The sequence below is a fragment of the Deltaproteobacteria bacterium genome, assembly GCA_030690165.1.
Classification (GTDB): Bacteria; Desulfobacterota; GWC2-55-46; order UBA9637; family UBA9637; genus JACRNJ01.
The window spans coordinates 1-57,671 of the sequence record JAUYHF010000051.1; the positions used below are offsets into that span (position 1 = coordinate 1).

Genomic DNA, 57,671 nt, shown 5'->3' on the forward strand with positions numbered 1-57,671 from the left:
TGACCTCAAACATCATATGGCCAAAATCCGGTTCTGGTGTCGAAACAAACTTGTGGGGGAACAACAGGTCAGGGCCGAAGATATAAAGAAAGTGCACTTTTAAAACTTAAGGCAGTGCACTTTTAAATTTTAGCTAACAGGATTTAAAACTAACCGGTAAAATCCATATTTGTTTTTAGATTGATTTTAGATTTTCGTTGACGCAATGCAAGGGTTTCTGATAACCTTAACACCAATTTATGGAATCTATAGCATCAACAATCCAGGAGATAGCCATACTTGCAGCGCCTATACTTATAGCTGTAACGTTTCACGAGGTTGCGCATGGCTGGATAGCAGACAGACTCGGAGACCCTACTGCAAGGCTTTTGGGGAGGCTTACATTAAATCCTATTAAACATCTTGACCCGATTGGCACCCTTGTATTTTTCCTGACACGGATGATAGGATGGGCAAAACCGGTTCCGGTGAATCCTTTAAACTTCAGGGATCCTTTAAAGGGGATGATGTGGGTTGCCATTGCAGGCCCTGTAACAAATCTGTTTCTCGCGGCAGTAAGCGCTGCTATCTTAAGGCTTCTAATAGCATCAGGCATCCTGTTTGACGCATCCATCTCTTTTGTTATGGAACCTATACGCATGATGATATATATGAGCGTCATTATAAATGTCGGACTGGCTGTTTTTAATTTTATCCCAATCCCGCCGCTTGATGGAAGTAAGGTTCTAATGGGGCTTCTCTCCAGAGAACAGGCTGAGGTTTTTGCAAAGCTTGAGCCTTATGGGTTTATAATACTTATCCTTTTCATTATGACAAATATTGACCGTATGATTCTCTCCCCCATTATAGGCTTCACAGTAAGTTTACTTCTCGGAGGCATATTTTGACGGCCCATAAACGGGTTTTAAGCGGGATGAGGCCTTCGGGAAAACTCCACCTTGGCCATTTTCACGGTGTGCTTGAAAACTGGCTCAGGCTTCAGAAAGAACACGAATGCCTTTTCTTTGTCGCTGACTGGCATGCGCTGACAACCGAATACAATAATCCTTCTAATATTCAGGATAATATAAAAGAGATGGTGATTGACTGGCTGTCGTGTGGCATAGACCCCGACAAATCAACCATATTTCTTCAGTCTGCTGTTAAAGAACATGCAGAGCTGCATCTTTTACTCTCAATGATAACTCCGCTTTCATGGCTTGAGAGAAATCCAACATACAAGGAACAGCTTGAAGAGGTTAAGGACAAGGATTTGCACACCTATGGCTTCCTTGGCTATCCGGTCTTACAGACTGCTGATATTATCATTTATAAGGCAGATATGGTTCCAGTCGGCATTGATCAGGCGCCGCACCTTGAACTTTCCAGAGAGATTACCAGAAGGTTCAATTTCCTCTATGGAAAGATATTTCCTGAACCACAGACACTTTTAACTGAAACGCCGAAACTACTTGGCACCGACGGCAGAAAGATGAGCAAGAGTTATAATAACGCCATATTTTTATCTGATCCTCCTGATGTGATAGAAAAAAAGATTCTTCCAATGATGACAGACCCCGCAAGACAGAGACGCACAGACAAAGGCAATCCTGAGATATGCCCGGTATATTTTCTGCACAGGATTTATTCCACCACTGAAACAATCGCGTGGGTGGAAGATGGATGCAAAACTGCCGGCATCGGCTGCATAGAATGCAAAAAATCGCTCATCCCTTCCATTATAAAAGAACTTGCGCCTATTCAAGAAAAGCGGGCAGAGCTTGTAAAAAACCCGGATATTGTGAATCAGGTTTTGACCAAAGGAAATGTAAAGGCAAAAAGGATAGCAGAGGAAACGATGGCCGGAGTAAGGAAGGCTTTGCATGTATAAAGTCAAACTTGAAATATTCGAAGGCCCGCTTGACCTTCTCCTCCATCTCATAAAAAAAAATGAGGTGGATATCTATGATATCCCTATTGTTAAAATCACAGAACAGTATCTGGAATACATGGATATCATAAAGACCCTCAATCTGGAGGTTGCAGGGGAATTCCTGCTAATGGCAGCAACCCTTATCCACATAAAATCCAAGATGCTTCTGCCATTTTCAGAAGAAGAATCTGATGAAGAGGAAGCAGGCGGAGACCCAAGACAGAAACTTGTCCGGAGGCTTCTTGAGTATCAGAAATATAAAGAGGCATCCGTCCAATTGGAGCAGATGAGGATACTTGGCAGAGATACATTTACCAAAGGTCAGATGCCTACTGAGGGTTTGGAAGAAGGTGGATTGGTAAACTTATCTCTTTTTGATTTGCTGGAGGCATTGAAAGATGTTCTGGCAAAGGCGCCAAAAACTATCAGCTTTGATGTAACAATAGAACATATAACAATTGCAGACAGGATAAATTTTATCATGGAGCTTCTGGGCAAGGAAAAGAGCATAACATTTTTTTCCATTTTCCCATCAGGAAGCAGCAGGGCAATTATAGTTACAACATTTCTGGCAATGCTTGAATTGACCAAGATGAAAATGATAAGGATATATCAGTCTGAACAGGATGGGGTAATCAGGCTTTATGCGCCGGAAATCAACGGTCAGGAGTCAATAGATACACAGGCGTTAGAAGTCGGGAGTCAGGAGTAAAACCATGGACAAAGACAGCTTAAAACCGCTAATAGAAACCATAATCTTTGCCTCAGACCACTCCATCAGTTTTGAAAAGCTGATGAATGTTCTGGAGGGTGAGAGGCGGGATGAGGTGAGGAGTGCGCTGAATGAACTGATAGTTGATTATCAGCAGTCAGACAGGGGATTTTTGATTGAAGAGGTGGCGGGCGGGTATCAGCTAAGGACACGGCCCGAGTTTGCGCCGTGGCTGAGGCGGCTTTTCAAGATAGGCTTTCAAAAACTGAGCAAGGCATCCATGGAAACACTTGCAATGATTGCATATAAACAGCCTATTACAAGGATGGAGATAGAGGAACTCCGGGGTGTTGATTCCGGCGGTGTTTTGAAAACACTTATGGATAGAAACCTCATAAAGATTATTGGCAGAAAAGAATTACCGGGCAGGCCGGTGGTCTATGGCAGTACAAAGGAATTTCTTGAGGTCTTTGATTTAAAAGACCTTGCATGTCTGCCTACATTAAAAGAGATTATTACAGCGCAGGAGGAAGAGATTGCAGGAGAGACTACAGAAGATAATAGCGCGAGCAGGGATAGCGTCCAGGCGCAAGGCAGAGGAGATGATCATGGAGGGGCTGGTCACGGTCAACCGTCAGGTGGTGACGGAACTGGGGACCAAGGCTGACCCTGAAAAGGACAGGATTACTGTTGACGGAAGGCTACTCTCTCATGCGCAGGAAAAGAGCGAAAAGGTTTATATCCTGCTCAATAAGCCTAAGGGTTATATAAGCACGGTTTCAGACCCGCAGGGAAGGCCAACAGTAATTGACCTTGTGAAAAAGATAAAGACAAGGATGTTTCCTGTCGGCAGGCTGGACTATGACGCAGAAGGGGCGCTGCTCTTTACCAATGACGGCGAACTCGCCAATAAGTTAATCCATCCAAAATATCATATCCCAAAAAAATATCTGGTAAAGGTCAGCGATGCCCCTGACCAAAAGGACATTGCAAAGCTTAAGAAAGGCATTTATCTTGAAGACGGAAGGACCCTGCCTGCTGAGGCTAAATTTATAAAGTCAACAAAGACAAATTCATGGATAGAACTTACAGTTTATGAAGGAAAAAACAGGCTTGTAAAAAGGATGTGCTTTGCAATAGGCCATTCTGTGCTGAAATTACAGAGAACAGAATTTGCCGGCATAAAATTAGGCAGCCTGAAGCCTGGAGATTTCAGGACGCTTACCATGGATGAGGTTGAAAGGCTGAAGAAAATAGTGTCAGTTTCGTAGGATGGGTGAAGCGAAGCGCACCCATCTGTTGTAAGCTATGAACAAGGGACTATCCAATATCCTTAAAAAAAATTACCGGAAACTCTTCTCTGCCTTCGGCCCCCAGCGCTGGTGGCCTGGAGATACGCAGTTTGAGATTATAGTCGGCGCAATACTCACCCAGAATACAGCGTGGACAAATGTTGAGAAGGCAATACATAACCTAAAAGTGGCAAGGGTCTTACAGCCCATGAAGATGCACGGATTAAGCGAGAAGGAACTTGCAAAACTTATAAGACCGGCAGGCTATTTCAATATAAAGGCAAAGAGGCTCAAGCATTTTCTGAATTATCTTTTTGATAATTACGGCGGCAGGCTTGACCGGATGTTCAGGAAGAGGACGGACGCCCTCCGCCGCGGGCTTCTATCAGTAAATGGCATCGGCCCTGAAACAGCAGATTCAATACTTCTGTATGCAGGCAGCCACCCGGTATTTGTGGTGGATGCGTATACAAAAAGAATCCTCTCCCGCCACATGATTATAAAAGAGGATGCAGGCTATGATGAAATCCAGAGGCTTTTCATGCAAAACCTGCCGCATGATGTAAATATGTTCAATGAATATCACGCGCTGTTTGTAAATATCGGAAAGGGGTTTTGCAGAAACAGGAAGCCCTTTTGCAGCAGGTGTCCATTGATGTAAGACGAAGGAGTTGATTGGAATGTTTAAAAATAGCATTCTGGCTAAAATACTTGGTGTAGTTATATCCATTACGGTCATTGGTTTCGGCGGACTCCTGTACATGGTTATTGAACAGGAGAAAAAGGGCCTTCTGAGCGACATGGAAAGGACCAGCAGGTTAACGGCAGAGCATGTATTGATTGCCATATACAAGGATATGCTGGAAGAAAGGGCAGATATAGCGCGTCATCTTGTGGAAAATATAAAGACCATAAAGGGCGCTGAAAGGGTGCAGATAATCAGGAACAACGGGGTGGAAGAGGCATTTCAGGATTTTAAAACCCTGAAGGCTGTGGAAAAGGAATATGGAGAACTAAAACCCGAGTGGGTTAAAGACCATAATGATAAAAAAGTTAATATTGCCGAGGGTATTGATAATATAGAGTTCAAAGAGGCTGTCAGGCTTTTTAATAAAGGCAAGAAAGATGGGATCTCTTATATTGAAGAATATAATGGAAAGCGTCTTTTTACATACCTTGCGCCGATAGAGGCAAAAAATACGTGTAAAAGATGCCATACAGCAGTGGAACAGACAAGAGGTATCCTGATGGTATCCACCTCTATGGAAGATATGTATGCGGCCATCTCGTCCAACATGGCGCACTGGATAACATACGGCTTTTTTACGATTGCCGGCATTTCCATATTGCTTACCTTTGTTGCAAGAAATATTATAAGGCCGCTAAAGACAATGACATCTACTGCAAAGGAGATTGCCGGCGGAAACTATAACGTCTCTATCCCTGTTTATACCAGCGATGAGGTCGGGTTTCTTTCCGAGACTTTCAATAAAATGACAGGTGCGATCAGGGACAGGGCCATGGAACTCAAAATACTTTCAGCGGCTATAGAGCAGAGCATAAATATTATATTTATTACAGACAATAAAGGAAATATTCAGTATGTGAATCCAATGTTTGAAAAGGTAACAGGATATGCTCAAGATGAGGTAATAGGTCAGAACTCGCGGATACTCGCATCAGGATTAACCACAAAGGCGCAGTATGCGGATTTATGGGGGACAATTACCGCAGAGAAGACCTGGCACGGGGTGTTTAGAAACAGGAAGAAAAACGGACAACACTACTGGGCAGATGTTGTAATCATCCCTATTAAAAATGAAAAGGGGGAGATTGCCCAATTCCTTTCAGTTCAGGAGGATATTACTGAAAAGAAAAAATATGAAGAAAGGGTACAATACCTTGCCTATTATGATGAATTGACAGGCCTTGTCAACCGCTTGCGGTTTATAGATATTATAACCGGACAACTGTCTTATGCCAAAACCCCGGAGCAGGCCTGCATGCTCCTTTTGATTAACATAGATGAGTTCAAATATGTCAATGAAACATACGGACACAATATTGGAGACGAATTCCTGAAAGGCGTGGCCAGATTGTTAGAGAATATCTTCCGTGATATAGATGCCAAATATATAGAAAAAGCAGAGAGAAAGAGCATAGTAGGCCGTCTTGGCGGAGATGAGTTTGCGGTCTTTATGCCGTATGACGACGAAAAAGAGGCAATGGATGCGGCTCTACAAATACAGGAAAGGATGAAAGAACTTTATGATTTTATATCAATGCCTGTTCATCTGACCGCAAGCATAGGGATCGTATTTTACCCAAAACATGGAACCACGACAAAAGAACTCTTTACAAAGGTGAATGCAGCCATGTTCCATGCAAGAGAAACCGGGAGGGGCAAATGCCATGTCTATCGCCTTGAAGACAATAACCTTGAGAAAGTGCATACAGGCTTTGAGTGGATGGGGCGCATCCAGAGGGCTATTGAAGAAGACCGGTTTTTACCGTGGTTTCAGCCTATACTTGATTTGAAACACAATAAAATATCCCATTATGAGGCCCTTGCCAGGATGCGGGGCGAGGATGGAAATATCCTTCTGCCAGCGGCATTTATAGAAACAGCAGAAAGGTTCGGGCTTATCGGGGCAATTGACAGGATTATTATTGAGAAGACAATGCGGCTTCAGGCAGAGACCTGGCAGCAGGGAAGGCATCTGACCTTCGCCATGAACCTTTCCGGAAAGGATTTGGGAGATGAAGAAATTATGACCTTTCTGCGCTCTAAGATAGTTGAAACAGAGGCAAAGCCGGAGTATCTGATCTTTGAGATAACAGAAACTGCAGCGGTGCGGGACATAAATAAGGCTGTCAAATTTATAAGAGACCTGAAATCCATAGGCTGCCATTTCTCCCTGGATGATTTTGGCGTTGGCTTTACATCTTTTATATATCTGAGAGAGATGGATGTTGACTATGTAAAGATAGACGGGGCATTTATAAAAAACCTGCATAAGGAATACCGTGACCAGCTTTTTGTTAAAGCCATATCAGATGTTGCAAGAGGGATGGGAATTAAAACCACTGCCGAGTTTGTGGAAAACGAGGAGATAATAAAGTTTTTAAAAAGATTGGGCGTGGATTATGCCCAGGGTTATGCCATAGGCAAACCTGCGCCATGGGAGAAGATAGAAAGGGGGCATGCGCCTGATTCTTGATTTCAATAATTGTATGATAAATAACATTGGCCGTGAGCATGGTCTTAAGTTAAGGGATATTGATGCCTTGCAGGGCAGGGCAGTCGAGATTCATAAAAACCTTCAGGCCAGGAGAAAAACTGATATTGGTTTTTATAATCTCCCTTATGACCAAAAACTCTTTAAAGATGTCCTGCTTCTTTCAAAAGAATTGACGGATAGATTTGACGACCTTGTGGTTCTCGGCATAGGAGGCTCGTCTCTGGGAGGAAGGGCTGTGTTCAACGCCCTGTGCCATCCGTATCACAACCTCCTGCCAAGAGATAAGAGAAAAGGTCTCAGGGTTTTCTTCTGCGATAATATAGACCCTGACAGCTTCAGCCCTCTTCTAAAAACCCTCAATCTCAAAAAAACAGTATTTAATGTCATTACAAAATCCGGCGGGACAGCAGAGACCATTGCGCAGTTCCTTGTTATAAATGACCTGCTTAAAAAAGGGCTCGGCAGAAAATACAGAAATCATATTGTTATAACAACAGACCCTGTAAAGGGACCATTGAGGAAGATAGCGGCTGATGAGGGATTTAAAAGCCTTCCTGTCCCTCCGAATGTCGGCGGCAGATATTCTGTTTTTTCAGCAGTCGGCCTTTTCCCGTCTGCAATGGCAGGTGTGGATATAAAAAAACTCCTTGCAGGCGCCAGACAAATGGATGAGACGGTTGGCGCATCTGATATATGGAAAAATCCGGCGTATATGTCTGCAATACTTCAATATCTTGCATATCAAAAAGGAAAAAATATATCTGTGATTATGCCATACTCCAATGCGCTCAGAGATTTTGCCGAGTGGTATATACAGCTCTGGGCAGAGAGCCTTGGCAAAAGGGTGAATTTAAAGAGCGCGGTTGTAAATGCCGGGACTACGCCGATTAAGGCCATCGGCACAACAGACCAGCACAGCCAGCTTCAGCTTTATACAGAGGGGCCTTACGACAAAATTATCACATTTATAGAGGTCAAGAGATTTGATAATAAAATACCGATACCGGAGATATATAAGGATGTGGATGGAGTTGGCTATCTCGGAGGCCATACAATGGATGAATTATTCAAGGCTGAGCAACTGGCAACCAAAATAGCCCTGACCAAAACAGGCAGAATGAACTATACCATCGCCCTTCCTGAAATAACCCCGTTTACAATCGGCCAGCTTCTCTTCTTTTTTGAAGTTCAGACAGCATTTGCAGGAGGCCTTTTTGAGGTCAATCCCTTTGACCAGCCTGGCGTTGAAGAGGGAAAAAACCTGACATACGGGATAATGGGGAAGAAAGGGTATGAGAAAATGACAGCAGAGATTAAAGACCAATTCAAACGCAGGGACAAGCAATATGTTAATTCCAACTCCTGACTCCGAACTCCCAACTCAGAACTCCCTTACCCCTGCCATGAGGCAGTATATGGAGATTAAGGAAACCTGCAGGGACGCCATCCTTTTTTTCAGGATGGGCGACTTTTATGAGATGTTCTTTGAAGACGCAAAACTTGCATCGCGTATTTTAAATATCGCCCTTACAACAAGAGACAGAAACAGGGAAAACGCAATTCCCATGTGCGGCATCCCGTATCACGCAGCAAATAGTTATATAGCAAAACTTGTCAAAGAAGGGCACAAAGTAGCTGTGTGCGAGCAGATGGAGGATCCAAAAGAGGCAAAGGGCATTATAAAAAGAGAGGTAACAAAGGTTATAACGCCAGGGGTTGTATTGGAAGAGGAACTTTTAGATGCAAAAACCAATAATTTCATAGCATCAGTAACATGGAATGGAAATACAGGCGGGCTTTCTTATATGGATGTGACAACCGGAGAATTTAAGGTAACAGAATTTTCTGAAAAAACCGCGCTCATGGATGAGATTAAGCGCATAGAACCAAAAGAGCTGCTTATCACAGAAGAATTGGCTAATAGTAATAATTTTTCAGAGATTTCGAAGATCTTATCTAATACGAGGGTTACGTCTCTCCGCGGCTATAATTTCAGGTATGATGACGCAGTTCACGGCCTTACAGGGCATTTCCAGGTTTTGTCGCTCGATGGACTTGGATGCGATTCATTGAATGAGGGCGTAAAGGCTGTGTGGATTGTTCTTAAATATGTGAAGGAAACGCAAAAAGGGGAGCTGCCTCACATAAACCGGCTGTCCGTCTACCACCCCCATCAGTATATGGTGATTGACTCCATGACAAAGAAAAATCTTGAGCTTACAGAGACAATAAGACACGGCGCTAAAAAAGGGACGCTTCTCGGTCTTCTTGATAAAACCAAGACCGCCATGGGCGGCAGAAGGCTTAAGCGTTGGCTGGAATATCCTTTAAAGGATGTTTCAGAGATAAATAGAAGACTTGACGCAGTTGAAGAATTGTCCGGAGAAAAACTTATCAGGGCGGAGGTTCAAACCTGTCTGGTAAGGGTTTATGATATGGAAAGACTCGCTGTCCGGGTTGCCCTTAATACGGCAAACCCCAGGGATTTGGTGAGCCTTAAAGATTCACTCCTGACCATACCAAAGATAAAAAACCTCCTGAAGCCTTTTAATTCAGCGCTTCTTAAAGGAATATATCATGGCCTGGATGATGTAAAAGAGGCCTCTCTCCTGATAGAGGCAGGCATTGTTGACCTGCCTCCGGTTGCAGCAAGGGAAGGGGGGTTTATAAGAGACGGGTTTAATGCCGAATTGGATGAATTAAGAAACGTAATGCGGGACGGCAGGAACTGGATTACAAGATTTGAGGCAGGGGAGAAGAAAAGGTCTGGCATAAATTCCCTGAAGGTTAGATATAATAAAGTATTCGGCTATTATATAGAGATTACAAAAACAAACCTTTCACAGGCGCCTCCTGATTATATAAGAAAGCAGACACTTATAAATGCCGAGAGATTTATAACACCTGAGTTAAAGGATTATGAGGCAAAGGTTTTGGGCGCAGAGGAGAGGATAACAGAACTTGAGCAAAGGCTTTTTAATGAGATAAGGGAAAGGGTTTCTCTTTACAGGGACAGGATTCAGGAGACCGCAAATCTTTTGGCAGGGCTTGATGTCTTCTGCGCCTTTGCCCAGCTTGCAGATGAGATGGGTTACGCAAGACCAAAGATAAATGACGGGGACGTTATAAATATTGTGGAAGGAAGGCATCCTGTTATAGAGGCAAATAAAGAAGAGAGATTTGTTTCAAATGACACAATGCTGGATAAAACAGACAATCAGATAATAATACTTACAGGCCCGAATATGGCAGGCAAATCCACATATATAAGGCAGGTTGCCCTTATTGTTATTATGGCCCAGATGGGCTGTTTTGTGCCGGCAAGCGAGGCCCTTATAGGCGCTGTTGACAGGGTCTTTACAAGGATAGGCGCATCAGATGATATTACAAGAGGGCATTCCACATTTATGGTGGAGATGAATGAGACCTCTAACATTCTTAACAATGCCACTGAAAAAAGCCTTATAATACTTGACGAGATTGGCAGAGGCACCTCCACTTATGACGGTTTGAGCATAGCATGGGCTGTTGCGGAATATATCCATGACCAGCCGGCTGTAATGGCAAAGACGCTCTTTGCAACCCATTACCATGAACTCACAGAGCTTTCCTTAACAAAGGAGAGGGTCAGGAATTATAATATGGCAGTTAAAGAATGGAATGACAAGGTTATATTCCTGAGAAAGGTTATTCCCGGCGGGAGCAGCAGGAGCTATGGCATTCAGGTGGCAAGGCTTGCAGGCATGCCTGAGCCTGTAATACAAAGGGCAAAGGAAATCCTGCGCAATCTTGAAAAGGGGGAATTGAATGAACTAGGCATGCCCCGACTGGCCTCATCAAAGAATACGGAGCCGCAAATCGGACAGATGAACCTCTTGGGAGAAAAGTATCCGGTAAAAGAAGAGCTGCGCAAGATAGATACAAACACCCTCACGCCGCTGGAGGCGCTGGTAAAATTAAGCCAATTAAAGGAAATGGCAGGAGAGTAATGTTGTAGGAAATACTATACATTAGGGAGGTTAAGAGTGAAAAATATAATTGCCGGCACGAGTTACAAAATTCAGGATATTATAGAAACTGCCCTTGCCGAGGACATTGGTTCAGGCGATGTTACAACAATGGCAATAGCGGATAAAAATGATGAGGGCGCTGTAGAGATAATTGCAAAAGAAAATCTTGTTGTTGCAGGCATTCTGATTGCAGAGGCTGTATTTAAGACGATTGACAAAAAGATAGAGTTTAAACCATTTGTAACGGATGGGGGTACTGTCAGGAAGGGCAAGGTTATTGCCAAAGTCTCCGGGAAACTGTCAACATTGCTCGCAGGTGAAAGGGTTGCCCTCAATTTTTTACAAAGGCTTTCCGGAATCGCAACACTGACCCGCCTGTTTACGGATAAGATAAAAGGGTTTAATATCAAAATCCTTGATACAAGAAAGACCACACCGGGTTTAAGGATCCTTGAAAAATATGCCGTTAGGATGGGCGGCGGGTGGAGTCACAGATTTGGCCTTTGCGACGGGGTTTTGATAAAGGATAATCATATCGCGGCAGTGGGCAGTGTAGCTGAGGCTGTGCGGAGGGCAAGGGATAGTGCCCCGAAGAATATGCTGATAGAGGTTGAGACAAAAAATCTAAGCGAGGTAAAAGAGGCATTGCTTGCCGGCGCTGATGTAATAATGCTTGATAATATGAAACCTGCTGCTATGAGGCAGGCTGTAAAAATTATTGGGAAAACAGCATTGGTTGAGGCATCGGGCGGGGTTAATCTGAAAAATGTCAGGGCCGTAGCAGAAACAGGGGTTGATTTTATTTCAGTCGGCGCATTGACACATTCTGCACGGGCAGTGGATATAAGCATGGAGGTGGTAAGATAACGCAACAATCAGCGGCGGCGATTCATGCCGTCCGCTGGATTTAAGTGTTATACGAGGTTTTTAATTTTAATATTCTTGCCTGTGTTGTTTCTAATATAGAATCACGAAGAAAAGAACTTGCCTCTAATATCTCTATACCGATTAATTCACCGCTTTCATTTAATTCTGCCGTAATATTCGGACTCAACTCAATGCTATCTGCTTCTTTCCCTTCAGAGATAACTATGTGCAAAATATCTTCATTTTTAAAATATGTCATTTTTGTTTTATCCATATTTAAACCTCCCAGTTTTAAGTCTGAAATTAATTTGTTGGCGTGTAGTTGCATGAATTGTGACTGGCATTATTTTGTTTCCATGCTTCTCATATGGGATCATGATCAGTCTGTCATCATGTTTGCCTATCGCAATTAAACGGTGAGTTGTGGTATCAAAGCACCTCTCTCCAGAATGCCGTAATACATTTTCAATCTTTGAAAGTTCAAACCCTCTTGATTTTACTCTATACTTCATATAATTGGTCCATTCAATTGAAAATTCTTCAGGGGCTTCCACATCCCCTCCAATTCTTTAGTATATTTTTATTATACCGTATAACGCCCTGGCGCTCAGCGGCGGCTGTAAGCCGTCCGCTGGAGTGATTTGTTAGGCGTTCTTATATTCATGTGTTCATGTGCTAATTTACCAATTTAAATAGAACCGTCCCCTTTATTTCTTTTAACAAAGAATTTGAATTATTGTAATTACTATAATTATTTTTACCCATAACGCTCCGCATAACCGGCTGGCAAAGAAGCGCAGCGGATTTGCCAGTCCGAGTTGATGCGGTTGTTCGCCACAAGCCTCACTTGGGGGGCAGAGCAACACAGTTATTCCCTTGCCAGCGCCAATTTGTAATGATACCTCGGCTATCGGTTGTAAATGTAGTGCGGCATGACAGAGGAATATTATAGACCGGCGTCTGTTTCTGCACATAGGTTGTTGAAGTTCCAGAATAGCTGCCGTAGGCACTGCCACCGTATGGACTGTATGCGCTGGCGGTTCCGGAATGGTATGTTGTCTGCGGCTCTGTATAGGTGTACCCTCCCATTTGCAAAGTCCGCTGGTTATAGTACTCAAGAACCCAACCACCATTTGAGAGTTGGTGGGACGATTGCGGCGGCCCCCATGATGCCACAAGATTGTCGGCATGGGAGCCAACCCAGGATTGGAGAATTTTCTGGTAATTCGCGGTTGTCGCGCATCCAAAGATAAAGAACAAAGCAAAAACCAATAAGAATAAGCCCTTAATCCTCGTTGAGTCCTTCCGTTTTTCCATTCTGCATCCTCCTTTCTTTCTCAGGCGAACGCTCCGGTTCAGCGGCGGCGCGCAGCGCCGTCCGCTGCAACCGGTTGTTATGCCGCCTCATCGATCCACCGCCTCACGCCAGCATGGATTTCGTAGCAGCCATCAAGGGTCGTGAGGGCTGCGCGTAGGATGTTGCGGTCGCGCGCGATCTCACCGATCGGACCATCGGGGTACTTGCCACCATGGAATAGGTTGTTCCTCGAGGTCTTCAGTAGGCGGAGCGTGAACGCCTCGTCTGACTCGCCCTCCTGCCGCGCGACCGGATCCCAGCCAAGCTGGCCATCGCGCACCACCTGGCGCCGCGGAGAAAGACGCCTGAGTTCGTCCACCGCTTCCTTGAAGCCAGGAGCCGAAACCTGTGCGAACCGCCCTTGGACTTCGCGCCCGAAGCGATCCCAGTCGGGTTCTGCTGCGTTGTTTCGGCCGGCCCTCAGGAATCCCTCTCGCTTGAGTGCGCACTCGAAGACGGAGAACTTCCAGAAGAAGTCGAGAACGAGATCGCGGTCAAGTGCCTGGGGCGGAAGTCTGAATGTCATCCTCTCTCCTTACCTCCACTCAGACGGCATAACATTGCTTTTTAAGTTTATTCAACATTATGCTGGATTATAGAAATTGAAGGGGAGATAGTCAAGAAAAAAAATTATAAAACCGTTGAAAATGGAGAGGAGATGCAATATAATGATTTTGTATCAATTATTATATTGCTGAAATATAGTATCGCATATTGGTTATGTTAGAGTCTTTTAAACGATTTTTGTCATCAAAAGGTAAGGTAAACGAGAAATATCTTCCGTTTTATTTGAAGTGGGTTACAGAAGGTTATCGCTACCTTGATATTCCATTATCTCAACCAATTACAAATGAGCAAAAATCTCAATTTCTAAAATATTTATCTAAAAGCCACGAAGACTATCAGGTTCAGCAGGTTGGACAGGGTGCTCCGGCTATACGGATATTTTCTTTCCAGAACAAAGAAGAACGAAAATGGATTTGCAACTAAAAAAATATCCTTGGCGTAAGGAATCCGCTGGATAATCAATGAAAGTCAACACAATATCCACAGAACAATCAATCCTCAGGCTGCTTAAAAAGAAAACCTTTTCTTATCTCTCTGGCCAGGCCTTGAGTAAAACCTTCGGCCTGTCAAGGACTGCAATCTGGAAGCATATAAATGCAATCAAGGAGATGGGCTATGATATAGAGGCAAGTCCTGCCAAGGGATACAGATTAAATATAGAGAATCTGCCTTTCAATAAAATTGAAATCTCCTCAAATCTTAAAACATCTTTTATCGGGAGGGCTCTTTCTTTTTATAAAGAGACAGGCTCAACCAATGATACTGCCAAAGAGTTTGCTGCAAAGGGCGTAGAGGAAGGCGCGGTTATAGCAGCCGATTGTCAGAAAAAAGGCAAAGGAAGGCTGGGGAGGAGATGGGAATCGCCTGCCGGCGTAAATATCTATACATCCATCATCCTGCGTCCGAACATACTGCCTGTATTTGCCCCCCAGCTTACACTGGTTTCCGCAGTTGCAGCGGCAGAGACTGTTTCAAAATTTTTAAACACCGGTTCAGGTTACAAACCTGAACCCACAGTTAAATGGCCCAATGACATCCTTATAAATTCAAAAAAGGTTGCAGGCATCTTAACTGAGATGAACTCTGAGATGGACAGGATAAATTTTGTTGTTATCGGTATAGGCGTGAATGTGAATATGACGAAAAAGATGTTCCCGGAAGAATTAAGACAGATTGCAACATCATTGAAAGAAGAAACAGGAAGAGACATTTCAAGGATAGATTTTATCCAAACACTTTATATGAATATGGAAAGATGGTATAAAGAATATCTCAAAAATGGTTTTGAGCCTGTCCGCAAGGCATGGACAGACTATTTTAATATGAGAGATAAAATGGTGAAGGTTCAACAGATGGACAGGGTGATTGAAGGCATCGCCATCGGCATTGACGGCAACGGGGCGCTGCTGTTGAGGGGAAAAGATGGAAAGGTTGCGAGAATACTGTCAGGGGATGTATCAGCATGAAAATCAATTTTACAAAGATGCACGGCATTGGAAATGATTTTATCGTCATTGACTGCCGCAAGAAAAAGATTGCAGGGCTTTCAAGGCTGATGAAAAAACTTTCTCACCGGCAGTTTGGCATCGGCTTTGACCAGGCGCTTTTTCTGCTGCCTTCAAAAAAAGCCGACTTCAGGATGGACATCTATAATGCAGACGGCGGAAGGGTGGAGATGTGCGGCAACGGCATCAGATGTTTTGCGAAATATATCTGGGACAGAAACTTATCCAGAAAAGCAGTTCTGGAGATAGAAACCCTTGCAGGCATAATAAAACCAAAAAAGGCCGGCAGTCTTGTACAGGTTGATATGGGAGAGCCGATATTTGAAGGCAAAGATATACCGGTAAACTTAAGCGGCAGAATAATAAAATATTCATTAAATATAGAAGGCATGGGGTTCAAAATAACCTGCGTCTCCATGGGCAACCCGCACTGCGTTATATTTACAGATGATGTTGATAATTTTCCTGTTGCCAAATACGGCCCGGCAATAGAAAATCATCCGCTCTTTCCCAAAAGGATAAATGTGGAGTTTGTAGAGATTGTAAATAAAAAAGAGATTGCTATGCGGGTCTGGGAAAGGGGAAGCGGCGAGACCCTTGCGTGCGGCACAGGCGCATGCGCAGCCCTTGTGGCTGCCAATCTGAACGGCCTTGCTGAAAGAAAGGTTGTTGTTCATCTTGCAGGCGGAGACCTTAAGATTGAATGGTCTTTGAAAGACAATCATGTATATATGACTGGCCCTGCAACAGAGGTATTTGAAGGGGTGGCGGAAGTTTAGTCTGAAAGGAGATTTTCCATGTCCGAATTCAAAGATGTAACTGTAGTAAAAAAGGCCAATGTCTATTTTGACGGAAAGGTGACAAGCCGCACCGTTATCTTTGGCAACGGCGCTAAAAAGACGCTTGGAATCATGCAGCCCGGCGAGTATGAGTTCAATACCGGCAAGGCCGAGATTATGGAGATAATGACGGGAGATTTGGATGTCCTGCTTCCCGGACAATTAAAGTGGAAAAAGATAAAAAGCGGCGAATCCTTCGATGTCTCCGCCAATTCAAAGTTTAAGATGAGAGTTAAAAGCCTGTCGGATTATTGCTGCTCGTTTGTTGATTAGCGATGTGGCAGGCTGCGCCTGTCCAAAATATGCGACAAAACCATGCCAAAAAATAATTATCTGAAATTGGGCATACCCTTCCTTATTTTATTTCTACTCATATCCACGATTATTTTGAGAGCCTTTTTTGTTGATACCTTGTCTGCGCTTTCCATTGCAACCGTGCTTTCACTGTCGCTTGTCATCATCTATCTTTACTACATCATTACCGAAGAGATGGCAATGAGAAAAAGGGTGGAAGGGCGGCTTTTATCTATTGAAAAAAGCGCCAGCCTTGGCAAGCTTTCAGATTCCAATCATGATGCCGACACCCCTGCAGCCTCCCTCTCCCTCCAACTCACGGAGGGGAACAGGGGTATGGCGTGGAGTGAAAAAGAGAAGGTCTATTTTGGTTCTGCATATGAGATAACTAATTCAATATCAGCACAATTGGCAATGCTGAAAAAAATACTCGGCTGCCACAATTGTATATTGTTTGACGCTGGTGGAAAAGGACTTATCTTTATCGCTAATTCATCTGCAAATGAAGATATACATTACGAGCTTCCCAATGAGAGTAATGGAAGCCTTTTAAGCTGGGTAGCAGAACATAAGGTCCCTTTGCGTATTGCCCATGTCAGGGATAAAAAAGGCATAAACTACTACATCAGGGATAAGGGCATAGAATCTTTTTTGGCTGTACCTGTATTTGACAAAAAAGATGAACTAAGGGCCATCCTCTGCGCAGATAGCCGGGGAAAAGATGCCTTCAACCCTGATGCAGAAAGGCTTTTAACCTTTGCCGGCAACAGTATCTCGGAGTTTATGGAAAATGTTACAAAACTTAGCAAGATGAAAATAGAGGCGTCAGAGTTTATGGCATTTTACAGATTGAGCAAAATGTTTGCCTCTACGCTTAAGCTTGACGAAATACTTGATATTGCAGTTACATTCAGTAAAGAGATTGTTGACTATGATATGGCCGTCTTCTCACTGAAAGAAGAACCTGAAACATTAAAGGTAGCCGCGGCAAAGGGTTTCAGAGCCGCTGATATGGTTAATAAAATATTTAAACCATATGAGAGCATAATAGGATGGGTCATTAAAAACAGCAAGCCTCTCTTCTTCTCAGATTTTCAGGGAGATAAAAGAGATGCGCTGATATTTCCATGGATATCTCTGCCAATACGCTCTCTCATATGCCTTCCCTTATGCGTAAAAGACGATACCATCGGCGTATTTTTTATAGCAAGCAAGAAAGAGAATTTTTTCTCAGCTTATGAAACAAAGATATTTGAGGTTATTGCCGCGCATACCGCCACCCAGATACAGAATGCCATGATGTACCAGCAGATGGAAAAAATGGCTACAACAGACGGCCTTACCGGACTTTTTAATCACAGGCATTTTCAGGAAATGCTGTCAAGGGAATTGGAAAGGGCGGAACGATACAATGAAAAGGTTTCCCTTCTCCTTGTTGATATAGACCATTTTAAAAAGGTTAATGACACATACGGCCATCCGGCAGGTGATAAAATATTAAAGGGGGTAGCAAAGATACTGACGTCATCCATAAGGGGTATTGATGCGGCGGCAAGATACGGAGGAGAGGAATTTGCCGTTATCCTTGTTAATACAGACGGCAAAGGGGCATTAGAGACAGCGGAGAGGATCCGCAGGGTAATGGAATACAGCAAGTTTAATATCGGCAGTACCTCCATAAAGATAACGAGCAGTCTGGGAATTGCCGTATTTCCTGGCGACACAGGTGTAGATGACGGCGCTCAAAGACTCCTTATCTCCAGAGCAGACAACGCTTTATATCTGGCAAAAAAGGAGGGGAGAAATATGGCATATCTGTTTAAAGATGTATCAGATAGGATAACAAGTATAGCTAAGCAAGGATAATACTATCTTCTCACAGCCTCTATCAAAAACCGTTTAGTCTTGCTATTTGATTTTGGACAAACAAATTCAAGCCTGTTAACTTTTAGCTCATTGTCTTGAAGAACAAAAAGCATTTCCTGTAATCTTGTCAGAGGGTATATATAGCAGAGCCTTCCATTTTCAGCCACAAGGTATTTTGAAATTTTTATGAGGTCAGAAAATGAGCAGGTAATCTCCATCTTTGCGACTCTCTTTTCGCTGGATGGGCTTATTCTGCCGGATTTGTGTTTTGTATATGGAGGATTGCTGATAACAACAGAGAATGAACCTTTTTTGAAAAGGCTGCGATGAATAATATCTCTCAAATCACCTTTGACTATCTTAATTCTTGACGAGAGATTATTGAATACAACATTTCTCTTTGCAATATCCGCCAAACCTTCTTGAATCTCCATCCCTACAATATTTTGAATCTGTGATTTTTGCGCAAGGATGAGAGGAATTACCCCGGAACCGGCGCCCAGGTCAATGACAGAATCATCAGGTTTTAAAGGCAGGACAAAATTGGCAAGCTGAACAGAATCATCTGAAAATCTATAGCCGTTTTTCTTCTGGATTATCCTGAACTCCCCCAATTTGTCAAGGGTTTCCTCCGGATTGATTAAAGGCATATTTCCTAATTCCTAATCTTCTACCACCTCATCCCTGCCAATCGGATTTATCAACAGGCCTGATAAAAGTTTGGGGTAGAAATATGTAGACTTCTGCGGCATAACATGGCCTGCTGCCGCAACCGCCTTTACCTGTTCAATCTTTGTTGGATTCAGGAGAAATGCCATCTGCCTTCCACCCTTTCGCGCCTCTTCAATTGCCTCGTCCATCCCTTTAACATATACTATATTTTCCTGATTTTCCTGGGCCGTGCTGCTTATGCCTAATATATTATTCAGGATAAGGGCATGAAGCACTGTAACATCAAGGGATTTAAAAACCTCGGAGATAGAACTTCCAAACGCCTTATCCATTATGTCTTTTCCTTTTAATGTAAGGACAAAGTATGAATCGATACCATTTATATAAAGGCCAAAACTGGGAAGCCCTGCCCCTTTTTCTTCCATTTTTCTATAAACTTCCTTTCTAACCTTTGGCTCAATCCTCAAATCCCATTTAATCTCTTCAATATTAAAAAATGGGGAGCAGTTTGCAAAAAATGTTTTTGAATCAAATTTCGAAACATTGTGTATGATGCGGTGGGTAGGCATGATTGTCATTCCCTCATCGTCCATGTTGGAAAAATACATCATCACATAGTTGAATGCCTCTTTTCCTGTGTAATCATCCGATTTTTCTCTCATCATATTCCTGTAGTTCAGGGCAGTTTCATATCTGTGGTGGCCGTCCGCTATAAAGAGCGGTTTTTGAGACATAATCTCTGCAATCTTTTTTATTATTTCAGGCCTGTCAACCCTCCAGACCTTACTCTCAACACCATCGTCATCCGAAACATCAATAATAGGCGAACCATTTACACAGCAGTCTTCCAAAAGCCTGTTTACTATCTTTTGCGGCTCGGAATATATGGAAAATATGCAGCTGAAATTTGTATGACATGCCTCCATGAGTTTGAGTCTGTCGGCCTTTGGACCGGCAAGGGTCTTTTCATGAGGATGTATGCCGCCCTTGCCAAATTCCTCCAATTTTGCCAGCGCTATAAAACCCTTTCGTGTCCTTCGCTGCCCATCCTTCAATTTGTAGACCTGAACATAATAGTAGATGGCGGGTTTTACATCCCTGACAAGGGTCTTCTCATCCTGCCATTTCTTAAAATCAAGAGCAGCCCTTGAATATCTGTCATTGCCAGGGGTGTCGTCTGGAAATACCTTTCCAAGTATCAGCCTTATAATATTTTGCGGATGTCTCTCGTAAAGCCTGCCCTGAAATTCAGGAGAAATTACATCATAGGGCGGCGCCATCACCTTGTTTAAATCCCCCGCCTTTTTAGGATTGTAGAGTATGCCTCTAAACGGCGCTATCTTTGCCATTCATATCTCCTTTTAATAAATACAGGAACCTCAGCCTTAACCTGTCTGTTAACTATATTCATCCGGGAAGCGCTTCTTCATCTCATCCCTTATAAATCTTTCTATCTCGCCGGCAGTGGAAAACGCAAGGGCAGTCTCCGCTATCTCTTTTGCATCTGAATACTTAATAGACCTGATTATCTTTTTTACCTTCAGGATTGAAAGGGCGTTCATGCTCAACTGGTCTAATCCGAGGCCCAATAGAATCAGGGCGTGTTCCGGCTCACCTGCCATCTCTCCGCATACGCCAACGGCAATGTTGGCGTTATGCGCCGCATCCACAATATGTTTTATAATACGGAGCGCCGCCGGGTGCAGGGGTTCATATAAATATGCCACATGCTCATTGACCCTGTCTATAGCAAGGGAATACTGAAGAAGATCGTTTGTGCCTATGGAAAAAAAATCCACCTCTCTTGCAAGGATATCTGCAATAATTGCAGCAGACGGAACCTCTATCATTGCGCCTACAAATATCTTGGGATTAAATGGTTTTTGCTCTTTCCTCAATTCTTCTTTGGCCTCCTCCATAATGGCCTTTGCCTTTCTCAGTTCCTCCATCCCTGATATCATGGGAAACATTATTTTAATATTTCCATATACGCTGGCCCTAAGTACCCCTTTAAGCTGCGTCTTAAAGATATCCGGCTCCTTGAGACAAAAGCGGATAGCCCTCAGTCCCATAGCGGGATTCATCTCCGGAGCAAGCTCCATCTGAGAAAGAAATTTATCTCCGCCTATGTCAAGTGTGCGGATAATTGTCGGGTGAGGAGAAACCCTTTCAACTACATCCTTATAAACCTTGAAGTGTTCATCCTCGGTAGGAAGATCTTTCCTGTTCAGATATAAAAACTCGGTCCTGTAAAGCCCGATACCTTCAGCCCCGTGGTCAATAAGGGATGGTATCTCTTCTACCATTTCTATATTCCCCATAAGCCTTACCCTTCTGCCGTCCAGCATCTCAGCCGGTAATTTTTTGTAGTGATGGAGTAATTTCTCGTAATCAGAGTACTGCCCCTTTTTCTTTTCATAGTCCCTGATAACCTTTTTAGACGGGTTTATGACCACCATGCCGCTTGTGCCGTCTATAATAAGCGTATCTCCTGCATTTACCTTCTGGGTTATGTTTTCCAGACCGACAACTGCTGGTATTTCAAGAGACCTGGCCACAATGGCTGTATGGGATGTCTTTCCGCCGATGTCTGTTAAAAATCCCAAAACCTTCCCCTTCACCATCTGGACGGTGTCAGTTGGCGCAAGGTCATGGGCAATCACGATTACCTCTTCCTTTATCTCCGCAATGGTCTCATGTTTTTTCCCCATGAGATTTTTTAAAACCCGGTCGCAGATGTGGTCTATGTCCGAACCCCTCTCCCGTATATATTCGTCATCAACAGAGTCAAAGAAATCCCTTATCTCTTTCATGACCATCCGGATAGCCCATTCTACGTTGACCTTTTCCTTTTTAATGGTCTTTATTGTATCGTCTATGAGCATCTTATCTTCCAGCATCAAAAGATGCGCATCAATGATGCGGATGTGCTCTTTGCCCTTCACATCATTTAAAAGTTTATTTCTTATCTTCAGGAGTTGATCCTTTGATTCCTGAACCGCTTTTTTAAACCGTTTTACCTCTAACGGGATATAAGCCAAGTCTAAATAACAGTAGGCAGGCGTCTCCAATCTTCCGCCCTCCACAAGAAACGCCCCGCCAATGCTTATGCCTGGTGAAACGCCTATGCCCTTTAATACAATGTCAGTTCTGCCGGGTTCAACCATTATTCTTCTCCAAACTTCCCATCTATCAATGCCTGTAATACTGCAATTGCGTCTTTTGCATCCACCCCATTCGCCTTGATAATAATCTTGCTGCCGCATCCGGCAGCAAGCATCATTACACCCATAATACTCTTTCCATTTACCTCCTGACCGTCTTTCTCAACAAAGATATCCGCGCCAAATTTGTTTGCTGCCTGCACAAACTGCGCAGCCGCCCTTGCATGGAGACCAAGCTTGTTCACTATGGTAAATGTCTTTTTGATATAAGAATTTTCTTTAGCATTCATATCAGCCAACCCTTTGGAGCATATTCATAACAATTAGAAATATAATTGCCGGTAAAAACAATAGATAAATCGCCAGAGAAACGGATATCCCTTTTCTTAAAAATATGGATAATAATATCGTCGCAGTTGTTATAAAACCTGTTATCAAAAACAATTGATAAATCTGAACAGGCTGTATTCCAAACATCCCTGTCTTGAACAGCTTAAATATCAAAGCTGCAACCATGATGCCAAGAAGGCCTGTAGCAATAATGCGAATCCTCAAAGCCTGCTCAGGCAATCCCAATGTTTTGATATATTCTACAACATCCTCGCCGAGTTTATATCCTTTATGCAAACCGAACCATCTCATCCAGATATGAAAAAGATTATATACCACAAGAAACACAATAGGCCCCCAGAGGCCCCCAGAGACCCCAGGTAAGATAAGCGCGGATAAAACTCCGAGGACAGAGGCAATGGGCCTTACAGATCCCCAGAAAAATGTATCTCCTATAGCGCCGTAAGGTCCTATAAGGCTTTCTTTAAAAGAAACAACTTCTTTTGCATCCAGTTTCCCATCTTTCACCTCTTCCTCCATTCTTATAACAGCGCCAAGAATGGGTGACGCCATATATGGATGGGCATTATAAAAAACCATATGCCTTTTAAAGGCTGCAGAGGCCTGGTCTCTATCTTTGTAAATATCCTTTATCGCAGGGGCTATTGCAGACGCAAATCCAAGACCTTGCATCTTTTCGAAACTCCATGCGGACTGAATGAAAAAGGAATTTAAAAAAACCTTAAATATGGTAAATCTGCCTATCATCTTATTACCGCCGCAAGGAGAGTAACAGCAAAAAATATTGTTACTAAGAATACAGTCAGAGACCTGCTGCCGTATACTGCGCTGTAGGCAGAAGAAAGACCTGTTACGCATGCGGCGCCAACGGCAAATGGCAAAGACATAACAACAACACGAGGCAAAAGTGGCAATAATATATACACGAGCAGCACGCCGCTAAACGTTAAAACAAATATCGTTAAAAGGTTTAAGGCAAAAAAAACACCAAGCCCTTTCAGATTATTTGTTCCAACGGCTTTAATAAGCCCTTTGTCCAATCCTGCAAGCACAGTATTAAAAAGCCGTACATTAAAAACCCGCGCAGCGGCATCCGCTTTCCTGCAAATAATGTCCATAGGGATTACTATTAAAATTGCGAAACCCAGAATAAAAAATATATCAGCGCTGCCAAATCCCCCCAAATACCAATTGGGAAAGACAGCAATATCCATTCCGCCTAACGTCTTTTGCCCTATAAGCGATACGGCTGTAATTACTACTGCCAGCATTGTCTCATGAGGCGGTATATAGCCTCCTATAGGAAGTCCGCCAATAAAAAGGAGTTCCAATACCCCGCCTATCAACAAACCCGACATTGCATCACCCAATATATAACCAATGACAGGCGATGCAACAAGCGGCCTTGAAACCATTATCTGCAGGGCTGCAGTTCTATCAAGGGAAAGAAGCCCGCCCGCTGCAGACGCTAAAAAACACTGATAGACAACATCCTTCAACTTCCCACTCCTGCCTTTAACATATCAACATGCCTATCCGAGGGCACAGCCCGTATATCCAACTCTATCCCCTGTTTTAAGAGATATTGCAATATATCCTCATCCTCTTTGTCAATGTATACAGACGGGGTAATCTCTCTCCCGTCTTGACGGGCGTTATGATGATGGATATTCCCGATATTCACATTGGAAATTATGAATCCTTTATTATATGCCTGCAATAGCTCCTTCAGGGTAGAGAATATTATAATTACCCTTTCTTTGTTCATATCCTCTGACATTACATCTATTAGCGCTTCTTCTATGCCTTCAACCTTTATCGCCAGGGCCGTTGAACTACATGACTCTATGGCAATCCTCTGTATGAGATTATTTCTAACCGCATCGCTTGCAACTATAACCCGCGTTGCCTTGCAAAAGGGCGCCCATGCCTCCACTATCTGGCCATGAACCAATCTGTCATCAACTCTAATCAGCACTATGCTCATTTTCACACCTTTCCCTTAAGCATCTCACTCGCCAGCACAATGCTTTTCTGGCCATACTCCTTCAAAAGCATCGCCAGTTCAGGGAGGGTCTTATCAGTTCTATGGCCGGTAAACTTCAGAAGCATTGGCAGATTCACGCCTGTCAATATCTCTACTTTGCCTGGTTCAAGGAACGAAAGGCCTATGTTTGACGGCGTACCGCCGAACATATCAGTCAGGATTATGACGCCATCCTCTTTGTTTATAGTTTTAATAGTATTAGAAATTGTATCGCTGATGCATTTTGCGCTGTCACAGGGATCAATAGAGATACATCTTACATTCTTCAGCCTGCCTGCTATGGCCTCGGCTGTAGCAACAAGAACCTCTGCCAGTTTTCCATGGGTTATTATTATTGCGCCAATCATAAGTCGCTTCGCTCCATTGAAAAATGCAAATTGCAAACTGCAAATTGAAAGAAAAGACGTCTTTCCTTTTTGCATTGTCCAATTTGCATTTTACAATTTACAATTTGCAATCTTTTACTGTCTCTCTATATCTCTATGCCGCTTCTTGAGAATACACCTTTCAAAGGAAATTTCATCTGCAAGAAAATCAACTATTGAAACAGATCTATGTCTGCCGCCGGTGCAGCCGAAGGCGATTGTAAGATATGTCTTCCCTTCCCTTAAGTAGCTTGGGATAAGAAAATTGAGGAGGTTTCCAAATCTGACAAGGAACTCCTTTGTCTCTTCTTTGTTTAAAACAAACTCCTTAGCCCTCGAGTCCCTGCCGTCCAAATCTTTAAGCCCCTCCACAAAATAGGGATTGGGCAGAAATCTTACATCCATTATCATATCCGCATCTGATGGGATGCCGTATCTGTAACTAAACGAAACCAGCTGCACAACCATCTTCTCCTGCGATAGCGGGCCTGAAAAATATCCTCTTATAATCTCTTTTAACTGGTGAACATTATATCCGGAGGTATCTATAATTTTAGTGGCTGCCGTTTTTACTGAAGCCAGCATATCCCTCTCCCGTTTTATCCCGTCCAGAGAGCTTTCCCCCTCTGAGAGCGGATGCCTTCGCCGTGTCTCGCTAAAGCGTCTCAAAAGCGCATCATCAGATGCCTCCAGATATATAAGCTCTGCATTATAACCGCTGTCCGTCATCTCCTTTAATACGATCGGAAACTCTTTAAGGAATTCCCTCTCCCTCACATCCACAACAATTGCCACCTTGCTTATTTCAGCAGATTGATTTGAAAGTTCCATAAATTTCGGCATAAGCACAACAGGGAGATTGTCAACACAGAAAAAATTTAAGTCCTCTAACACCTTGATAGCTGTGCTTTTACCGGCCCCGGAAGGGCCGCTTATTATAATAAGGCTAACATTTTTCACGGTCTGCCTTCACCTTTTTTATTCTGCATTACAGCCATATCCAGCCTTTTCTTAAACTCCAACGCTGAATGATAGCCCATTATCTTCAACAGTTGATTTCTGGCCGCAATCTCCACTATTGTAGCAACACTCCTGCCCGGGCTGACAGGGATCCTGTGAAAAGGGAGTTTTACCCCAAGTATTTCATATACCCCTTCCTCAAAACCCAGCCTGTCATATTCCTCGTCATGACCCCATTGCGCCAATTCCACAACAACATCCATCTGTTTCTTTTCCCTTATGGCAGTGATGCCAAACAGGTCTTTCACATTTACAATGCCAAGCCCCCTTACCTCCATGTGGTATTTTATAATATCAGACGCTATGCCAAAAAGGGTAGTCGGAGATATCCTCTTTATTATAACTGCATCGTCTGCAATGAGCCTGTAGCCTTTTGTAATAAGGTCTAATGCGCACTCGCTCTTGCCGATGCCGCTCTTGCCCAGTATCAGCACACCCACACCCAGGACATCAACAAAAACGCCATGTATGGTTGTCGTTGGCGCCAGCCTTTCTTCCAGATATTTGGTAAATCGTTCAATAAACAGGGAGGTGGTAAGATGTGTGGTTAAAAGAGGAATGTTCTTCTCTTCTGCAAGACGGAATAAAAAAACAGGGAGGTTTTGCTTTTTTGTAATTATAAAACAAGGGGTAGCTGCCTTCTTAAGCCTTTTAAGCGTTTCTTTGAGCCTGTCAGAAGTGAGGCCGTTTAAATATTCTATCTCAGCCTTTCCGAAAATCTGTATCCTTTCCGGATGGAGCTGTTCTTTCAGGCCTGTTAATAACAATCCTGGTTTCTGGATTCGGGATGTGGTTACCTTGTTTAAAAGACCTTTTTTGCCGCCCGCAAGTCTAAATCCAAATCTTTCCGCGGTCTCTTTTAACAGTTCATCTACCGTGATATTTACAATATTCCTATCCGTCTTATTCAACTGAGTTTCCTGTCCTCTTCAACTATTATGTTATATATTTCTTCTTTGGTAGATGCCTCCATAAGCTGCTTTCTAAATCCGGCGTCTTTTAAAAGACTGGATATTCTGGCCAGTATCTTGAGATGCGCTGTATTAGAATCTTCCGGCGCCGCTATCAGAAAGAACAGATGGGCAGGCCTTTCATCCATAGCCTGAAATTCCACCCCTTTAATGCTTCTGCCAAAGAGGAGGACAATAGCATTCCCACCTTTAAGCCGCACATGAGGTATTGCAACGCCATAACCAATGCCGGTGCTGCCAAGCCTTTCCCTTTCAAGAATCGCCTCTAAGAGCTTATCCTTATTAATATCAGCAAACCTGAAGGCAAGTTCTGCCGCCATCTCTTCAAGCGCTTCACGCTTTTCATGCCCTTTAAGGTCGGGTATTATGCAGTCTTGGTTTAGAATGTCAGCAAGCTTCATGATAAGTGTTATCGTTGTCCGGTGTCTATCAAACCGTAATTGCCGTCTTTTCTTCTGTACAGAACATTTATATTGTTAGAGGCCGAATCGGTAAACACCATAAAGTCATTACTTAGAAGGTTTATCTGCATAACAGCCTCATCAGCGGACATGGGTTTTATAAAAAAGTTTTCGGTCTTTATTACCTTCGGCCCGGATGCCTCATCAACTCCCTCATGGGAAAGAACATTAAGTTTAGCGGATAGCGGTCTGACAGAACTGCTTACTTTATGATTTTTTATCTTTTCTTTATATCTCCTCACCTGTTTTTCTATCTTATCCATAACCTTATCTATGGCGGAATAAAGGTCTTCTGTTTGTTCTTCGCCCTTTATTGTCACCCCATTTGCCACAATTGTAACATCGGCAATATGCCTGAATTTTTCCACTGATAATACCCAATGCGCCTCAATAGGCTCTATCAGATACTTCTTCACCCGCTCTATCTTGTCTGCTGCATAATTCCTCAGCGCATCAGATGAATCTATATGTCTGAACATAACTGTAACATGCATCTATAATATCCTCCTTTCAAAACAACCTCTTCCTCTTACAGGCCGAGAGAATACCCATAGCCTCTCTATATTTTGTTATTGTCCGCCTTGCAATATCTATCCCTGAGTCTCTGAGTATTTCCAATATCTTCTGGTCGGAGAACGGTTTAGTTGCGTCCTCCGCGGCATAGATATTCTTAATCTTTTCCACAACACTTTTAGCCGACATATTATCTGCTCTATCGGTTGTATTTATCTTAGGGCTGAAAAAATATTTCAACTCAAATATGCCGTGCGGCGTATGGGCATATTTATTTGAAGTAACCCTGCTTATGGTAGACTCATGCATTCCAACATCTGCCGCCACATCCTTCAGGATAAGGGGCTTTACAAAACAGGGGCCGTTATCAAAAAACTCTCTCTGAAATTTTACGATGCTTTGCGCCACCTTATATATGGTGCGCTGCCTCTGGTGAATGCTTTGTATAAGCCATCTGGCTGAACGAAGTCTTTCCTGCACATACGTCTTTGTTGCGTCGGTTCCTCTCCCATTTTTAGCGAGTAGTGTCATGTAATAGGGGCTTATCTTCAATTTCGGAAGGCCGTTTTCATTAAGAAATATTACATAATCTCCGTCCATCTTCTGTATATATATGTCAGGAATTACCCAATTGGCTTCGGACTGACCGTATGTGCTGCCAGGACGGGGGCAAAACCCCATAATTACCTTTACTGCATCTATAACATCAGCCATCGGGATATTTAAGTCAACCGCTACTTTCTTATAATTCTTGTTTTTAAGATTATTAAGATGATGGTTGATTATCTCTTCAACAATCCTGTTCCTGCAGCCAAGGAATTCAGCTTGTGTTAAAAGACACTCCTTCAAGGTTCTTGAACCCACGCCTATCGGGTCAAACTGCTGAATCTTCTTAATAGTACCCTCAACAATATCTTCGCTTACACCGGTTGCCGTTGCAATTTCCTGCGTTATAGACTTTAAGTAAGATGTTTCATCCCCATTATTTTCACCAATCCTTAAATAACCGTCTTCATCAATATTGCCTATTATAAATTCTCCAGCCAGCATCTCTTCTGAAGTTAAAGATGAGAGATGAAGCTGCCACATCAGGTGTTCCACAAGTGTCGGCTTTTTAGTAAGGGTGGCCTCAATGGGAGATTCCTCTGATTCCTCTGAAAAGTTGGCGCCCCTCATGGGCCTCTCATAACAATTTTCTAAATATGCCTCCCAATCTACCTCTCTTGCTTTTTGCGGGTTCAATTGAGCATCAGAAGTTGACTCTGCGGCATCCTGGACGCCATCTTCCTCTAACGTAGGATTGATCTCCATTTCTTCTCTCACCATTTCCACGAGCTCAAGTCTTGAAAGCTGTAGAAGCTTTATGGCCAATTGCAGCTGCGGCGACATCACCAACTGCTGCGACAATCTTATGTCTTGTCTTATTTCATGCGCCATAGGTTATCTGACCCTCTCCCCCAGATACGACTCCCTTGCCTTCTTACTTTCCATTATCGTGTCAGGCGTCCCTTCCTCTATTATCTTTCCTCCATCTATGATATAGGCCCTGTCACATATCCCAAGTATCTCACGCCAATTATGGTCTGTCAGCAAAACACCGATGCCTTTATTCTTCAACTTGATTATTATATCCTGGATATCAGCCACTGCTATCGGGTCTATGCCCGCAAACGGCTCATCCAATAATATGAATAAAGGCGAATTAACCAGAGACCGCGCTATCTCAACCCTTCTCCTCTCGCCGCCTGAAAGGGCGTATGCCTTGCTGCCCTTTAGATGGGTTATGCCAAGCTCCTCAAGAAGACCCGCAAGCCGCGCCTCCTCTTCATCCTCCGATAGCTCAAGAAACTCAAGCACTGCCTTAATATTTTCTTCTACAGTAAGTTTTCTGAAAACAGACGGCTCCTGCGGAAGATAGCTTATGCCCTTCCTTGCCCTCTTATACATCGGAAGATGCGTAATATCCTCTTCGCCCAGAAACACCTCGCCGGATTCAGGACCGATAAGGCCCACTACCATATAAAATATAGTTGTCTTGCCTGCCCCGTTCGGCCCCAAAAGCCCTACTACCTCACCCTGCCTGACTTCCATGCCCACCCCATCCACTACCCTTCTGCCTTTAAAGGATTTTATAAGATTATGGGTTGAAAGCTTAATTACTTGCATTTTACCTTGTTTTTTTCATCCTTTGGATGCACAACTGCCTTAACTCTATTATTTGCGCCACCTTCTACCAAACTTTTATCTTCATCCAGAAAGATGGTTATCTTATCGCCTTTAACAACATCGCAATCCTCTTTTACCTGCGGATTTCCTGTAAGAACAACTGTCCTGTTCTCTCTGGTGTAAACTGCCTTTGCTCCGGTTGCCACCTTATTCAACTGAACTATCCTTACATTCTCTATTGCTATCATTTCTTTTATCTCTTTACCGTCGGCATAATAGACATACAACTCTTTTGCATAAATCGTATAATCCTTCTGCTCTGCCTTCACATCGCCTTTAAATATAACAAGATTCTCCTTCTTCCTCGCCTCCATATTGTTTGAGGTAATTGTTATGGGCTGGCTTTCCGGCGACGGTGAGGCAGAAGAGGGGGGGGCAGCAACTTTTTTTTCTCCGGCAAAACTATTAAGACAGGCAATAGACAATAGGCAATAGGCAATAGGTATAATAATCCATAACCGATAACCTATAACCCCTGATAGAATCAATCGGGGGCTATCGCCTCTTTTAATTTTATAGCGCCGCATCTTGCACCACTGTCCTGACATTTGCAAGCACAGAAACCCTTTCTGTTATCATATCTGCCAGAAATCCGGTTCCTTCAATATGAATACCCGGACCTGTAAAAAACACCCTGTCTTTTGTGCTTATCTGTCTAACCCCTGCGATATACTGCAGCGAGTCGGTTTTAAGTTGATAGTTGTCAGTTGATGTAACCACCACATTTCCAACAATATCCATATCCTTGCTGTCATTCCTCAACCTGCCTTCCCTTCCTATTAATGTATAGTTCTCTCCATTTTTAGAATAAAATATAACCCGGACATTCTCAAAAACCGTCAGATTGTCATCTTTAAAATACTGGGCTGAGTCCGCCTCAAGCTCCCATTCCTTTCGGCCATCTCTGGTCTCCACATATCTGGCCTTCTCAATCCTTATGTCCGCCTTAGAGGATTTTACCAATGTGCCGCGGAGTCCTTTATGTATTTTGTTGTTTATGTAAAGGAATGTCCCGACAGCAAATACCGCTGCAACTAAAAATATAACAAGGATAGGCTTAATCATGCGTTTCATAGCAAAAATTATACCACTTTCATTAAATATGTAAAGATTTTTCCATCACCTCAGCCCATCTGCCCTGCGTATTGAGTATCAACTCGCATACCTCGCGGACTGCGCCGCAGCCTCCGTTTTTTACCGTCACATAATCAACATACTTTTTTACATCATCCACTGCATCTTTAACCGCAGCAGCAAAGCCGACCTTGCGTAAAAGCGGTATGTCAACCAGTTCATCTCCGATATACGCAACCTGTTCTGAAATTAACCCTTTCCTTTTCAATATATCCTCCAGCGCTGCAACCTTATCCATAGCTTTCTGGTATACCAGCTCTATCCCGAGGTTTTTTGCCCTGTGAAGGACAACATTGGATTCTCTGGCAGTGATTATCGCCACATCTATCCCTGCCCGCATCAGGAGCTTTATGCCGTGCCCGTCCTTCACATCAAACACCTTTGTCTCTTTCCCCTCATCGTCATAAATAATCCGACCGTCGGTCATAACGCCGTCAACATCAAGGGCAAGGAGTTTTACAGACTTTATCTTTTTTATAAGATTGGGAGATATTTTTTTGGCCATGACTGCTTCCTTTAAATTGATTCTATCTTAATTTTAAAACCTGTTTCAAATGTCTTATCAATAGAGATGTCCCAGAAAAATAAAAGACATGAGCCCTGGAATATCTTTTCAAACCCGGCCTCGGAAAGGGAAACCGTCTCTATTGGAAATCTCCAAAAGGACGTGTCTTTATCAAAGCTGAAAGACACCCTCATCTTTGTCCATTTATCCACCATGCTTATCTGTCTGATACCGGCAATCTCTCCGGCGCTTCCAAGTCCTTTATTTCTTATATCTTTTCCTCTAACATCATAAAAACCGTCAGGCCCGTCACAGCACGGTAGGATAAGATTAAATTCTACGCCGAACTTTACATCAAAGATATTCTGCTCAAGATTTGTCGCAAGATATTTTATATCTATCTCATTACCTTTTACAGACAGATCCTTTTCAACCCTTATGCGATGCCCCTCTCTGCTTAAAACAATATTGCAGCCTTTATCATGCTGACCCCTGACCCCTGACCCCTGACCCCTGCTCTCATACGGCCTATCAATAAAATCGCCAAGCTCTTCATACGCCGACATTCTAAAGGCATCTAACGTCTCTTCCTTTTTCAAAAAATGGTCGACCAGAGACACCCTCTGATATTTGTCAAAGAAGAGATATTTTTCCAGATCTTCTTCCTTTGACACGGTTAAATCATGGATGCTCTTAGCCTCGCCTTTATTTGCCTCACTGCTTTTTACCTTGACCCTATGATGATAACCCTCTTCCCATCTTGAAAGCGTGTTGGAAAGATTTACACACTTTGGCCTGTAATCCATTTCTATAAGCGAACCGCCGTTATGAGGACTAAAAAAAAGATTGAGCTGCGGTGTCCTGATAAGAATCTCATTAAATGTATCCGCGTCAAAATCTCTCTCGTAAACTGTAAACTGTGAACTGTCAATTGTTTTACCCCTGACCCCTGACCCCTGTTCCCAGACCCCTGTTTCTGTAAGATTCTCCGCCTTAATCAGATGCTCATAAACCGCCCTCCGGAGGTGCGGCAGATAAAGCCCGCCGAACACCCCATGCCAGTATGCGTCATTGCACTGCGCCATGTATAAATGAGAAGTAGTGGCGATTCGCGAATCGCCGCTACTTCTGACTTCTTCGCTCACCATCAGCATCCTCTTGTGCAGCCAGTTTGCCTCAGGATATTTGGCAAAGAAATTTCTCCAAAAACCTCCCTGCAAAAATCTCCTAATCCTTTCTCCATCCTGCCATGTCTTGACTTCGTTAATCAAATTAGTATATGTCTCAGCTGCCTCAGCAGGCAGCGCCCATTCACCCATCTCTATATAAGATGTTGTGGGGAGATAGACCCTTCCAAGCGGTTCGTTATCGTCTATATATTCAGAAAAGGTTACCGGCTTAACAAGCTCCTTATTTTCTACTACTGCTTCAAGAAATTTTTTAAGCCACTCCTCTTTATAGACCCATTGATGCGTGCCCGGCCATGTGCCAAATTTTTCGCCGTCATCAGCAAAGATTGCTGCAGGATTAGGACCAAGTGTCTCAACCCATCTGATATTTTCCAAAAATTTATCAACCGTTTCAAAAGGTATTATATATCTTAAGCGCTCGCTCCCCGGGAATACCTTCAAAGTCTTGCCCAAATCCTCTGTTACATAATAACCTGTCAACTGTTCTTTTCTCAGTCCGGCCTTCATAAAATGATAGTCGTCCACAACAATATACTCCATGCCGGCCTCTTTTAAATACAGGGGCAACTGCGGCTCCCATATCCTCTCTGCAAGCCACACCCCCCTTGGCCTTTTGCCGAAAACATTTTCCAGCTTATCCAACATCATCCGTATCTGGCCGACCCTGTCCTGCGGCGGTATAACCGCAAGGATTGGCTCATAATAGCCCCCGCCCATCATCTCAACCTGTCCCTTATTTACCATCTCCCTGAGCAGCTCAATATACTCTATGTGATTTTCCAGAAGCCAGTCCAGAAGATAACCTGTGATGTGAAATGAAAGTTTTACGGACGGATATTTTAAAATGGCTTTGAGAAATGGAAGATAGGCATTTCTATAGCTGTCTTCAATGACATGCCCGAAATTGCCCACAGGCTGGTGGTTATGTATGCAGAAGATAAAATTTGGCAAGTATTATCCTTTTAGAGATATGCCTTTATAGTCATTCATATCTTTGTAGATTACTTTCTTACCACTCTTCTCCCGCCGGCGGTTCTTCGCCGAATGAGCGAAAGATTGTGTCTCTTATCTCTTTCAGCCTCTCTTTAAAATATATCTTCTGGCCGAAGATGTCCTTGACATAGAATATGTCCGCTGCCGCATCGCCTTTTGTAGTTATCTTTGCAATGTGGATATAGAGGCCAAGTTTTGAAAGGGCGCTTGTTATTGTATAGAGTAAACCTATCCTGTCCTGCGTGTGGATGTCAATGACGGTAAAGGCGTCCGACACCTCATTGTCAACCTCTATCCTTGTATGCACGCGCGGTTTTGCCTTTTTGTCAAGTATAGAAGTGCCCCGTCTTGCCACAAGTCTTTCCACAAGGACATTCCCTGTGAGCACATCCGCCATATCCTTCTCCACATTCGCCCATTTATGCTCATCTGTAATTACATCGCCCATACTGCTGTTCGTCTGCAGTATATCCAGGACTATCCCGTTTCTCAATGTGTTTATCTGCGCGCCGAGGATATTTATATTATTTGACGCCATAACGCCTGTAATCCTTGAAAAAAGCCCGTGCATATCAAGGGTGCATATAATGACCTCTGTATAGCGCCTTTCAAGATTCTGTTTGATGCGCATAACATACGGTTTGCCGTGCAGTTCCTGAACAATCTTCAGATGTTCTGAGATGGCCTCTATTGAATTTGAAAGAAAATATCTGTGAGGAAGGAGCTGGAAATAGTCTTCAATTATCTCATACGCAATCTTACCTTCCAGAGATTTTGCAACTTCACCCATGATATTTGGAACCCTCTTTACAGTCTCTTCTACCTCAAATGTCCCCCTCTCCATTATTGTAAATGCCTTGAAATACAACTCCTGAAACAGCGCGCCCTTCCACTTGTTCCAAACCTCAGGCCCGACAGCCCTTACATCCGCAAATGTAATGAGATACAGGAGATTGAGCCTTTCAATATCTCCCGCCTTTTTCGCAAAATCTATTACGAGCCTTTCGTCATGAAGGTCTCTGTACTGCGCAGTGTCGGCAAGGATAAGGTGGTTCTTTACCAGAAATTTTACAACCGCAGTATCGTCTTCAGAGAGGCCGAGCCTGCCGCATATCCCCGGAACAAGTTCAGCGCCCTTTTCCGCATGCCCTTTCCCCATGGACTTTCCTATATCATGAAGAAGCACGGCGAGCGTCAGGAGTTCCGGCCTTTTTACCTCTTCTATGAGAGTTGCAAGGATGAAAAACTCCTTTTTGTATTCCGACGTCCTGAGTCTTTCCAGCTCCCTTACGGCAAAAAGCGAATGAACGTCCACTGTGTAGACATGATACATATCATGCTGTACCCTGCAAGTAATGTCTCTGAACTCAGGGATGTATCTTTCAAGAAGCCTTAACTTACGCATCTCCTCAAGGGCAGAGAACGCCCTTCCGCTTTTTAAGATATTCAGAAAAGAGCCTGCGACATCTTTCGAATTTATAAAATCATTATCTACCCTGAAACAATTTTTAATAATCCGCTCCCTGGTAAAATTATCCGTCTTTATGCCGAACTCCTGGCAGTATTCAAATGTCTTCATTATGGCCGGAGGGGAATCCTCAAACACCCTTTCATTTAAGACAGCCAGTTCGCCTTGAGATATACCGAAATCCTTATCAACAACCTTTTCCATCCTGCGGCCTGACGCGGTTGATAAACCCGTGCCGTGTATACACCTGGAGATAATAAGCGAAGAAAAATAGCTTAAATTGGATGCATGGCGGTAATACTCCTGCATGAACCTTTCCACTGTAATGGATTCTTTCGTGTCCTCGAAGCCGAATAGCTTTGCGATCCTTTCCTGATGGTCGAATGTCAATTGATCCGCCTTCTTCTTGCTCTCAAAGTGGAGATCGTTTCTGACCCTCCACAAAAAGTCTATAGATCCGTTAATCTTTCCTGTGGAGTCCTTAAGCAAAAATCCTTGTTCTGCGAGCGTCTCTATGTTGTCTATCCCACGGCTTACCTTAGCTATCCACATGGCTGTATGGATGTCTCTCAGGCCGCCTTCACCCTCTTTCACATTAGGCTCAAGGATGTATACAGAGCCTCCGTATTTCACATGCCTGCTGTTGTTTTCATCCAGTTTGTCGTTTATAAACCGGTCTATATCCTTCTTTCTGAACACCTCTTTTTTTACCTTGTCGTTAAGCTCGTCAAATATGCCTCTATCGCCGGTTATAAATCTTAAATCAAGCATAGCTGTCTTTGTCTTAAGATCGCTCTTTGCAAGCGATACGCACTCGTTTATAGACCTTATGCTGAACCCGATATCAAGCCCTGTATCCCACAGGATATACAATATCCGCTGGGTAAGCTTTTCTATGTAAGGGGTAAGCTTATTTGGATGAAGAAGCATCAGGTCTATATCAGACCGGATGTTAAGCTCTCCCCTGCCGTATCCGCCCATCGCAACTACGGCTGTCCTGAAATCGCCCTTAAACCCTTCCCTGCAAAGAGACTCCATCCTCTCGAAAAGCGACTTGATAAAGGAGTCTATCAGCGCTGTATATCCCTTCACTACACCAAAACCTGAAGCGCCTTGCCTGTGGCTTTCCCGCAATACATCAACGCCGTTTTTGAGATACTCTTTCACCCGCGATAAAACATCATCGCCGGATAAGTCTATGGGTTGAAGAACCGTCTCAGCCTGTTTTTTTTCAATAAGTTTTTGATGTGTCATAAATCAACTGTCCCGTTTTTTCATATCTTACTCACTTTTAAATATCCTTAAAAAATCGGAGGCGCTTAAAATCTTGACAGACCTGTATCTGCCGATATTCAGCAAATCCTTGTCTCCTGTGACAATAAAATCCGCTGATGCAGATACGGCACAGCCTATGAATTTATCATCATCGGCATCCCTGCATATTCCTTTGATTTTATCAGAAACTTCAATTACTTCAAAGAAAGGCAGAACTTCTTCCTCAATAATCACCTTCATCTCCTGTGTTGTCAGAGAAAACTTCGGATATTCAAGAACGGTCTTAAACTCGTCAAAGGTATCTCTGGAGAGAACAGGGATAATCTTGCCCTTTTTCCAAAGGTCTGCGACTCTTGCAAGTTCGCCTTTAAACAGCAGAGACGATATAAGAATATTGGTATCAAGGACTATCTTGACTGCCGCTTTTTCTTTCTTGCCCATTTGACCGCCTCGTCAACAATGTCTTCGGTAACGCCAAGTTTTTCCAGTTTGTCCCTTATGCCTTCAAGCGCCGCATCAGCAGGGGTTATCCTGACCGGCATGAGAATTATCTTTCTGTCCTTTACCGAAACATCAAAGTATTCGGCATCAGGGAACGACTTGACGACCTCCTTCGGCAGGGTTAGCTGATTTTTGGATGTCTTCTTTGCAAGCATATTTCCTTACCTCCTTACTGTAAGGATACATTATTTAGCCCAAATATTGCAACCATAAAATACAGCCCAAAAGGGCCGCATGGTTTTTAATGTCTGCCCCGTAGGTTTGACAGAATCGCATATAAAGAGAACAGTCCTGTTTATCGTGTATTCAGATAATCTACCTGTCCTTTTTTCTGTCTTGTCGCAGTAAAATGTCACAGCATGTCACAGTAAATTGTCACACTAAGACATAGTGTCTTGTCGGATCTGTTTTGCTCTTAGCTACTGATTTAATGATACCTTTTTTCATCATATCTTCTAAATCTCTTTGAGCTGTGCGGCGTATACAGAAAGCCACAGTCTGATATTCACCCACAGAGATCGCTCCTGTTCTTAATAGATATTTAATTGCCTTTTCCTGACGGACATTCAAGTCCAGTCTCTTAATCTTTTGTAGCGCATTATCTTGTTTTACTATTTGCTCTCCCTTCTCCCTGATTTCTTTCATCTGCAGCCGCAAGCCTGTTACGAAATATTCAAGCCAACCGGACATGTCCATAGCATTGTTTCTGACTGATTGAATGGCTTTATAGTAACTCGGTCTATCTTTGTCGTAATACTCTGATATAGTGAACAGCCGTTTGAAGTCGTAGCCTGTTTTGTAAAGGATCAGCGTAGATAAAAGCCTTGCTGTTCTCCCATTGCCGTCTATAAACGGATGGATATGAACGAACTGAAATTGTGCGATTCCTGCGATAAGAACAGGTGATAGGTCTCCAGTCTTATTGATCCAATGCACAAACTCCCGCATGAGATGAGGCACTTCAAACGGTGCCGGTGGAGTATAAATGACCTCGCGGGTCAGAGAATTGACCACATAGTTTTGAATCTTACGATAATTGCCGGGGTCTGCTTTATCCCCGCGCACACCTTTAACAGTAACCTTGTGAAGCTCCCTGACAATTCCTTCTGTAATCGGATCGTCCTTTCCAAGATATTTTGAAATAAAATCCATTGCCTTTTTGTAATTCAAAAGTTCTTTTTCATCATCACGATTAATGCCTTTGAGCCTGTTGCCTTCAAGAATGCTTTGCGCCTGTTCAAGGCTTAATGCCGTGCCTTCAATATGCGTTGAATGATGCGACTCAAGGATAAGCGCCTTTTTCTGCATATCGGCAATCCAGTCGTCCTTGAGTTTGACAGCATCAAGAAACCCACGAACTCGCTCTATCTCAACAAGCGCCTTATTAATCTTTGGGGTTATGGTAAATTTAGGTTTAAACATTTTATACCCTCCACAATCGCAATCTCCTGCCAGATAATGCGCCTGTGGCTTTTCTCTCTTGCAAGACAGATAAAAGTGCCTGTTCTAATTAAAAGCGAATGCCAATGTAAACAACGAACATAAGCCATTCTCAAATAATTAGAACCGTCCCATTAAAGTCTACTTCCCCTCCCACACAAGTTCCGTCTTCCTCATGCTTAACGGGTGCGGATTATTTGGCCCATACTTATTCATACCGACAAGTATCCTTCCAGTCCATCGCTGTATTGCATGATTTTGTGTTTATTTGGCCATGCGCATAAACGATTAACCTTACTTTCAATATTTTCACAGGTGTCTTTGTTCACATCTACTATCTCAATAAAAAGCTCCTCAACATTATCTCTTCTGCCAAAGTGATACAAAGCAAACTGAAGGAATATATCCTCTTCCCGCAGGGAACACCCGATAATTGTCAACTTATCTGCGTCCTTTAACACTTCAATCGCTTTTTTCCAAAGCTTCATGATGCCTTTATGATATATCTTTAAATAACTCATGACAAGCACATGCGCTCCTTTATCTAAAGACGTATTTGGGTCATTGCTTTCAGTATGGAAGCCCGAGAAAATTTTATTGGTCAGTTCTATATTAAAAAGTTCCGGGGTCCCTGCAGAATCTCTAAAATTACATGAACCATGAAGCTTCAAAAGCAAAATATTATCCAGTTTTTTATTTTCTTCTGCGCCTTCCTCTCCAGGAAATAGCGCCTTGACATAATAGCCGTCACTGGGATCCCACCGCTTGCTTAAATACAATCCTTGATCTAACACACAGTCATAATTCAGCGTCAGAATAGTTGAATATACCGGAACACTATCAATGAATGCCTTGAGAGTTTTAAATTTGTCCAGACTATCAATGAACAAAGAGTTAACATCAAACATACTGACAATCTGTTCGACTAAGTTATCTCTTATCTCGTTGTGCCTCTTTGAGAGAGATTCATTTTTCTTGTCAAAACGTAAACACTTCAGATCAAGCTGTGTAATAAACTGCTCAATATCAGGAAATGTCTTCTCGTAATCCTCTATTATTTCGGGAAAGCCTGAAAGGTTTAGTTTAGGCATAATTTCATCAGTTAGAGGAGCCTTTGCCCCCATGACTGCTCTTGTGAACCCTGCGCCCAAAAGATAAATATGTTTCAATTATAAGCTCCTTATTCAAACAACATTTGAATGGAAATTATTTCCGCTGGCTTCGATTATCTCTTGAACTTTATCTCTTGATTTCTCGTTCATCGGCTTTGGCTTTACAGCATCATAAAATCAGGCACAGCGCTCATTATCCTGTCATCCTCATCACAAATTTATGCTCAAAACATATTCCTGCTGATAAAGCCTGTCTGCCTGACAGGCAGGCAAAGCATCCCCCCGCTTCCAGCCGAGTTGCTGAATCTCCCCTCACCCTGACCCTCTCCCCCTTTGGGGCGAGGGAAGTAGTGGGCGTATCTGCGGCTTTGCTGATTCTTGGCATGTTGGCAACTTTCAGTTTCATCTTAAAAACCTATCTTTCTCCTTTTCGGCTCAGTTATGGAGAATGCTTGAAAGCATTGCCACACCCTGTTCGGTAAATGCATAAGGAAGATAGCGGCGTACGCCGCGGCCTTCTGTCTTTGACATTCCAATTTGGAATCTCAAAGAATCAGCCTCCTCCTTTGTAATCTTAAGCATAAAGTCTTCAGGGAAGCGGTCAATATTACGTTTGACAGCCTTATTAAGATTAGAAGTCTCTACTCCATAAAGCTCGGCAAGGTCACTATCAAGCATTACCTTCTGACCTCTAATCAGAAGTATTTTTCGTTCAATTACTTCCGTTGCCCAAACATTGTCTTACTTTAGATTCCAGCTTAAACACTGCGGGAATGACAAGTATTAAGAAAACTTATATCTTTAGCTTTCCGGTTTCCATCCTATCCCTTATTTCCTTTGCTTTCTTGGGCATTGCATAATGGAAAAAACTCATCTGCGCCTCCAGCCACTTGATTTTTTGCAGGGCTGGCTTCTTTCTGTATGCTTCTATCTGTTCCATAGTCCTGTGGTATAAAAGCGGCGGCTTTTCAGCCTTTAACCTTCCCCTACTCAACACCACCCTCCATCTCCTTCACATACCTATTCACACCGCTCGTTATGCCGGCAACAATCTCTTGTATATAGCCGTTATCAGCAAGCCTTTTCTCTTCCGTTGGATTACTTATAAATGAAACCTCCACCAATATGCTCGGCATATGCGTGCCGACAAGCACATAAAACGGAGCGCCCTTTACGCCATTGCCCTTTATGTCGCTGTATTTTGTCTTCAGGTTTGAGACCAGCGACCCCTGAACAGCAGCGGCAAGCCTGCTGGATTCATTTGTCTTGGCTGTTTTCATAAGGTCATTCAGTATATACTGCAGGTCGCTCATCTTTTTTGTTGAGACTGCATTCTCCCTTGCGGCAACCCTTATAGCCCTCGCATCATTGGTAAGATTTAAAAAGTATGTCTCAACACCACGCGCCTTTCTGTTAAAGCTTGCGTTAGCATGGACAGATATGAATATATCCGCCTCTTTTGTGTTTGCAATGGCAGTCCTTTCTTCTAATTCAATAAATCTGTCGTCATCCCTTGTCATAATTATCTCCACGCCAGTCTCCTTTGCAAGGCTCTCTTTTAAACCCTTTACTATCTTTAAAACCACATCCTTTTCCCTTAATCCGTTCTTGCCAATGGCGCCTGGGTCTTTTCCTCCATGGCCGGCATCTATAACAATTCTCTTTATCTTCAAACCGAGTTGCTGGGCAAGCGTTGGTTTGTATGACTCAGACGGGCTTTTGACACCCGGCTTCCCCATAATATCCACAACTATCCTGAACGGTTCCGCAAGCGAAAAAATCTTGTGATCTTCTATTGATTTTATATCAAGGACAACCCTGACAGTATCCTTTGTATACTGACCTGCCCTTGCCGTCTTCACAAACACATCGTCAATTGCAGTCGGCTGTTTTAAGGAGGGGCTCAGGCTTGCGTTCTTTATATCCACATAAAACCGTCTCGGCTTGTTTATATTTGGGTCTTCTTTAAGCAGACGATGAGTAAAGACGGCCTCACCGCTTACATTTATGACCACCCTGGTGTAGTTCGGATTGGACCAGTACTTGATACCGGTAACCTTGACGGATGTCTTTTTTGAGGCATGGCCGGTTCTTGCCGCATCGCCGCCGGAGACGCAAAGGAAAATAAAAGACAGGATAAACGCCAAAATAAAATGCAGATATTTTTGCTTTGGCTTCTGACCTCTGTGTCCTTTCACTCTTCAACTCCCCTTATCAGGGCAGACACGCAGGTCTGCCCTTACATTAATAAACCCCTGCCCGTTTTTACCCTCTCCACTCCCTGCTCAAGTTTCATCTTTTTCTGCAAAAGCTCTTCAAGCCTTGCCTTATCCTTTTCAACAACCTCTTTAGGCGCCTTTTCAATAAATTCTTTATTTGACATTTTTCTTTCTACGGCAAGAAGCTCCCTCTCAATCTTTTCTATATCCTTTTTAAGCCTCTTTTCCTCTTCTTCAAAGTTTATAAGCCCTTTGAGCGGAACAAATATCTCTATATTGCCTGCAACTGCTGTGGCGCAGTTTTCAGGCCTGCCTGCGGGTGCAGAAATCTTAAGACCGGAGACCTTTGCCAGAGTCTTGATGTGCCTCCCCTCTGTTTCCAGCAGTTTTATAACTGAATCATCGGAACTATAGCACACAGCCTCAATCGTCAATGCAGGCGACACATTCATCTCGCTCCTGATATTTCTTATGGCCTTTATCACATCCATAATCAATATCATATCCCTTTCCGCATCAGGATAATCCACGCCTGTTTTTGGAAACGGCTGCTGCATTATGCTGCTGACCCATGCCCCCTGACCCTTGTCCCCTTCCTCATGTGGCAGCACATCCCATACCTCTTCTGTGATAAATGGCATTATTGGGTGTAGGAGTTTGAGGGAATCCTTCAAAATTTTGAGAAGGACAGTTTGCGCTGTCTTTTTCCTTTCTTCGCCGTTTTCTCCGCGCAAATCGAATTTAATAAGCTCCACATACCAGTCGCAGAGTTCATGCCAGACAAACTGATAGGCGCTATTTGCCGCATCATTGAATCTGTATGTCTCAAGGTCTTCTGTAACATCCCTGACAGTATGATTCAGACGGGTGAGGATCCATTTATCGGCGATAGACAGCTGATGGCTGATAGCTAATAGCTGATAGCTGTTCTCAAGATTCATCAATGTAAATCTTGCAAGGTTCCATATCTTGTTGCAGAAGTTCCTGTATCCTTCAATCCTCTCTTCCGCAAGTTTAATGTCGCGGCCCTGCGCAGCCATTGCGGCAAGTGTAAACCTGAATGCGTCTGTGCCGTATTTATCCATGATGACAAGCGGGTCAATGACATTGCCTTTACTCTTACTCATCTTCTGGCCTTCCGCATCCCGAACAAGGGCATGGATATACACATCTCTGAAAGGCACATCGCCCATAAATTTCAATCCCATCATCATCATCCTTGCAACCCAGAAGAATATGATATCAAAGCCTGTAACAATCACGGATGTAGGATAATAGCGCTGAAGTGGAGACGCAAGATTTTGCGTCTCTACCTTTTCAGGCCAACCAAGGGTTGAAAAAGGCCAGAGAGCGGAGGAAAACCATGTATCAAGCACATCGTTATCCCTCACAATATCTTTGGACTTGCATGCAGGACACTCCTTTGGCTCTGTCCTTGACACGATAGGCTTTGCCTTTGCAGAGAATCTTTTTTCTCCATGGACTTCATATATTTCATTTTTATTGCATTTCAGGCAGTACCATGCTGGTATCTGATGCCCCCACCATATCTGCCTGGATATACACCAGTCCTTAATATTCCTCATCCACTCAAAATAGGTATTCTCCCATCCCTCGGGAATAATGCGCGTCTTGTCCTGTTCCACGGCCTTTATAGCCTCTTCAGCCAATAGTTTTACCTTTACATACCACTGCGGCGAAAGGTAGGGTTCAATAACAGTCCTGCACCTGTAGCACTTGCCAATAGCGTGCTTGTGGTCTTCTGTCTTTGTTAAAAATCCCCTCTCTTTTAATGTATGGATGACCTTCTCCCTTGCCTTGTGCGCGTGAAGGTCAGTTATCTCTTCCATTATTTCAGGATTGATATCTGGAATATTCTGTTTTATATGAGCGCGCTCGTTAAATATGTCTATACGTTTGAGGGAGTGCCGGAGTCCCGCCTCAAAGTCATTAAAATCATGGGCAGGCGTTATTTTTACTGCACCTGTGCCGAACTCAATATCAACCAAAATTGAATCTCCGATCACAGGAATCCTGCGGCTTGTAAGAGGCAGCAAAACCTCTTTGCCGATAAATTTATTGTACCGCTCATCATCAGGATGCACGGCAACAGCCGTATCGCCGAGCATGGTCTCAGGCCGCGTTGTGGCAATGGTTAAAAATTCTTTTGGATTATCTGCAAGGGGATAGCGAATATGATAAAGTTTGGCAGAGGTTTCCTCATGTTCAACCTCTATATCAGAAAGAGCAGTCAAACACCTATGACACCAATTAATGAGCCGTTCATCCCTGTAAATAAGCCCTTCTTCATAAAGCCTTACAAATACCTCCCGAACCGCCTTGCTGAGTTCAGGGCTCATGGTAAACTGTTCCCGGGACCAGTCGCAGGATGCGCCAAGCCTTTTCAGTTGATTGATAATGGCTCCGCCTGATTCTTCCTTCCACTGCCAGACCCTCTCTATAAACCTTTCCCTGCCAAGATTATGTCTGTCAATGCCTTCATGGGCAAGTTTCTTCTCCACCACATTCTGCGTAGCAATGCCTGCGTGGTCGGTGCCGGGAAGCCATAATACATCAAAACCCTTCATCCTCTTGTAACGCGCTAAAATATCCTGAAGCGTATTATTCAGGGCATGGCCCATGTGCAGTGAACCGGTAACATTCGGCGGCGGTATGGCCATAGAGAAGGCAGGCTTTGTTGAATTGACATCTGCCCTGAAAAGTTCATTTCCAAGCCAGTATTTTGTCCACTTCTCTTCTATCGCCTTTGGCGAATAAACCTTGTCAAGTTTTGCCTCTGTCATATATCCCCAAAAAAATAGTAGGCAGTATGCACTTACTGCCTACTGCCTACTAACATTTCATTCTTTACCAAGTTTTTAATCCGCCTCTGGCGGACTGAAGCCATATTCCTACTTTGTTCTCGCTATCGCCTCTTTTATCTTTCTTATCTCTTCCTTTATCATCTCCTCTGCCATATCAGGGATTATCTCCCATGCAATCTCTTCTATTACCTCTCTTGAAACCTTTCGTATAACCTCTTCCAATCTCTCCTTTGGAATAGCGCCAAGTTCAGGCATTTCTTCTACAGCTGCCTCTTTTATCTTTGCCTCAACCTTTTCAGGTATTCTACTTACAACCTCTTGTACAGGGGGTGGTGTTGGAATGGGAGGCGCTTTAGGAACCGGCGGTGGCTGCGGCGCGCGTAGTTTAATCTCTGGCGCTGCTTTGAATGTCTCTACCGGTTTAGGCGGAGGTGGTGGAGCGGGTTTGGCCGCTTCCGCAGGCTGTAACTCCTCTTCATTTAATTCCAGTTCTATGAACTCCTCTTCCACTTTGGGTTTCTGAGGCGCTTCCTTTGCTGGTTCCTCAAAAAAGTCACCTCCCCATATCTCTTTTTCAGCAGGCGCTGCTGCGCCCTTTGCAGGGGCATCTGCCTCTTCAACCCCCATAAAATCGCCAACCTCCCATATATCAGTCGGCAGAGGGGCCTTAGCCTCCATAGTTACAATTTTTTCCGCCTCGGCTTCAACAGTAGCCGCTGCAGGGGGCATTGCAAGCAGATTTTTCACCTTTTCTATTAACTCCTGCGATTCAAAAGGTTTAACAATGTGATTATCAGCTTTTACCCTTTTAGCTTCTTTTTCGTTGAGCGGTTCAAAGGTGCCTGATAAAAGCAGAACAGGGATATGTCTAAGCCCAGGCTCTTTTTTTATCAGCTCGCAAACCTCATACCCGTTCTTACCCGGCATTGCAACATCGGCTATGACAAGATCAGGTTTCACCTCTTTTATCTTGGCTACCGCTGTGTCACCATCGCCGACAATAATAAGGTCATAATCCTCACTGGCAAAGGTTATGGATATAACCTTCTGGATGGTAATACTATCGTCAGCCAGAAGAATCTTTTTAGACATCTAATCCCCCCCAAACATTTGAGAAAATACCTTTAATCATTGGAAAAGTCAAGGGGTTTTTGGATCTTCCTCAATCCTAAAATATACTGTCTTATCCAGAACCACATCTAATTTGTCAATCTCATGCAACGCGGTCATGAGTTCTTTTTCTTTTGCATGGTGGGTCATTATGACGATAGGCACTGCGCCGCCCACCTTTCTGTCCTTTTGCATGACGGATAGAATGCTGATATTGTGATTGCCCAGAACCCCTGAAATCCTTGACAATACCCCCGGTTTATCCAGCACGGAAAACCTGAGGTAATATGGTATCTCAAGATTTTCTATATGCCTTATTTCTATATTTTTGACCGATTCTTCCGTGTATGATAACGGCGCAACCCGCTGCGACGCACTTTTAATTATGTTTCTGCAAATATCCACCACATCCGCCGCTACTGCGCTGGCAGTGGGCATCATGCCTGCGCCCCTTCCATAAAACATGACAGAGCCGACTGCATTGCCTTTGAGATGGATTGCATTGTAAACGCCATCCACTGTTGCCAGGAGATGGTCTGCTGGTATCATGGTGGCGTGAACTCTGGCCTCTATCTTTCCTCCCTCTTCTTTTGCAATGGCAAGGAGTTTTATCTTATAACCGAATTCTTTGGCGAATTTTATATCCAGCGGGGTAACTTTGCTTATACCTTCTGTATAAATATCCTCCAGTCTTATGTATGTGCCGTAAGCAAGATTTATGAGAATAGCCAGCTTATGCGCTGTGTCAATCCCTTCCACATCATAGGTCGGGTCTGCCTCGGCATATCCCTTTTCCTGCGCCTTTTTCAGGACATCCTCAAACTTGCCCCCTTCATTGGTCATCTTGCTTAAGATATAATTTGCCGTTCCGTTTATGATGCCGTAGATGGAGTTAATCTTATTTGCAACAAGCCCTTCTTTCAAAGCCTTGATAATCGGGATGCCGCCGCCAACGCTCGCCTCAAAACCGATATCCACATTGTTCTTTGCGGCGGTTTTAAAAATTTCTTCGCCGTGCTGCGAAAGGAGCGCCTTGTTGGCTGTAACCACATGCTTTTTGTTATTAAGCGCCTTGAGGATGAAGGTCTTTGCAGGCTCTATGCCGCCCACAAGCTCAATCACAATATTTATGGACGGGTCGTTGATGATGTCATTAGCATCGGTGGTAATTATAGATTTATCAATCTCCACCCCTCTGTCACGGGTGATGTCCTTGTCTGCAATCTTCTTAAGAACAATCTCTGCACCGAGCCTCTCCTGAATGACCTTTGCATTCTCCTTTAGAACTTTAACCAAACCTGTTCCGACTGTGCCGAAACCTATGAGACCGATATTAATTTTTTGCATAATAATCAACACTTACTCCTGCTTTTCAAACGCCTTCTTTATCCCCTTTGCAGCCTGCCTTGTCCTCTGCTCGTTTTCTATAAGGGCAATCCTTACATATTCATCGCCGTATTCGCCGAACCCTATTCCAGCGGATACAGCCACTTTAGCATCTTTCAAGAGAAACTTTGAAAATTCCAGGGAGCCCATCTTCCTGAACTCCTCAGGGATCCGCGCCCATACGAACATGGTTGCCTTTGGCTTGTCTATCTGCCAGCCTGCCTTGGCAAAGCTGTCTATCAATACATCCCTTCTCTTTTTGTATGTCTCGCAGATTTCCTTAACGCAGTCCTGCTGGCCATTCAATGCAGTAATAGCCGCAATCTGTATCGGCTGGAACATGCCGTAGTCCATGTAGCTCTTAAGTCTTGCAAGCGCGGCTATCAGTCTTTTGTTCCCAACGGCAAAACCGACCCTCCAGCCGGGCATATTATAACTCTTGGATAATGTGAAAAACTCCACGCAGATATCCTTTGCCCCTGGAACCTGAAGTATACTGGGCGCGACATAGCCGTCAAACACAATATCGGCGTAGGCCAGATCATGGACAACAAGAATATTATGCTCCTTTGCAAAACCCACAACCTTTTTAAAAAATTCAACATCAACAACCTCTGTTGTGGGATTATGCGGAAAATTCAATATAAGGAGTTTGGGCTTTGGCCATGTCTGTTTGACTGCGTTCAACAATTCTTCAAAGAAATCACGGCCCGGCAAAAGCGGAATACTTCGCACATCGCCGCCGGCTATAATCACAGAATAGGTATGGATGGAATATGTGGGATTCGGAACAAAGACCACATCTCCCGGGCCGATTATCGCCAGCGCCAGATGGGATAGCCCTTCCTTTGAGCCGATTGTTGCGATGGCCTCTGATTCAGGGTCAAGGTCTACATCATACCGCCTCTTATACCAGTCTGTTATTGCAAGCCTTAACTTGTAAATGCCTTTGGATGCGGAATACCGGTGATTACGCGGATTCTGCGCAGCCTCAACGAGTTTGTCAACGATATGCTGCGGCGTAGGCTGGTCAGGATTTCCCATGCCGAAATCAATAATATCCTCGCCCCGCCTGCGCGCATCCATCTTCAATTCTGTTGTTATGTTAAAGATGTAAGGCGGCAGTCTTTTTATTCTATGAAATTCTTCCATGAATACACTCCAAAAATTTTATCCTGCAAATTTTTCCGCATTATACGAACTCCTCACAAACGGCCCTGAATACACATATTTAAGCCCAATCTCCCTGCCATATTCCTCATATTCCTTAAAAACATCAAGCGGGATGTATTCCTGAACCTCAAGATTTTTTATGGACGGCCTTAAATATTGTCCTATGGTAACGACATCGCAGCCTGCATTCAAAAGGTCTTTCAGAGCAGATTTTATCTCGCCATTTGTTTCACCAAGGCCGACCATAAGCCCTGACTTTGTGATAATGCCGGCAGTCATTTTTTTTGCCGTTTCAATTACCTTCAAAGACTGCCGATAATCGGCCTGCGGCCTTACCTTTGCATAAAGAGACGGCACAGTTTCAATATTGTGGTTAAAAATGTCCGGTCTTTCATCAAGAACAATCTTCAAACCCTTATCCTCCCCTTTAAAATCAGGGGTTAAAACCTCTATGGAAATAGAAGGAATAATATCCCTCAATGCCTTGATTGTCAAGGCAAACTGCATAGCTCCGCTGTCGGCAAGATCGTCCCTTGTAACAGATGTTATGACAACATGCTTAAGTCCCAGCTCTTTTGCAGTGAGGGCTATATTTTCAGGCTCATCAAGGTCTACAGGCAATGTCTTACCCCTCACCCCGCCCTCTTCCTCAAGGGGAGAGAGAAAAGCTGTTTTTTCAACAGAACAAAAACCGCACTGTCTTGTGCAGACATCTCCCAGTATCATAAAGGTAGCAGTTGGTTTTGAAAAACATTCGCCGATATTAGGGCAGCGGGCAGACTCGCAGACCGTGTGCAAATTCCTGCTGCGAAGGATATTTTTCATGGCATGGAGCGCGCTTGGCTGCCCCATCTTCCTTGAAAGCCATGACGGGAGCCGCTTAATCCTCTGACTGTTCATATTTTTTAATACTAACACCTTGTAATTTCAAATACAAGGGATCCGTTGAAGGGTGTCATGAGTTTGGATACTGGGAAGGCGATGTCTATCCAGGAAGAGTTTGGCGGCATTATACTATCTTGCAAGGATGTTGTAGGCAGGCGAAGACCCGTTTTTTATAGCAAGGAGGATGGTGATATTTGCGTCAAGGGCAGGGCTTGCTTATCATACGAATAGAGCAAATTTACTTAAGCCTCTCCATGAAAAATTGTACCTGTTTGTCATTAGATTTTAATGTCAGGGCATTTTTAAACGCTACTTTTGCTTTTTCCTTCTCGTCAATTTCATAATAACCCAAGCCAAGAGCCTTCCAGAGAGGAAAATCTTCTCCAAATCTTTTAACCCCATCTTCCAGACTTGTTATTGCCATCCTTTTATTCTGCAAAAACTGATAACAAAGCGCCAAATAGTAGTAGGCAACAGGTGTGGGTGACGCCTGAATTGATTGCTCAAAAAGCTGTGCGGCATTCTGATAATCATTCTTTTTAAATTTACCGTATGCCTGAGTCATCAAGTTTCCTGCCTTGCTGAAATCATGCTGCGGCTCCTGCTGCGGGGCTTCGCTTGCAACTGTTGGTGAAGATGGGGGTGTTTGAGTTATCTCTGTCCCGCTATCAGAACCCATTGCCTGTGACCTGGCATAAACATTTTCATTTATAGGAACGGCGAAGTAAATTTTAAGGAAGGTGTCTGCATTCAATGCCCCCCCAGGCAGATTATTCTTTGACTTAAAATCTGAGAAGGCCGCTTTTGTTTTTTCATCTACTTTTCCGTTTATATCAATATCATAGCCGTGTAAGTACAGTTTTTCCTGCATCATACTGATTCTACTGGTATCATCCAACTTCGGGAATCCACGCATCCAGCTTTTAATTACTATTTCATCAGCTACAGCGTCTTCGCCAAACACCCTCCAGTACGGAACAGCTGCGTATCTTCCCATAAGCTGTATCAAACCGGACTGAACAACTTGACGAACAGCATCATGCCTTCCCTGAACTATTTTTCTGCTTCCTTTTGAACCAAAAGTCGGGCCGAAAAGCGTAATTCCAAATTCCTGTTTTCTCTGCCCCTTTTGTACTTCTATGGCATTCACAATATTCATGCCGGGGATGCCAGCAAGCGTCCTGAAATCTTTTAAATTGAAATCTACTGTAATACGGGCTTTTGTAGCCATAGCAGAATCACTGTGTTCAATGCTTACAGTCTGTGATGGCAGGGCTTTGCTTACATGTGAGAATTGTACTTCAGCGCCTACATCCGTACCCTTGTCCCATGATTCAAGCGCCCTGTCAAATTCAGTTATTGCGCCTGTTATAACAACATCAGGTATTAACTTATCGCTGAAATCTGAATAACCGGTCTGCTGCATAGCCTGAACGAATTCAGGGTCATATTCAATGAAAACAACATTTTCGCCCATAGAGTTGAGTGTACTCTTTACAATCTCTGTTATATTCTGCTGTATTTCGCTCCCGGTTGCGAAAGATGCGCCTGTTTTGTCAACAATATCCTTTACAACAACCTTTAACGGTTGTGCCCTGTGAATTTCCATCATCAATCCAAAAGTCTTTAAATTATCTGTAAAAGTCGTGACCTTCTGTCCAGGGGCAGTAGTTTCTACCGGTACTTCCATATTTTTCGGGTCTATGGTGGCGCAGGACAGTAAAAATAATGGTAACGTCAAAGAGAGTAAAATATATGTAAATCTTCTTGCAACACCTTTCATATCTATCTCCCCTCTTGATAATGCCTGTTTAAATATATCTCAATGCCTTCTTATCGGCAGATCCTTTTCATATCTAATTATAAAAATCTGAAACATCATAATCCAAATAAATAAAAAGCGACCAACAACCTATTTATCCACTATTTGAGTCTTTGAACCTTTGCTCTCGTCAATAATAATGATATCACCTTTTACGGTGCCGCCAGCCCCCATGACTACGCTGTTCATATTTCCAGATCCGCTCTTGTTCTTCTTGTCGGACCCGCCATCATTGTTTTTATCGTCCTTTTTTTGCCTTACCTTTGCCTTACTTTTTGCATCCAATTTCTTGAATTTTATATTTGGATTGAATTCCCCCATCTCGTGGTCAGACTGAATATCATCATCGGTATATTTCCCAATCTTATCGTCAAGATCACCTGCAATGGATGGAGTAGAGAGAGAGAACACTATAAATAAGATAAGTATGAATATTATTGCGCATGGATAAATTCTTCCCATTTAAATTGCTCCATTGTTTTTTTTACAGGGATGGGACTATTTATCCCACCCCCGTAAAAAAACATCAATCAATTTATTTTATGTCTACTGACCCCATGTTGGCTTCATTGCCTTTGCCGATTGCAATGTTTGCTGATCCCTTTACATCTGACTTATTGATAACTGCGCCTTGAACCTTTGAGCCCTCGATGCCTACTGACCCCATCTTGGCTTTATTGCCTTCGCCGATTGCAATGTTTGCTGAGCCCTTTACATCTGACTTATTGATAACTGCGCCTTTGATGTCTGAGCCGGCAAATGCCGTTGCAGCTGTCAGAAATACACTAATACCCAGAACTACGATTTTTTTAAACATTTTATCCTCCGTTTTTTAGTTTTTTTTAAATTGCGGCAATAAAGTTGCAGTTCATACGTTTCATTAAAGTTAAAAATCACTCGCCTCAAATTTAAGTCTCTTACCTCACCTCCTCTTCTACTTCTAAAAACTCTATTTTACGATAGAATATTTTTTTGCGCCTCCTTTCGTATCGTAATTTTACTGATATGTCTATAACTTATGTCTATAACTAGTGATAAGCAGTATAACTATTACAAGATATAACTGTCAAGGGAATTGTGAAGCCTTGTTAATAAATAAATGTAGCCCCTTATCAACGTGAACTCTTAAGCACCGCATGGGCAGCGGCAAGCCTTGCGATCGGCACTCTGAAAGGAGAGCAGGACACATAGTTAAATCCGTTCCTGTGGCAGAATTCCACTGTGGCAGGGTCGCCACCGTGTTCGCCGCAGATGCCTATCTTCAAATCTTTTCTTGTCTTTCTGCCTTTTTCAATGGCAATCTTTATGAGCATGCCAACGCCGTCCTGGTCAAGGGACTGGAACGGGTCGCTTTTTAGAATCCCTGCCTTTTTCTCATCAACATAATCGGGCAAAAATCTTCCTGCATCATCCCTTGACATGCCAAGGGTCATCTGTGTAAGGTCATTTGTGCCGAATGAAAAAAATTCTGCAACATCTGCAATCCTATCGGCAAGAAGCGCCGCCCTCGGCACTTCAATCATGGTTCCTACAAGATATTTAACCTTAACGGCTTTTTCTTTTATAACTTTTTCAGCAACCTCTCTGGTCTTTGTTTCAAGTATTTTTAATTCCTTGCCGTCTATCACAAGGGGGTGCATTATCTCGGGATGCACTTTGATGCCTTCTTTTGCGCATTCGCACGCAGCCTCAATTATCGCCCTCACCTGCATCTCAAGAATTTCCGGGTAGGTAATGCAGAGACGGCAGCCCCTGTGCCCAAGCATGGGGTTTGCCTCTTTAAGCCTTTCAACACGGCGCCTTACCTGCTCATACGGAACACCTATCTTCTCAGCCAAATGTCTCTGCTCACCTTCAGTATGAGGCACAAATTCATGTAATGGCGGGTCTATAAGTCTGATGGTGACCGGCTTCCCATTCATTGCCCTGAATATGCCTTTAAAATCTCCTCTCTGAAATGGAAGAAGTTTTGAAAGGGCAACTTTTCTTGTTTCGAGGTCATCTGCAAGTATCATCTCCTGTATTGCAAGCCGTCTTTCATCTGTATCAAAAAACATATGCTCTGTCCTGCAAAGGCCTATGCCTTCTGCGCCGAGCCTTATGGCATTTTCAGCGTCATACGGCGTATCCACATTTGTCCTTACATTCAGTTTCCTTACCTCATCAGCCCATTTCATAAGCGTATAATACGCATCCGGCAACTCTGGTTTTATAAGATTCATGCTGCCCTGAAATACCTCGCCTGCAGAACCATTGATAGTTATCTCGCTTCCTTCTCTCAGAACCTTGTTTCCTACAACAACGGTTTTGTGGATATAATCTATAACCAACTCCTCACACCCCACAATACAGCATTTGCCCCAGCCTCTTGCAACAACTGCCGCATGAGAGGTCTTACCGCCTGTTGCAGTAAGTATCCCCTGCGCGGCATGCATGCCGCCAACATCCTCCGGGCTTGTCTCTTTTCTCACAAGGATCACCTTCTCGCCTTTTTCTGCCCAATCCTCTGCATCCTTTGCAGTAAATACAACTTTGCCGCATGCAGCGCCAGGAACAGCGGCTATGCCTGTTGCAAAATGGTGCTTATTCAATTCATCTATTGTTATCTTTGGATCAATGACAGGATAGAAAAGACCTTCAATCTCTTTATCTGTAATCCTCAAGATTGCCTCTTTTTTTGTTATGAGCTTTTCTTTTACCATGTCAACTGCCATGCAAAACGCTGCTGTTGGAGACCGTTTACCGGAACGGCATTGAAGAATGTAAAGCTTACCCTCTTCAACAGTAAATTCTATATCCTGCATCTCCCTGTAATGCTTCTCAAGGCTTTTCCTTATATCGCAAAGCTGTTTGTATATCTTCGGCATCCTCTCATTCAGGTCGCTTAGATGAATGGGTGTGCGGATGCCTGCAACAACATCCTCGCCCTGCGCATTCATAAGTAAGTCGCCGTAAAAGATATTTTCACCTGTATTGGGATCTCTGGTAAAACAGACGCCTGTGCCGGATGTTTCACCCTTATTTCCAAATACCATCTGGACTATATTTACCGCTGTGCCGAGAAACCCTGAAATCTTTTCAACGCGACGGTATGTGACAGCCTTTTCAGCCATCCATGAACCAAAGACAGCATTAATTGCGCCTTGGAGTTGTTCTGTCGGGTCTTGCGGAAAATCCTTGCCTGTATGTTTTTTATACACATCTTTTAAGCGGGAGATAAGTTCCCCAAGTTCATGCTCATTCACCTCGGTATCAAAGATCTTGTTATTCGTTTTATTCAGCCTTGGCCTTGTCTTCTCGTTTTTAATTTTTTCAAACTCATGCTCAAACTTCTCACGTGATATACCCTTGGCAATTGCGCCATACATCACAATAAACCTGCGGTAGGCATCCAGGACAAAACGTCTGTTATTGGTCTTTTTTGCAAGTCCCTCAATGGATTTATCGTTAAGCCCCAGATTTAGTATCGTTTCCATCATCCCTGGCATTGACCGCGCAGCGCCTGAACGGACTGAGACAAGAAGCGGGTCATTGGCGTCGCCTAATTTCTTGCCGATCAGTTTTTCAAGCCTTGATAGATTTTTGGCAACCTCTTTATCAAGACCCGGAGGGTGTTTTTTATTATTCTTGTAATAGAGATTACAGACCTCTGTGGTAATAGTAAATCCTGCCGGCACAGGCAGGCCAATATTTGTCATCTCAGCAAGCCCGGCGCCCTTGCCGCCGAGAAGCTCTTTCATGCTTCCCTTGCCTTCGGCCTTGCCTCCGCCAAAGAAATAAACAAATTTTTTAGATGCCATGCAAATTCCTCCAAGGAGGGGATTTTTTATTCCAGGGGTTAGGGGTGAGTTCTTCTATCCGCTTATCCGCTAATTTCTGCTGAACCTTCTAAAACCCGATGCGGCAACAATCTCTACGCTTTTCTCAAGTATATCATCAAAAAGGAGATTCACTCCAAGGTTGTCGCTGCTCATATGGCCGGCAATAACCACATTAACATGATGCTTTTCTGCCTCTTTCTTATGGTCTTCGCCTATATGCATGCCAACAATGGTGCCGATACCGGCAATGGACAACTTTTCATAGATATCCTTACTGCCGCCGGTGCCGCCGGTCATATCTACAAAGATCTTTCCTGCTTTTCTTTTCTCTGAGCCAACAACTACCTTCGGCCCTGCCTTTTCATTCACGGCATCTTTATATTCCGGAATATCTTTTAATATATCTATAATGTCAGAAATATAATCCGGCTTTTTTTCATCAAAAACCTTCTGCAGATAGTTTGCAACAGCATTATCCGCAGGGGTGTGAATACACATGAACGGCATATCAAGAAGCCGGGCGGCATCCACTGCCCTTGTATGATTAGCAGGCAGAAGTCTTCTTTCAACCTCTTTTATCCTGTCAGACATTATGTCTTCAGCAATATTGATAGGAATGCCGTATTTCAGAAGAATGCCTGACTGCATATCCATAACCTCGTATAGGGCAGCCAATGCCCTCCCTTCCGGATGGTGGGAAATGACAAGGTCAATATATCTGCTTTTACTTTTAAGCCTGTCCGCAAGGAGAACCTCTCCAACCTCCATGTCAATGCCGACCAAAACGGCTTTTACATCCCTGTCAGGCTCGCCGTACAATATACGGGTATCTGCATAAGGATTTATAAGCCTTTCTTTATCAAAATCTTTTTTCTTGTCTTCTTTCAGCTCATCAAAATCCTTCTTTACCCTTTTAAGCTCTGCCTCAACCTGATCCTTACCCCTCGGGTCAAGCTCAATACCGCGGCGAACAGCCTTTGCATATATGTCTTTAATTTTCATTGCGCCTCACAATGTAGAGGCGACCCGCGGGTCGCCTCTACGGTTAATTGCCCAGTACCTCTTTTACTACCTCATTTACCAACTTGCCATCTGCCTTACCTTGAACCTTAGGCATAACCTCTTTCATAACCCTGCCCATATCTTTAGACCCGGAGGCACAGAGCTTTTTTACTGCATCGCTTACGATAACCTTTACCTCATCCATGGAAAGCTGTGGCGGAAGAAAAGATTGGAGGATTTTTAGTTCTGCCTCTGCCTGATCAAGCAAATCCTTTCTTCCGCCCTTTTTAAAAAATTCTATAGATTCAAGACTCTGTTTCACCATAAATGAGACAACAGCAATGACTTCCTCATCGCTCAAACCCTCAGCCCGCTTGATAAGCGCTATCTCCTTATTTTTTACAGCAGCCAGAATATTACGCAACACTCCAAGGCTTTGCTTGCCTGCCTCATCTCTGGCAGCCCTGGCTGCCTCATTCATCCGCATGACTAATCCTTCTCTAATAGACATTAAAACTCCCTTTTCTTCGTCCGTTTAACCGCCCTCTTCTTTGCTGCGATGGCCTTCTTTTTCTTCTTTACGCTCGGTTTATCATAATGCTCACGCTTTTTTATCTCACCCAATATCCCGGCCTTTTCGCACTGTTTCTTAAACCTTTTCAAGGCGCTCTCAAAGGATTCGCCTTCTTTTATCCTTATTCCAGGCATTAATTTTTCACCCCCCTCCAGTTATTAGTTGATAGCTCATAGCTGTTAGCTGATAGTAAAAACTATGAACTATGAGCTATGAACTATTTACGTTCCTTTCTTCAGTTCAATCAGCACCAATTTCACTACAGCCTTCAGCGTCTCAAAAACTCCTACGCCGGCAGCGGCAACAGCCTCAAAATCAGGGGCGCCGTCAACATTCAGTACCTTTTTCAGCTCTGCTACAGGCGCCACACCCGGGAGGTCTCTTTTATTATACTGAATAACATATGGTATACTGGCAAGGTCATAACTCTGCTCTTTTAAATTTATCTTCATATTCTCAAAACTCTCCATATTGGCATCCATCCTCTCTATCTGAGAATCTGCAACAAAGACAATGCCGTCAACACCTTTTAAAATAAGCTTTCTTGACGCATCATAGAATATCTGGCCTGGAACTGTATAGAGGTGAAATCTGGTTTTAAAACCTTTTATGTCTCCAAGTGAAAGCGGGAGAAAATCAAAGAAAAGGGTCCTCTCTGTCTCAGTGGCAAGAGATATCATCTTGCCCCTGTGTTCGGGGTTGGTCTTTTTGAAAATAAATGACAGATTTGTAGTCTTACCGCAAAGTCCAGGGCCGTAATATACTATCTTACAGTTTATCTCTCTGGAAGAATAATTTATAAAAGACATTCTCTAAAAACCTCTCGTGTCAGAGAGTCAAAGGGTCAGAGAGTCATAGTTGAAAACTTTGGCTCTCTGCTGTTGCTTTGACTCTGTTTTTAATGGAACAATTTATCTATATCAGTGTCCGTAATTTCTGAGAGCAGGTTTTCCTGATCCGATGGCTTTTTTTCCACCCTCTGC

The 57,671-nt window shown here is 43.4% G+C and carries 58 protein-coding genes and 1 pseudogene (1 of these 59 running past the window's edge); 14 read left to right on the forward strand and 45 right to left on the reverse strand.

The window, feature by feature from the left end; translation table 11 throughout:
• Positions 1–239: 239 nt before the first annotated feature.
• The 10 genes from Q8P28_08425 to nadC are packed head-to-tail and all read left to right on the forward strand — an operon-like array spanning position 240 to position 12,035.
• Positions 240–887: a site-2 protease family protein gene (locus tag Q8P28_08425; protein ID MDP2682812.1), complete on the forward strand. Its 648-nt coding sequence runs from the start codon at positions 240–242 to the stop codon at positions 885–887.
• On the forward strand, positions 884–1,870 hold the full coding sequence (gene trpS, locus Q8P28_08430) for a tryptophan--tRNA ligase (GenBank protein ID MDP2682813.1): 987 nt from the start codon (positions 884–886) through the stop codon (positions 1,868–1,870). The genes Q8P28_08425 and trpS overlap by 4 nt, the downstream gene beginning before the upstream one ends.
• Positions 1,863–2,624, forward strand: coding sequence for a segregation/condensation protein A (locus tag Q8P28_08435; protein MDP2682814.1), 762 nt, complete (start codon positions 1,863–1,865; stop codon positions 2,622–2,624). Before trpS ends, Q8P28_08435 begins: the two co-directional genes overlap by 8 nt.
• A gap of 4 nt (positions 2,625–2,628) precedes the next feature.
• The gene (scpB, locus tag Q8P28_08440; protein ID MDP2682815.1) at positions 2,629–3,291 is read left to right on the forward strand and encodes an SMC-Scp complex subunit ScpB; all 663 of its coding nucleotides are present in this window, start codon (positions 2,629–2,631) and stop codon (positions 3,289–3,291) included.
• The gene (locus tag Q8P28_08445) at positions 3,182–3,895 is read left to right on the forward strand and encodes a pseudouridine synthase (protein MDP2682816.1); all 714 of its coding nucleotides are present in this window, start codon (positions 3,182–3,184) and stop codon (positions 3,893–3,895) included. Before scpB ends, Q8P28_08445 begins: the two co-directional genes overlap by 110 nt.
• Before the next feature lie 37 nt (positions 3,896–3,932).
• On the forward strand, positions 3,933–4,577 hold the full coding sequence (locus Q8P28_08450) for an endonuclease III domain-containing protein (GenBank protein MDP2682817.1): 645 nt from the start codon (positions 3,933–3,935) through the stop codon (positions 4,575–4,577).
• A 19-nt stretch (positions 4,578–4,596) separates the two neighbouring features.
• Complete coding sequence (locus Q8P28_08455; protein ID MDP2682818.1) at positions 4,597–7,137, forward strand: EAL domain-containing protein; 2,541 nt, start codon at positions 4,597–4,599, stop codon at positions 7,135–7,137.
• Positions 7,138–7,150: 13 nt separating this feature from the next.
• On the forward strand, positions 7,151–8,524 hold the full coding sequence (locus tag Q8P28_08460; GenBank protein MDP2682819.1) for a glucose-6-phosphate isomerase: 1,374 nt from the start codon (positions 7,151–7,153) through the stop codon (positions 8,522–8,524).
• Positions 8,505–11,147, forward strand: a complete 2,643-nt coding sequence (gene mutS / locus Q8P28_08465; protein ID MDP2682820.1) for a DNA mismatch repair protein MutS — start codon at positions 8,505–8,507, stop codon at positions 11,145–11,147. Before Q8P28_08460 ends, mutS begins: the two co-directional genes overlap by 20 nt.
• A 36-nt stretch (positions 11,148–11,183) precedes the next feature.
• Positions 11,184–12,035: a carboxylating nicotinate-nucleotide diphosphorylase gene (gene nadC / locus Q8P28_08470; protein MDP2682821.1), complete on the forward strand. Its 852-nt coding sequence runs from the start codon at positions 11,184–11,186 to the stop codon at positions 12,033–12,035.
• 40 nt (positions 12,036–12,075) lie between these two features.
• On the opposite strand, the gene Q8P28_08475 is transcribed toward nadC, so the two are convergent.
• From Q8P28_08475 to Q8P28_08490, 4 genes are all read right to left on the reverse strand, one after another.
• Positions 12,076–12,309, reverse strand: a complete 234-nt coding sequence (locus tag Q8P28_08475; GenBank protein ID MDP2682822.1) for a DUF2283 domain-containing protein — start codon at positions 12,307–12,309, stop codon at positions 12,076–12,078.
• A complete protein-coding gene (locus tag Q8P28_08480; GenBank protein ID MDP2682823.1) occupies positions 12,302–12,589 on the reverse strand; it encodes a hypothetical protein in 288 nt (95 codons plus the stop codon). The genes Q8P28_08475 and Q8P28_08480 overlap by 8 nt, the downstream gene beginning before the upstream one ends.
• A gap of 289 nt (positions 12,590–12,878) precedes the next feature.
• On the reverse strand, positions 12,879–13,352 hold the full coding sequence (locus tag Q8P28_08485) for a hypothetical protein (protein MDP2682824.1): 474 nt from the start codon (positions 13,350–13,352) through the stop codon (positions 12,879–12,881).
• Positions 13,353–13,429: 77 nt separating this feature from the next.
• On the reverse strand, positions 13,430–13,918 hold the full coding sequence (locus Q8P28_08490; protein ID MDP2682825.1) for a hypothetical protein: 489 nt from the start codon (positions 13,916–13,918) through the stop codon (positions 13,430–13,432).
• Positions 13,919–14,420: 502 nt separating this feature from the next.
• Between Q8P28_08490 and Q8P28_08495 the strand changes: the two genes are divergently transcribed.
• From Q8P28_08495 to Q8P28_08510, 4 genes are read left to right on the forward strand one after another with little or no spacing between them, the layout of a single operon-like run.
• A complete protein-coding gene (locus Q8P28_08495; protein MDP2682826.1) occupies positions 14,421–15,425 on the forward strand; it encodes a biotin--[acetyl-CoA-carboxylase] ligase in 1,005 nt (334 codons plus the stop codon).
• A 2-nt stretch (positions 15,426–15,427) separates the two neighbouring features.
• A complete protein-coding gene (dapF, locus tag Q8P28_08500; GenBank protein MDP2682827.1) occupies positions 15,428–16,243 on the forward strand; it encodes a diaminopimelate epimerase in 816 nt (271 codons plus the stop codon).
• An 18-nt stretch (positions 16,244–16,261) separates the two neighbouring features.
• Positions 16,262–16,576, forward strand: coding sequence for a pyrimidine/purine nucleoside phosphorylase (locus Q8P28_08505; GenBank protein ID MDP2682828.1), 315 nt, complete (start codon positions 16,262–16,264; stop codon positions 16,574–16,576).
• 42 nt (positions 16,577–16,618) lie between these two features.
• A complete protein-coding gene (locus Q8P28_08510; GenBank protein ID MDP2682829.1) occupies positions 16,619–18,463 on the forward strand; it encodes a diguanylate cyclase in 1,845 nt (614 codons plus the stop codon).
• A 2-nt stretch (positions 18,464–18,465) separates the two neighbouring features.
• Here Q8P28_08510 and Q8P28_08515 read toward each other — a convergent pair whose 3' ends face one another.
• From Q8P28_08515 to Q8P28_08715, 41 genes and pseudogenes are all read right to left on the reverse strand, one after another.
• Positions 18,466–19,113: a tRNA (adenine(22)-N(1))-methyltransferase TrmK gene (locus Q8P28_08515; GenBank protein ID MDP2682830.1), complete on the reverse strand. Its 648-nt coding sequence runs from the start codon at positions 19,111–19,113 to the stop codon at positions 18,466–18,468.
• A gap of 12 nt (positions 19,114–19,125) precedes the next feature.
• Positions 19,126–20,484, reverse strand: a complete 1,359-nt coding sequence (locus Q8P28_08520) for a DUF1015 domain-containing protein (protein ID MDP2682831.1) — start codon at positions 20,482–20,484, stop codon at positions 19,126–19,128.
• A gap of 48 nt (positions 20,485–20,532) precedes the next feature.
• Complete coding sequence (gene ptsP / locus Q8P28_08525; GenBank protein ID MDP2682832.1) at positions 20,533–22,302, reverse strand: phosphoenolpyruvate--protein phosphotransferase; 1,770 nt, start codon at positions 22,300–22,302, stop codon at positions 20,533–20,535.
• The gene (locus tag Q8P28_08530; protein ID MDP2682833.1) at positions 22,302–22,589 is read right to left on the reverse strand and encodes an HPr family phosphocarrier protein; all 288 of its coding nucleotides are present in this window, start codon (positions 22,587–22,589) and stop codon (positions 22,302–22,304) included. Before Q8P28_08530 ends, ptsP begins: the two co-directional genes overlap by 1 nt.
• A gap of 1 nt (position 22,590) precedes the next feature.
• Positions 22,591–23,397 carry a PTS system mannose/fructose/sorbose family transporter subunit IID gene (locus Q8P28_08535; protein MDP2682834.1) on the reverse strand — a complete coding sequence of 269 codons (807 nt, stop codon included), beginning with the start codon at positions 23,395–23,397 and terminating at the stop codon, positions 22,591–22,593.
• Positions 23,394–24,149: a PTS sugar transporter subunit IIC gene (locus Q8P28_08540; protein MDP2682835.1), complete on the reverse strand. Its 756-nt coding sequence runs from the start codon at positions 24,147–24,149 to the stop codon at positions 23,394–23,396. Before Q8P28_08540 ends, Q8P28_08535 begins: the two co-directional genes overlap by 4 nt.
• Positions 24,146–24,637, reverse strand: coding sequence for a PTS sugar transporter subunit IIB (locus tag Q8P28_08545; GenBank protein ID MDP2682836.1), 492 nt, complete (start codon positions 24,635–24,637; stop codon positions 24,146–24,148). Before Q8P28_08545 ends, Q8P28_08540 begins: the two co-directional genes overlap by 4 nt.
• 2 nt (positions 24,638–24,639) lie before the next feature.
• Positions 24,640–25,044: a hypothetical protein gene (locus Q8P28_08550; GenBank protein MDP2682837.1), complete on the reverse strand. Its 405-nt coding sequence runs from the start codon at positions 25,042–25,044 to the stop codon at positions 24,640–24,642.
• Positions 25,045–25,158: 114 nt separating this feature from the next.
• Complete coding sequence (gene rapZ / locus Q8P28_08555; protein ID MDP2682838.1) at positions 25,159–26,022, reverse strand: RNase adapter RapZ; 864 nt, start codon at positions 26,020–26,022, stop codon at positions 25,159–25,161.
• The gene (gene hprK, locus Q8P28_08560) at positions 26,019–26,993 is read right to left on the reverse strand and encodes an HPr(Ser) kinase/phosphatase (GenBank protein MDP2682839.1); all 975 of its coding nucleotides are present in this window, start codon (positions 26,991–26,993) and stop codon (positions 26,019–26,021) included. Before hprK ends, rapZ begins: the two co-directional genes overlap by 4 nt.
• Positions 26,990–27,454, reverse strand: a complete 465-nt coding sequence (locus Q8P28_08565; protein ID MDP2682840.1) for a PTS sugar transporter subunit IIA — start codon at positions 27,452–27,454, stop codon at positions 26,990–26,992. The genes hprK and Q8P28_08565 overlap by 4 nt, the downstream gene beginning before the upstream one ends.
• An 8-nt stretch (positions 27,455–27,462) precedes the next feature.
• Positions 27,463–28,008, reverse strand: coding sequence for a ribosome-associated translation inhibitor RaiA (gene raiA / locus Q8P28_08570; GenBank protein ID MDP2682841.1), 546 nt, complete (start codon positions 28,006–28,008; stop codon positions 27,463–27,465).
• Between the two features lie 16 nt (positions 28,009–28,024).
• On the reverse strand, positions 28,025–29,464 hold the full coding sequence (gene rpoN / locus Q8P28_08575) for an RNA polymerase factor sigma-54 (GenBank protein ID MDP2682842.1): 1,440 nt from the start codon (positions 29,462–29,464) through the stop codon (positions 28,025–28,027).
• Between the two features lie 3 nt (positions 29,465–29,467).
• Entirely contained in the window at positions 29,468–30,193 is a 726-nt protein-coding gene (lptB, locus tag Q8P28_08580; GenBank protein MDP2682843.1) for an LPS export ABC transporter ATP-binding protein, read from the reverse strand.
• On the reverse strand, positions 30,184–30,801 hold the full coding sequence (lptA, locus tag Q8P28_08585; GenBank protein MDP2682844.1) for a lipopolysaccharide transport periplasmic protein LptA: 618 nt from the start codon (positions 30,799–30,801) through the stop codon (positions 30,184–30,186). Before lptA ends, lptB begins: the two co-directional genes overlap by 10 nt.
• Positions 30,767–31,318 carry an LPS export ABC transporter periplasmic protein LptC gene (gene lptC, locus Q8P28_08590; protein MDP2682845.1) on the reverse strand — a complete coding sequence of 184 codons (552 nt, stop codon included), beginning with the start codon at positions 31,316–31,318 and terminating at the stop codon, positions 30,767–30,769. Before lptC ends, lptA begins: the two co-directional genes overlap by 35 nt.
• Positions 31,319–31,349: 31 nt before the next feature.
• Positions 31,350–31,892: an HAD-IIIA family hydrolase gene (locus Q8P28_08595; GenBank protein MDP2682846.1), complete on the reverse strand. Its 543-nt coding sequence runs from the start codon at positions 31,890–31,892 to the stop codon at positions 31,350–31,352.
• 11 nt (positions 31,893–31,903) lie between these two features.
• Positions 31,904–34,033, reverse strand: coding sequence for a DUF1926 domain-containing protein (locus tag Q8P28_08600; protein ID MDP2682847.1), 2,130 nt, complete (start codon positions 34,031–34,033; stop codon positions 31,904–31,906).
• A 58-nt stretch (positions 34,034–34,091) separates the two neighbouring features.
• Positions 34,092–36,797, reverse strand: coding sequence for a [protein-PII] uridylyltransferase (gene glnD, locus Q8P28_08605; GenBank protein ID MDP2682848.1), 2,706 nt, complete (start codon positions 36,795–36,797; stop codon positions 34,092–34,094).
• A 27-nt stretch (positions 36,798–36,824) separates the two neighbouring features.
• A complete protein-coding gene (locus Q8P28_08610; GenBank protein MDP2682849.1) occupies positions 36,825–37,259 on the reverse strand; it encodes a putative toxin-antitoxin system toxin component, PIN family in 435 nt (144 codons plus the stop codon).
• The gene (locus Q8P28_08615) at positions 37,226–37,474 is read right to left on the reverse strand and encodes an AbrB/MazE/SpoVT family DNA-binding domain-containing protein (GenBank protein ID MDP2682850.1); all 249 of its coding nucleotides are present in this window, start codon (positions 37,472–37,474) and stop codon (positions 37,226–37,228) included. Before Q8P28_08615 ends, Q8P28_08610 begins: the two co-directional genes overlap by 34 nt.
• Before the next feature lie 220 nt (positions 37,475–37,694).
• Positions 37,695–38,741, reverse strand: coding sequence for a Fic family protein (locus Q8P28_08620; protein MDP2682851.1), 1,047 nt, complete (start codon positions 38,739–38,741; stop codon positions 37,695–37,697).
• A gap of 230 nt (positions 38,742–38,971) precedes the next feature.
• Complete coding sequence (locus tag Q8P28_08625; protein MDP2682852.1) at positions 38,972–39,928, reverse strand: hypothetical protein; 957 nt, start codon at positions 39,926–39,928, stop codon at positions 38,972–38,974.
• A gap of 136 nt (positions 39,929–40,064) precedes the next feature.
• Entirely contained in the window at positions 40,065–40,277 is a 213-nt protein-coding gene (locus tag Q8P28_08630) for a hypothetical protein (protein ID MDP2682853.1), read from the reverse strand.
• Positions 40,278–40,309: 32 nt separating this feature from the next.
• Positions 40,310–40,588, reverse strand: a pseudogene (locus Q8P28_08635) (ORF6N domain-containing protein).
• 76 nt (positions 40,589–40,664) lie between these two features.
• Positions 40,665–40,865 (reverse strand): hypothetical protein, encoded by a 201-nt coding sequence (locus Q8P28_08640; GenBank protein MDP2682854.1) that lies wholly within the window; start codon positions 40,863–40,865, stop codon positions 40,665–40,667.
• Entirely contained in the window at positions 40,858–42,069 is a 1,212-nt protein-coding gene (locus tag Q8P28_08645; protein MDP2682855.1) for an N-acetylmuramoyl-L-alanine amidase, read from the reverse strand. The genes Q8P28_08640 and Q8P28_08645 overlap by 8 nt, the downstream gene beginning before the upstream one ends.
• 41 nt (positions 42,070–42,110) lie before the next feature.
• The gene (locus tag Q8P28_08650) at positions 42,111–44,894 is read right to left on the reverse strand and encodes a valine--tRNA ligase (GenBank protein ID MDP2682856.1); all 2,784 of its coding nucleotides are present in this window, start codon (positions 44,892–44,894) and stop codon (positions 42,111–42,113) included.
• Between the two features lie 108 nt (positions 44,895–45,002).
• Positions 45,003–46,007, reverse strand: coding sequence for a response regulator (locus tag Q8P28_08655; protein MDP2682857.1), 1,005 nt, complete (start codon positions 46,005–46,007; stop codon positions 45,003–45,005).
• A 48-nt stretch (positions 46,008–46,055) separates the two neighbouring features.
• The gene (locus Q8P28_08660; protein ID MDP2682858.1) at positions 46,056–47,372 is read right to left on the reverse strand and encodes a homoserine dehydrogenase; all 1,317 of its coding nucleotides are present in this window, start codon (positions 47,370–47,372) and stop codon (positions 46,056–46,058) included.
• A gap of 12 nt (positions 47,373–47,384) precedes the next feature.
• A complete protein-coding gene (gene alaC, locus Q8P28_08665; GenBank protein MDP2682859.1) occupies positions 47,385–48,563 on the reverse strand; it encodes an alanine transaminase in 1,179 nt (392 codons plus the stop codon).
• An 18-nt stretch (positions 48,564–48,581) separates the two neighbouring features.
• Entirely contained in the window at positions 48,582–49,502 is a 921-nt protein-coding gene (gene lipA / locus Q8P28_08670; GenBank protein MDP2682860.1) for a lipoyl synthase, read from the reverse strand.
• A gap of 205 nt (positions 49,503–49,707) precedes the next feature.
• Positions 49,708–51,252, reverse strand: coding sequence for a hypothetical protein (locus tag Q8P28_08675; protein MDP2682861.1), 1,545 nt, complete (start codon positions 51,250–51,252; stop codon positions 49,708–49,710).
• Between the two features lie 129 nt (positions 51,253–51,381).
• Positions 51,382–51,753 (reverse strand): hypothetical protein, encoded by a 372-nt coding sequence (locus Q8P28_08680; protein MDP2682862.1) that lies wholly within the window; start codon positions 51,751–51,753, stop codon positions 51,382–51,384.
• Positions 51,754–51,826: 73 nt separating this feature from the next.
• The gene (locus Q8P28_08685) at positions 51,827–52,108 is read right to left on the reverse strand and encodes a hypothetical protein (protein ID MDP2682863.1); all 282 of its coding nucleotides are present in this window, start codon (positions 52,106–52,108) and stop codon (positions 51,827–51,829) included.
• A gap of 295 nt (positions 52,109–52,403) precedes the next feature.
• Complete coding sequence (gene ppdK, locus Q8P28_08690; GenBank protein ID MDP2682864.1) at positions 52,404–55,091, reverse strand: pyruvate, phosphate dikinase; 2,688 nt, start codon at positions 55,089–55,091, stop codon at positions 52,404–52,406.
• A 69-nt stretch (positions 55,092–55,160) separates the two neighbouring features.
• Positions 55,161–56,114 carry an NGG1p interacting factor NIF3 gene (locus Q8P28_08695; GenBank protein MDP2682865.1) on the reverse strand — a complete coding sequence of 318 codons (954 nt, stop codon included), beginning with the start codon at positions 56,112–56,114 and terminating at the stop codon, positions 55,161–55,163.
• Positions 56,115–56,157: 43 nt separating this feature from the next.
• Complete coding sequence (locus Q8P28_08700) at positions 56,158–56,625, reverse strand: GatB/YqeY domain-containing protein (protein ID MDP2682866.1); 468 nt, start codon at positions 56,623–56,625, stop codon at positions 56,158–56,160.
• Positions 56,625–56,822 carry a 30S ribosomal protein S21 gene (rpsU, locus tag Q8P28_08705; GenBank protein ID MDP2682867.1) on the reverse strand — a complete coding sequence of 66 codons (198 nt, stop codon included), beginning with the start codon at positions 56,820–56,822 and terminating at the stop codon, positions 56,625–56,627. The genes Q8P28_08700 and rpsU overlap by 1 nt, the downstream gene beginning before the upstream one ends.
• An 87-nt stretch (positions 56,823–56,909) precedes the next feature.
• Positions 56,910–57,497, reverse strand: a complete 588-nt coding sequence (locus Q8P28_08710; protein MDP2682868.1) for a GTPase domain-containing protein — start codon at positions 57,495–57,497, stop codon at positions 56,910–56,912.
• Positions 57,498–57,586: 89 nt separating this feature from the next.
• Positions 57,587–57,671, reverse strand: the 3' portion of a protein-coding gene (locus Q8P28_08715) for a roadblock/LC7 domain-containing protein (GenBank protein MDP2682869.1). It continues 401 nt past the right edge of the window; 85 of the gene's 486 nt are visible here — the last part of the coding sequence; its start codon lies off the right edge, out of view; it ends in the stop codon at positions 57,587–57,589.

Coding starts and splice junctions, on each gene's coding strand:
- Q8P28_08615 (MDP2682850.1), bottom strand. CDS start 37,474: ATGCTTGCAAAGAAGACATCCAAAAATCAGCTAACCCTGCCGAAGGAG.
- glnD (MDP2682848.1), bottom strand. CDS start 36,797: ATGACACATCAAAAACTTATTGAAAAAAAACAGGCTGAGACGGTTCTT.
- Q8P28_08710 (MDP2682868.1), bottom strand. CDS start 57,497: ATGTCTTTTATAAATTATTCTTCCAGAGAGATAAACTGTAAGATAGTA.
- scpB (MDP2682815.1), top strand. CDS start 2,629: ATGGACAAAGACAGCTTAAAACCGCTAATAGAAACCATAATCTTTGCC.
- Q8P28_08535 (MDP2682834.1), bottom strand. CDS start 23,397: ATGATAGGCAGATTTACCATATTTAAGGTTTTTTTAAATTCCTTTTTC.
- Q8P28_08485 (MDP2682824.1), bottom strand. CDS start 13,352: ATGGAAAAACGGAAGGACTCAACGAGGATTAAGGGCTTATTCTTATTG.
- Q8P28_08650 (MDP2682856.1), bottom strand. CDS start 44,894: ATGACAGAGGCAAAACTTGACAAGGTTTATTCGCCAAAGGCGATAGAA.
- Q8P28_08530 (MDP2682833.1), bottom strand. CDS start 22,589: ATGAATGCTAAAGAAAATTCTTATATCAAAAAGACATTTACCATAGTG.
- Q8P28_08610 (MDP2682849.1), bottom strand. CDS start 37,259: ATGGGCAAGAAAGAAAAAGCGGCAGTCAAGATAGTCCTTGATACCAAT.
- alaC (MDP2682859.1), bottom strand. CDS start 48,563: ATGGAAGAATTTCATAGAATAAAAAGACTGCCGCCTTACATCTTTAAC.
- Q8P28_08695 (MDP2682865.1), bottom strand. CDS start 56,114: ATGAAAATTAAAGACATATATGCAAAGGCTGTTCGCCGCGGTATTGAG.
- Q8P28_08660 (MDP2682858.1), bottom strand. CDS start 47,372: ATGCAAAAAATTAATATCGGTCTCATAGGTTTCGGCACAGTCGGAACA.
- rpoN (MDP2682842.1), bottom strand. CDS start 29,464: ATGGCGCATGAAATAAGACAAGACATAAGATTGTCGCAGCAGTTGGTG.
- Q8P28_08520 (MDP2682831.1), bottom strand. CDS start 20,484: ATGGCAAAGATAGCGCCGTTTAGAGGCATACTCTACAATCCTAAAAAG.
- ptsP (MDP2682832.1), bottom strand. CDS start 22,302: ATGGTTGAACCCGGCAGAACTGACATTGTATTAAAGGGCATAGGCGTT.
- Q8P28_08700 (MDP2682866.1), bottom strand. CDS start 56,625: ATGTCTATTAGAGAAGGATTAGTCATGCGGATGAATGAGGCAGCCAGG.
- Q8P28_08630 (MDP2682853.1), bottom strand. CDS start 40,277: ATGAAACTGAAAGTTGCCAACATGCCAAGAATCAGCAAAGCCGCAGAT.
- Q8P28_08510 (MDP2682829.1), top strand. CDS start 16,619: ATGCCAAAAAATAATTATCTGAAATTGGGCATACCCTTCCTTATTTTA.
- Q8P28_08515 (MDP2682830.1), bottom strand. CDS start 19,113: ATGCCTTTAATCAATCCGGAGGAAACCCTTGACAAATTGGGGGAGTTC.
- Q8P28_08545 (MDP2682836.1), bottom strand. CDS start 24,637: ATGAGCATAGTGCTGATTAGAGTTGATGACAGATTGGTTCATGGCCAG.
- lptB (MDP2682843.1), bottom strand. CDS start 30,193: ATGCAAGTAATTAAGCTTTCAACCCATAATCTTATAAAATCCTTTAAA.
- Q8P28_08490 (MDP2682825.1), bottom strand. CDS start 13,918: ATGACATTCAGACTTCCGCCCCAGGCACTTGACCGCGATCTCGTTCTC.
- Q8P28_08495 (MDP2682826.1), top strand. CDS start 14,421: ATGAAAGTCAACACAATATCCACAGAACAATCAATCCTCAGGCTGCTT.
- Q8P28_08595 (MDP2682846.1), bottom strand. CDS start 31,892: ATGGCCAAAAAAATATCTCCCAATCTTATAAAAAAGATAAAGTCTGTA.
- Q8P28_08460 (MDP2682819.1), top strand. CDS start 7,151: ATGATAAATAACATTGGCCGTGAGCATGGTCTTAAGTTAAGGGATATT.
- lptC (MDP2682845.1), bottom strand. CDS start 31,318: ATGATTAAGCCTATCCTTGTTATATTTTTAGTTGCAGCGGTATTTGCT.
- lptA (MDP2682844.1), bottom strand. CDS start 30,801: ATGTCAGGACAGTGGTGCAAGATGCGGCGCTATAAAATTAAAAGAGGC.
- Q8P28_08455 (MDP2682818.1), top strand. CDS start 4,597: ATGTTTAAAAATAGCATTCTGGCTAAAATACTTGGTGTAGTTATATCC.
- Q8P28_08425 (MDP2682812.1), top strand. CDS start 240: ATGGAATCTATAGCATCAACAATCCAGGAGATAGCCATACTTGCAGCG.
- Q8P28_08620 (MDP2682851.1), bottom strand. CDS start 38,741: ATGTTTAAACCTAAATTTACCATAACCCCAAAGATTAATAAGGCGCTT.
- mutS (MDP2682820.1), top strand. CDS start 8,505: ATGTTAATTCCAACTCCTGACTCCGAACTCCCAACTCAGAACTCCCTT.
- Q8P28_08565 (MDP2682840.1), bottom strand. CDS start 27,454: ATGAAGCTTGCTGACATTCTAAACCAAGACTGCATAATACCCGACCTT.
- ppdK (MDP2682864.1), bottom strand. CDS start 55,091: ATGGCATCTAAAAAATTTGTTTATTTCTTTGGCGGAGGCAAGGCCGAA.
- Q8P28_08675 (MDP2682861.1), bottom strand. CDS start 51,252: ATGAAAGGTGTTGCAAGAAGATTTACATATATTTTACTCTCTTTGACG.
- raiA (MDP2682841.1), bottom strand. CDS start 28,008: ATGCATGTTACAGTTATGTTCAGACATATAGATTCATCTGATGCGCTG.
- Q8P28_08505 (MDP2682828.1), top strand. CDS start 16,262: ATGTCCGAATTCAAAGATGTAACTGTAGTAAAAAAGGCCAATGTCTAT.
- rpsU (MDP2682867.1), bottom strand. CDS start 56,822: ATGCCTGGAATAAGGATAAAAGAAGGCGAATCCTTTGAGAGCGCCTTG.
- Q8P28_08435 (MDP2682814.1), top strand. CDS start 1,863: ATGTATAAAGTCAAACTTGAAATATTCGAAGGCCCGCTTGACCTTCTC.
- Q8P28_08680 (MDP2682862.1), bottom strand. CDS start 51,753: ATGGGAAGAATTTATCCATGCGCAATAATATTCATACTTATCTTATTT.
- Q8P28_08685 (MDP2682863.1), bottom strand. CDS start 52,108: ATGTTTAAAAAAATCGTAGTTCTGGGTATTAGTGTATTTCTGACAGCT.
- Q8P28_08550 (MDP2682837.1), bottom strand. CDS start 25,044: ATGATTGGCGCAATAATAATAACCCATGGAAAACTGGCAGAGGTTCTT.
- Q8P28_08475 (MDP2682822.1), bottom strand. CDS start 12,309: ATGGATAAAACAAAAATGACATATTTTAAAAATGAAGATATTTTGCAC.
- Q8P28_08450 (MDP2682817.1), top strand. CDS start 3,933: ATGAACAAGGGACTATCCAATATCCTTAAAAAAAATTACCGGAAACTC.
- Q8P28_08655 (MDP2682857.1), bottom strand. CDS start 46,007: ATGTCTAAAAAGATTCTTCTGGCTGACGATAGTATTACCATCCAGAAG.